Here is a 56,151-nt window from a genome sequence, read left to right as displayed (position 1 = left end):
CCTCGGACGCGGTCGTCGCCCCGCTGCTGTGGGGCGCCGTCGCGGGGCTGCCCGGCCTGCTCGGCTACCGCGCGGCGAACACGCTCGACGCGATGGTGGGCCACCGCTCGCCTCGGTACGCCCGGTTCGGCACCCCCGCCGCCCGCCTCGACGACCTGCTCAACCTGGTGCCCGCGCGGCTGACGGGCCTGCTCACCATCGCGGTCGCGCCCACCGCGCACGGCGACCGGGAACGTGCGCTGCACGTGTGGCGCCGGGACCGCAACGACCATCCCAGCCCGAACGCCGGGCAGTGCGAGGCGGCGATGGCCGGCGCCCTCGGCGTACGGCTGGGCGGGCGCAACGTCTACTTCGGCCGCTCCGAGGTGCGCCCGTTCCTCGGCGACGGGCCCCGGCCCGAGGCGCGGCACCTCAAGCGGGCCGCCCGGATCTCCGGCGCGGTCGGGCTGGCCGCGCTCGGGTTGGCCGCCGCCTACCCACTCACGCTCGGGCGGCTGGCGGGCGCCCTCGGCCGCACCATCCTCGGGCGGGGCGGCGTCGGCGGCGGCGCGGGTACGGCCGGGCTCGGGAGCCACCGGTGAGCGGCGGCCTGCTGGTCGCCGGCACCACCTCCGACGCCGGCAAGAGCGTGCTCACCGCCGGCATCTGCCGCTGGCTGCACCGCCGGGGCGTGAAGGTGGCGCCGTTCAAGGCGCAGAACATGTCCAACAACTCGGCCGTCGTCGTCGGCCCGGACGGCCGGGGCGGCGAGATCGGGCGAGCCCAGGCGATGCAGGCCGCCGCCTGTGGCCTCGCCCCCGACCTGCGGTTCAACCCGGTGCTGCTCAAGCCCGGCAGCGATCTGGCCAGCCAGGTGGTGCTGCTCGGCGAGGCGGTCGACACGGTCACCGCCGGCAACTTCCGCGAGTTGCGGCCCCGGCTCGCCGAGACGGCGTACGCGGCGCTCGCCGAGTTGCGGGCCGCGTACGACGTGGTGGTCTGCGAGGGGGCCGGCAGCCCGGCGGAGATCAACCTGCGGGCCGGCGACTACGTCAACATGGGCCTGGCCCGGCACGCCAACCTGCCCACGATCGTGGTCGGCGACATCGACCGGGGCGGGGTCTTCGCCTCGATGTTCGGCACCCTCGCCCTGCTGGACCCGGCCGACCAGGCGCTGATCGCCGGCTTCGTGATCAACAAGTTCCGGGGCGACCTCGGGCTCCTCCGGCCGGGGCTGGACATGCTGCGTCAGGTCACCGGTCGCCCCACGTACGGGGTGCTGCCCTGGGCGCTCGACCTCTGGCTCGACGCGGAGGACTCGCTCGCGTACGGCCGGGTGCTCGGCCGACCGGCCGCCCCGCGCGGCACCGACTGGCTGGACGTGGCCGTGGTCCGGCTGCCCCGGATCAGCAACGCCACCGACGTCGAGGCGCTCGCCACCGAGCCGGGCGTACGGGTCCGGTTGACCGTCGAGCCCGCCGAACTGGCCGCCGCCGACCTGGTCGTACTGCCCGGCTCGAAGTCGACCGTGGCCGACCTGGCCTGGCTGCGGCAGACCGGCCTGGCCGACGCCGTACTGGCGCACGCGGCGGCGGGCAGGCCGTTGCTCGGCATCTGCGGCGGCTTCCAGATGCTGGCCCGCGCGATCCACGACCCCGTGGAGAGCCGGCAGGGGAGCGTACCGGGGCTGGGCCTGCTGCCGATCGAGGTCACCTTCGACCCGCACAAGACCGTCCGCCAGTCGACCGGCACCGTCGGCGGCGACGTCCCCGTCCGCGGCTACGAGATCCACCACGGGTACGTCTCCCACGCCGACCCGGCGCTGACCCCGTTGCTGACCTGTGCGGACGGCGGCGGCGAGGGGGCGGTGCTGGGTGCCGTGCACGGCACCCACTGGCACGGGGCCTTCGAGTCCGACGGGTTCCGCCGCCGCTTCCTGACCGAGGTGGCCCGGCTCGCCGGCCGGACCGGCTTCACGGTGGCCCCCGACACGACCTTCGCCGCCGTCCGCGAGCGTTCCCTGGACCTGCTCGGCGACCTGGTCGAGGAGCACCTCGACACCGAAGCCCTCTGGCGTCTCGTCGAGTCCGGCCCGCCCGCCACCCTCCCCTTCATCCCACCCGGAGCCCCAGGAACCCCCTGACCCACCCCACCCCGCCGCCCCACCCGCGCCCGCGTGCCCCGCGCGCGCCCGCGTGCCCCGCGCGCACCCGCGTGCCCCGCGCGCACCCGCGTGGCGCGTGCCGCGTCCCGCCGGAGTGATCAAGAGGTTTGCGTCCTGTGGAACCCCGGATCAGGGCGCAAACCTCTTGATCATTGGCTGCGGGCTGCGGGCTGCGGGGCGCGCCGGGCGCGCGGCGCGGGGGCGCACGGTGTGGGGTGAGGGGGCAGGGCGGTGGGCTCAGGGGCGGATGTCGGCGGGGCGGTCGGACATGGGCAGTCCCGCCTCGCGCCACGCCTGTACGCCGCCGATCATGTCGGTCGCGTGGTGCAGCCCGAGCGCCCGCAGGCTCGCCACGGCGAGGCTGGAGCTGTAGCCCTGGCGGCACACCACCACGATGCGCTGGTCGTACCCGGTGGCCTCGGGTATCCGCCAGGCGCTGGCCGGATCGAGCCGCCATTCCAGCACCGTCCGGTCGATCACGATGGCGCCGGGGAGGTCGCCCTGCTCCCGCCGCTGTGCGTCGGTGCGGGTGTCGACCAGCAACGCGCCGGTACGGACCGCCTCGACGGTCTGGTGCGGGGTCAGCCGGCGTACCCCGGCGCGGGCCTGTTCCAGGAGGGCGTCGACGCCCGGACTCATCACGCTGTGGGACACCAGCAGATCATCCCGCCCCGTTCCGGGCTCCGCCCGACGAATGGCCCCGGCCCAGCCGACGACCGCTCGTTCGGGCGACCCCCGATCGGAGCGCCCGGACGGGCACGCCGGGCCGCCCACGTCAGCGGACCGACGGCTGCGCCGACGCGCTTCCGACCCGCGCGGTGGTCGGGCATCCGGGGCTGGTTACCGTCGGCCACGTGGCGGTGGCGGTGATCGAGGCGTACGACCGGCTGGCCCGGCGGGTGCTCGCCGGGCCGGCGCGGTTGGGACGGACCCGGCTGGTGGCGGTGGACGGGCCGAGCGGCGCGGGCAAGAGCGCGTTCGCGGCGCGGCTCGCGGACGCCCTCGCCGCCCTGCCCGGCGGTGGTCCGGTGCCGGTGGTGCACACCGACGACCTGCTGGACGGCTGGGACGACCAGCTCACCTTCTGGCCCCGGCTGGAGGAGTGGGTGCTCGGGCCGCTGCGCGCCGGGCGGCCGGGGGCGTACCGCCGGTACAGCTGGGTGCGGCGAAGTTTCCTGCCGCGTCCGGTGCCGGTCCCGGTCGCGCCGGTGCTCCTCGTCGAGGGCGTGAGCGCGGCGCGGGCAGCGGTCGCCGCGGACCTCACCCTGGCCGTCTTCGTCACCGCCCCGGCGCCGCTGCGGCTGGCCCGGGCGCTGGAGCGCGACGGCCGGGCGATCCTGCCGGAGTTGCGCCGCTGGCACCTCGGGGAGCGGGCGCACTTCGCCGCCGACGGCACCGAGGCGCGCGCGGACCTGGTGGTCGACGGCGCCCCGGGCCTGCCGCACGATGCCGCCCGCTACTACGTCCGCCGCCGCTGAGGCCGTCGGCGGCGGGTGACCACGGGCGCCGTCGGCCGTCCGGGAGCGAGGTCGCCGTGCGCCGTCGGCCGTCCGGAGCCAGGTCGCCGCGTCGGCGGGCGGCCGGGAGCCAGGTCGCCGCGTCGGCGGGCGGCCCGGGGACGAGCCGTCGCGGCGGGCTCGGGCGGTGCGGTCGGTAAGGCCGGCATACGATGCCGGTCATGACCACACCGATCATGTCCGAGTCCGAGGTCCGGGCCGCCGTCGAGCGGGAGATGCCCGGCGTCCGCGCCGACCTGGAACGTCTCGTCCGCATCCCCGGCATCGCGTTCGAGGGCTTCGACCACTCGCACGTGGAGCGCTCCGCCGAGGCGGTTGCCGAACTGCTGCGCGGCTGCGGGCTCGACGTCGAGATCGTGCGCTCCGGCGGCCAGCCGGCGGTCATGGGCAGGAAGGCGGCCCCGCCCGGGGCGCCGACGGTGCTGCTCTACGCCCACCACGACGTGCAGCCGGTCGGCGACCTGACGCTGTGGGAGTCGGACCCGTTCGAGCCGGTGGAGCGGGACGGCCGGCTCTACGGCCGGGGCGCCGCCGACGACAAGGCCGGCATCATGGCGCACGTGGCGGCGCTGCGCGCGTACGGTGACGCGCTGCCGGTCGGCGTGGTGCTCTTCATCGAGGGCGAGGAGGAGTACGGCTCCGACTCGCTGGAGCGGCTGCTCGCCGAGCACCGCGACGAGATCGCCTCGGACGTCATCGTCATCGCCGACTCCGCCAACTGGGACATCGGCGTACCGGCGCTGACCACCTCCCTGCGCGGCATCGTCAACTGCTTCGTGGAGGTGCGCACCCTCGACCACGCCGTGCACAGCGGCATGTACGGCGGCGCCGTGCCGGACGCGCTGACCGCCCTGGCGCGGCTGCTGGCGACCCTGCACACCGACGCCGGCGACGTGGCGGTCGACGGGCTGGCCGCCCGGGAGGGCGCGAGCGTCGACTACCCCGAGGACCGGTTCCGCGCCGAGGCCGGGCTGGCCGAGGGCGTGAGCCTCATCGGCACCGGGCGGATCACCGACCGGCTCTGGACCAAGCCCGCGCTGGCGGTGCTCGGCATCGACGCCCCGGCCACCGGGGAGGCGCCGAACGCGCTGGTGCCGACCGCCAAGGCCAAGCTGAGCGTACGGCTGGCGCCGGGCGACGACCCGAAGCGGGCGTACGCGGCCCTGCGCGCCCACCTGGAGAAGCACGCCCCCTGGGGTGCCCAGGTGACGCTCACCTTCGAGCACGACGGCGACCCGTGCGTCATCGACGCGTCCGGCCCGATGTTCGACGCGGCCCGCTCGGCGTTCCGGACCGCCTGGGACGGCACCGACCCGGTGGACCTCGGCATCGGCGGCTCGATCCCGTTCATCGCCACCTTCCAGGAGATGTTCCCGCGCGCGGCGATCCTGGTGACCGGCGTGGAGGACCCGCACGCCCGGGCGCACGGCCCGAACGAGAGCCTGCACCTCGGGGAGTTCGGCCGGGTCTGCCTGGCCGAGGCCCTGCTGCTCAGGAACGTGGCCGAGGCGGTCGTCGACGGACGGTAGGTGTCGGAACCGTAACTTCCGGGTCGATGTGGGAGTTTGCGGTGTGTCGCCCGTGGGGTTGTTATAGCCTCTCGAACATGCGTACGAACGAGGTGATGGGCCGGCTCGAGGCCGCCGTCAGCGCACTGGGGGACGTCGACGTCTCCGCGTGGCCCGAGGACACGCTCAAGGAACAGCTCGGTGACCTGTCGGCGGCGCTGGTCGCGCTCGACACGGTGCTCTCCCGGGTCGCCGAGGAGATCCGCGCCCGCGGCCTGCGCATCGAGGAGCCCGTCTCGGCCTGACCCGCCCGCTGCCCGACGGGCCGACGTTCTCGGCGCGTCGCAGGCGGCGGGGCAGGCCGGTGGGAACCCGGGCACGGCAATGCCGGGGTCGTGTCGGGGGTGGCTGGCAGGATGGAGCCGTGCGGTTCCTCGACCTGGCAGCCACCTCCGCCGCAGTCGGCGCCACCCGGGCCCGGCGGGCCAAGGTGGAGCTGCTCGCCGCCGCGCTGCGGGCGCTCGACCCGCCCGAGGTGCCGGCGGGTGCCGGCTGGCTGGCCGGTGAGCTGCGTCAGCGGCAGACCGGGGTGGGCTGGGCGAGCCTGCGTGACCTGCCGCCGCCGGCCGCCGAGCCGACCCTGACCGTGGCCGCCGTCGACGCGGCCATCGACGAGATCGCGTCCGTGCACGGGCCGGGCTCCCAGGCCCGCCGCCGGGAGCTGCTCGGCGCGCTCTTCGCCGCCGCCACCGCCGACGAACAGCGGCTGCTCACCGGGCTGTTCAGCGGCGAGCTGCGCCAGGGCGCGCAGGCGGGCCTGCTCGCCGACGCGGTGGCCTGGGCCGCCGAGGTGCCGGTCGCCGCCGTACGCCGGGCGCTGCTGCTCGCCGGCGACCTGCGCGCGGTCGCGGTCGCCGCGCTCGACGGGGGCGCGGCGGCGCTGGCCGCCTTCGGCCTCCAGGTCGGCCGCCCGCTCGCGCCGATGCTGGCGCAGAGCGCGCCGTCGGTCGACGAGGCGCTCACGGCCACCGGCACCCCCGCCGTGGTCGACGTCAAGCTCGACGGCATCCGGATCCAGGTCCACCGTTCGGGCGACGACATCGCCGTGTTCACCCGCAGCCTGGACGACATCACCGCCCGCGTGCCGGAGGTGGTCGCCGCCGTGCGGGCGTTGCCCGCCCGCGAGCTGGTGCTCGACGGGGAGGCGATCGGGCTCGACCAGACGGGCCGGCCGCTGCCCTTCCAACAGACGTCGAGCCGGGCGGCGCGGCGCACCACGGCGGGCGGCACCGGCCGCGCCCCGGTCGCCCCGGCCGTGCGCGCGGCTGCCGAGACCACCGGCGAGACGGTGCTGACGCCGTACTTCTTCGACCTGCTGCACCTCGACGGCGACGACCTCGTCGACCGGCCCGGCCGGGATCGCTGGGCCGCGCTCGACGCCGCCGTCGACGCCTCGCTGCTGGTCGGCCGGGTGGAGGTCGACGGCCCCGGGCCGGCCGGCGAGGCGTTCGCCGCCGCCGTCGACGCCGGCCAGGAGGGAGTCGTCGTGAAGGCGCCCGACGCCCCCTACGACGCCGGCCGGCGCGGCGCGGCCTGGGTGAAGGTGAAGCCCCGGCACACCCTCGACCTGGTGGTGCTGGCGGTGGAGTGGGGCAGCGGGCGGCGTCAGGGCTGGCTGTCCAACCTGCATCTGGGCGCCCGCGACCCGCGCACCGGCGACTTCGTCATGCTCGGCAAGACGTTCAAGGGCCTCACCGACGAGCTGCTGCGCTGGCAGACCGAGCGCTTCCTCGGCCTCGCCGTCGAGCGCGGCGACTGGGTGGTGCGGGTCCGGCCCGAGCAGGTGGTCGAGATCGCCTTCGACGGGGTGCAGACCAGCACCCGCTACCCGGGCGGGATGGCGCTGCGCTTCGCCCGGGTGCTGCGCTACCGCGACGACAAGACGGCGGCGGAGGCCGACACCATCGACGCCGTACGCGCCATCCACGCCGGCCGCGTCACCGGCTGAGCCGGCGGGCCGCCCGGCATCCGCGCCGGGTGAGACGGGACGGCGTACCCGTGCGGGGGCCGTCCGTGTCCCGTGGGGGACCGGTCAGGCGGCGCCCTGCGGCGCGGGCTCGGCGGCCCGGTCGACGGGCCGCTTCGGCTCCACGCCCGCCAGCCGGCGGGCCTCCCGGCGGGCCACCCAGCCGTAGCCGAAGAGGGTCATCACGGCGAAGATCCACCACTGCATGACGTAACCGAAGTTCTGCCAGTTGTTGGTGTATCCGACCGGTACGTCCTTGAAGACCGGGTCGGCAGCCGGGGACTGCTCGTCCAGCAGCAGGTACGCCCCGTGCACCGGGTAGGGCAGTTCGCGGGCGAGCCGGGGCACGCCGACGCGCCGGGTCTCCAGCTTGCCGTCGCGCCGGGTGACGGCGACCGAGCCGCTCTCGCTCAGGTGCACCCGCCCCGTCACGGTGACCTCGCCGGACGGCAGGGCCGGCACGTCCGGCTGGACGGTCGCGTCGCCGCCCCGGGCCGGCGGAATCCAGCCCCGGTCCACCAGCACGGCGGTGCCGTCGGCCAGCACCAGCGGCGTGACCACCTCGAAGCCGACGGTGCGATCCACCGAGCGACCCCGGACCAGGACCACGTTCGCCGGGTCGTAGCGGCCGGTCACGGTGACCTTGGTCCAGGCCTTCTCCGCGGCGGGGGCGGGGCCGGCCGTGCCGCTGCCGCCGGTCGGGGCGGGCAGCACGTCGCGCAGCGGCACCGGGTCCATCCGCAGGCCGGCGTCGATCCGGTCGTTGATCTCCGTACGGCTTTGGTAGCGGTCCAGCTGCCAGTTGCCGAGCAGCACCATCACGGCGGCGGCGACCAGGGTCAGCACGAGAATGCCCAGCCAGCGAGGCGTCAGCAGGAACCGGTACACGCACACGAGGCTACCCCTGTGACCGGAGGCACTCGCCGCGACAGCCCCCGCCGGGCCCAACCTCGGCGTCCGGCGCCGGCCGGACGCCACGGACGGTCCGCCCGGCGGCGGCGCGACACCGCCGGCACGCCCGTTCGGCGGCGGCCACCCGACGGTCGGTTGGGCTATCGTCACGCGGGCGGACCGCGCCGTCGGCCCGTCGCAGGTCCCCCGCCGCCCCGCAGGGAGTCGATGATGACCGTCGTGCCGCGCCTGGTGCTCAGCGCACCGTCCTCCGGCCACGGCAAGAACGCGCTGGCGATCGGGCTGCTCGCCGCCTTCGCCGACCGGGGCGTCGACGTCGCCGGATTCAAGGTCGGCCCCGACCGCGTCGACGCCGCGTACCTCGGGCTGGCCGCCGGTCGCCCCGGGCGGACCCTCGACCCCCGGCTGGTCGGCGCCGACCGGATCGTCCCGCTCGTCGGCCACGGCGCGGCCGGCGCCGGGCTCGCCGTGGTGCAGGGCAGCATGGGCCTGTACGACAGTCTCGCCGGCCGCCCGGAGCGCGAGTCGACCGCCGCCGTGGCCGTCGCGCTGCGCAGCCCGGTCGTGCTGGTGGTCGACGTCGCCGCGACCGGGCAGTCGGTTGCCGCCCTGGTGCACGGCTTCCGGTCGTACGACGAGCAGCTCTGGCTGGGCGGGGTGATCCTCAACCGGGTGGCCTCCTCCCGGCACGAGGAGCTGCTGCGCGAGGCGCTCGACGACATCGGCGTACCGGTCTACGGCGCGCTGCGCCGCCAGGACCTGCCGTCCGTGCTGCCCGCCCGCCGCTACGGGGCGGTGCCCGCGCTCGCCCGCACCGACGAGGCCACCCGGGCGGTCCGCCGGCTCGGCGAGGCGGTCGCCGCCACCGTCGAGCTGGACCGGCTGCTGGGCCTGGCCCGCTCCGCCCCGCCGCTGCCCGCGCCACCCTGGACGCCGGAGGCCGGGCGCGAGGGTGCCGGGCCGGCGCCGTCCGGGCCACGCCCCGTCGTCGCGGTCGCCGGGACGCCGGGCGGCAGCTACAGCCATCCCGAGACCGTCGAGCTGCTGCGGGCGGCCGGCGCCGAGGTGGTGACGGTCGACCCACTGCACGACGAGGCGCTGCCCGCCGGCACCGGCGCGCTGGTCGTCGGCGGCGGGCTGCCCGAGTCGTACGCCGGGCAGCTCTCCGCCAACCGTCGGCTCTGCATCGCGGTCGCCGAGCTGGCCCGCACCGGGCGGCCCGTCGTCGCCGAGGGGGCCGGCCTGCTCTGGCTGGCCCGTGAACTGGACGGGCTGCCCATGTGCGGCGTGCTCGACGCGGTGGGCACCCGCCGTGACGGCCTGGTGGTGGGCTACCGGGAGGCGACCGCGCTGACGGACAGCCTCGTGGGCCCGGCGGGCACGGTGGTGGCCGGGCACAAGGAGCACAGCGGGGTGCTCACCCCGCGCGCCGGGGCGCGGCCGGCGTGGAGCTGGGACGGCGGGGCGCCCGAGGGCTTCGTCTGGCGGGGCGTGCACGCCTCGCAGCTCACCCTGCACTGGGCGGCGTACCCGCGGCTGGCGGCGCGGCTCGTGGACGCGGCGGCGGCCGAGCCCGTGGCCGCCCGGCCCGACGGGGTGCCCGCGTGATCGGTCAGGTGGCCGTGCGGCGCTTCCCGGCGCTGACGGTCTCCACGCCCCGCACCGAGGTACGCGCGCTGACCGCCGCCGACGCGGCGGCGGCCGACGAGGTCTTCGGCGACCGGCAGACCCAGCGGTGGCTGCCGCTGGCCGACACCTCCGGCCAGATCGGCGGGCTGGCCTGGTGCACCGACCTGGCCCGGCAACGACGCGACAGCGGCGACGGCGACCACTACGCGGTGGTACGCCGGGAGGACGACCGGGTGGTGGGCTGCCTGTGGACGCGGCGCACCGACTGGGGCGCCCGGTGCACGGAGGTCTCCTACGCGATGGCGGCGCACGCCCGGGGCTTCGGCCTGGCGGTCGAGGCGGTCGACGCGCTCGCCATCGCGCTGATCCTCGAACACGGCTTCCAGCGCGTCGAGCTGCGGGTCGCCCCCGGCAACCTGGCCTCCCGCCGGGTCGCCGAGAAGGGCGGCTTCAGCTACGAGGGCCTGCTCCGCAACGCCGGCTTCGTCCGAGGCGGCCGGGTCGACCTGGAGGTCTGGTCCCTCGTCTCCGCCGACCTCCGCTGACGCGCCCCGGCCTGCCCGGCCGACACGGGCGGCACGGCGATCGGATGACGCGCCCGGCGCGGGCGGCCCGGCGGCCGGAGGAGGGACCGTGTCGCCCGGTGACGCCCCGGCCGGCCACCACCCCGACCGTGGCCGACGCGGCTCAGCCGACCATGCGGTCCGAGGGTGGGGTGAACTGGCGGGTGGGCTGGCCCTTGAGGCCGTCGCGGAGGGTCTGCGCCACCGCCTTGATCGGGATCTGCGACTGGCCGTCGCCGACCGCGTTGAACGGGTTGTCCGGGTCGGAGATGAAGCTGGCCGCCGCGAGCTCCGGGGTGTAGCCGACGAACCAGGCGGACCGGGTGCTGTCGGTGGTGCCCGTCTTGCCCGCCACCGGGCGCCCGACGGTGCCCCGCACGCTGTCCGCGGTCGACCAGCCGCCGCAGCTTCCCCGGGCCGGGGTGTCGCCGGTCGGGCAGCGCGCGGCGTCGGTGGCGGCGCGGGCCGCGTCGGCGTTGACCACCTGCCGGCAGCGCGGCTTGGCGACCTCGCGTTCGATCCCGGAGGCCGTCTTCCAGGTGGTCGGCGTGCCGTCGCGGTTGTAGATCGCCTGCACCGGGATCGCCTCGCAGTAGCGGCCGTCGGCGGCGATGGCGGCGTACGCGTTGGCCATCTCCAGGGGCGTGGCGTCGGAGACGCCGAGGGTGAACGCGCCCCACTTCTTCACCTTCGCCGGAGACGCCTGCTCCCGGTCGACGTCGGTGCGCCAGCGTAGCCCGAGCTGCTCGGCGAGATGGACCGCCTTGTCCGCGCCGACCTGCTCCTCCAGCCACACGAAGTACGTGTTCACCGACTTGCCGAAGCCGGACCACATGGTCTGGTTGCCGCTCATCGCGCCGCTGGCGTTGGAGGGCGCCCAGCCGTCGTAGACCTCGGAGCGGTAGCGGTGCGGGGCGTTGAACGAGGTGGACAGCGGCATGCCCGCGTTCAGCGCGGCCAGCATCGGGAACATCTTGAACGTCGAGCCGGCCTGGTAGCCCGGCAGGTCGCCGCCACCGAGCAGGGGCGCCACGGTGTTCGGGTAGTTCGCCTTGACGTTCGGCCCGGCCTCGGGGTTGGAGCTCTGCCCGTTCTCGCTCAGGTCCAGCGAGTACGTCCGGTTCACCGCCATCGCCTTGACCCGCCCGGTGCCGGGCTCGGAGACCACGATGCCGTTGGCGAAGGGGCTGCCGGTGTTCTCCTTGGCGCCGACGTTCTTCTCCGCCGCCTCCTGGATCTTGGGATCCATGCTGAGCACGATCCGGTAGCCGCCCCGGCGCAGCTTGTCCATCCGTTCCAGCCGGTTCTCGCCGAACGCGGGCTGCGCGCTCCACCAGTTCTTCAGGTAGTCGCAGGCGAAGCCCCAGCTGTTCCACTTCTCGGGCACGGCGGCGCAGTCGTTCGGCGGGTACGTCAGCTTGAGCCGGATCGGCTCGGACTTCGCCTGCGTGACGGCGTCCGGCGAGAGGTAGCCGAGTTGGGCCATCCGGTCGAGCACGTAGTTGCGCCGGCCGGTGGCATCCTTCTGGTCGGAGCTGGCCGGGTCGTACTCGGAAGGGGACTTGACCAGGCCGGCGAGGGTGGCCGCCTCGACGGGGCTGAGGTCCTTGGGGGCCTTGGAGAAGAAGATCTCGCTGGCCGCGTAGATGCCGTACGCGCGGTGCCCGAAGTACGCGGAGTTGAGGTAGCGCTCCAGGATCTGGTCCTTGCTCAGCTCCTTCTCCAGGTCCATCGCCATCCGCATCTCGCGGACCTTGCGCAGGCTGGTCTGCTGGGTGGCCTCCTGCACCTCCTTCGGCGTCTTCGCGCTGTCCCGCAGTGCCATCCGCACGTACTGCATGGTGAGCGTGGAGGCGCCCTGGGAGACGCCGCTGGAGCGGGCGTTCGCCACGAAGGCGCGGGCGACGCCCTTCGGGTCGACGCCCCGGTGCTGGTAGAACCGGTTGTCCTCGGCGGCGACGATCGCCTGCTGCATGTTCGGCGAGATGTCGGCCAGCTTCGTGTACTGCCGGTACTCCTCGTAGAACATCGTCAGCACCGTCTTGCCGTCCGGGGCGTAGACGTACGACGTCTCGGCCGGCAACGCGGTGGTGAGGATCTTGGTCTTGTGTTCCATGGCGTGCGCCGTGACCTTGGCGCCGAGGCCGGTGGCGGCGGCCACCGGGTACGCCACGGCGGCGACCACGATGCCGGCGATCAGTCCGGCGCGGAGGAGGGGAACGAGACGACCAGCGGCAGCAAGGGGTCGGTTGCTCACACGCTCAAGTTATGACATTTCCGATTCGTACCTGAGAAATATTCATGAACGCCCGTGTGGTGATGCGGCCCACGCCGGGATGCGCTGTCCCGCGCGCCACCTTCCCGGCAGGATCGCGGACATGCGTGGTCAGCCGACCGAGACCCTCCCCGGAAGCGGGCCTGAAGCCGAGGCCGGACCCCAAGCCGGGCCCGGGGCCGAAGCCGCCCGGCCCGGGGCCGAAGCCATCCGCCCCGAGGCCGGACCGGACCTCGCCCATCACGGGGACGCCGAGGTGGGGCCGGGGCTGGTCGACCTCGCCGTTAACGTGCGGCGCGACGCGATGCCGGAGTGGCTGGCCGACCCGATCACCGCCGCGCTCGGCGACCTCGCCGCGTACCCCGATCCGGGGCCGGCCCGCGCGGCCGTCGCGGCCCGGCACGGCCGCCCGCCCGCCGAGGTGCTGCTCACCGCCGGTGCCGCCGAGGGCTTCGTGCTGCTCGCCCGGGCGCTGACCGGCGTGCGCCGGCCGGTGGTGGTGCATCCGCAGTTCACGGAGCCCGAGGCCGCGCTGCGCGCCGCCGGGCACCGGGTGGAGCGGGTGCTGCTCGACGCGGACGACGACTTCCGGCTCGACCCGGCCCGGGTGCCCGCCGACGCCGACCTCGTGATGATCGGCAACCCGACCAATCCCACGTCGGTGCTGCATCCGGCCGCCGACCTGGCCGCCCTGGCCCGGCCCGGCCGGGTGCTGGTCGTCGACGAGGCGTTCGCCGACACCACCGTCGCCCCCGGCGTGGCCGGTGAACCGGAGTCGCTGGCCGCGCGGCGGGACCTGCCCGGCCTGCTGGTGGTCCGCAGCCTCACCAAGACCTGGGGACTGGCCGGCCTGCGGATCGGCTACCTGCTCGGCGAGGCCGCGCTGCTGGAGCGGTTGGCCGCGGCCCAGCCGCTCTGGGCCGTCTCCACCCCGGCCCTGGCGGCCGCGTCGGCCTGCGCCACGCCCGTCGCGGTCGAGGCCGAGCGCGCCATCGCCGCCCGGCTCGCCGCCGACCGCGACCACCTGGTCGCCCGCCTGTCGACCCTGCCCGGCGTACGCGTCGCCGGCCGACCCGCCAGCGCGTTCGTGCTGGTGCACGTGCCCGGGGCCGCCGACGTGCGGCTCGCCCTGCGGCGGCGCGGCTGGGCGGTGCGCCGGGGCGACACCTTCCCCGGTCTCGGCCCGGACTGGCTGCGCGTCGCCGTACGCGACCGGGCCACCACCGACGCGTTCACCGAGGTACTGGCAGAGATCCTGGAGGCGTGATGCTGGAGACCACGATCGCGGCGATCCGGCCGCCCGACGAGCCGGCCATGGCCGCCGCGCGGGAGTTGCAGGGGCGGCTGACGAAGCCTGCCGGCTCCCTCGGCGCCCTGGAGGAACTCTCCGTACGCCTGGCCGGCCTGGCGGGGCACTGCCCGCCGCCGCTGCCCGAGCCGGCCGCCGTCGCGATCTTCGCCGGTGACCACGGCGTGCACGCGCAGGGGGTCACGCCCTGGCCGCAGGAGGTCACCGCCCAGATGATCGGCAACTTCCTCGCCGGCGGCGCGGTGGTCAACGCGTTCGCCCGGCAGGCCGGCGCCTCGGTCACCGTGGTCGACGTCGGCGTGGCCACCGCGCTGCCGGTCGCCGCGCCGGGCGGGCACGCCGGAGACCGGCCGGCCCGCGACGAGCCCCGGCTGGTCGCGGCGAACGTCCGCGCCGGCACCCGGGACCTGGCGGTGACCGCCGCGCTGACCCGCGACGAGGCCCGCGCGGCCGTCGAGACCGGCATCCGGGTGGCCGGCGAGCTGATCGACGCCGGTGCGGGCATCCTGCTCACCGGCGACATGGGCATCGGCAACACCACACCCGCCGCCGCCCTGATCGCCGCGTTCGCCGGCATCGACCCGGCGGAGACGACCGGCCGGGGCACCGGGGTCGACGACCCGACGTACGCCCGCAAGGTGGCCGTCGTGCGGGCCGCCCTGCGCCGGCACGCCCCCGACCCGGCCGACCCGCTGGGCGTGCTGGCCGCCGTCGGCGGCCTGGAGCACGCCGCGCTGGCCGGGCTGATCCTGGGCGCCGCCGCCCGCCGCACGCCGGTGCTGCTGGACGGGGTGATCGCGGTCTCCGCGGCGCTCGCCGCGGCGGCGTTCGCCCCGCACGCCGTGGCCGCCATGGTGGCCGGGCACCGCTCCGCCGAGCCGGGCGCCACGGTCGCGCTGCGCCGGCTGGGCCTGGAGCCGCTGATCGACCTCGGGCTGCGCCTGGGTGAGGGCACCGGCGCGCTGCTCGCGCTGCCGGTGGTCACCGGCGCGGTCCGGGTGCTGCACGAGGTCGCCACCTTCGACTCGGCGGGGGTGGCCGAGAAGTGAGCGGGCGAACCAGCGCACCCGGCGGCGGGAGGGTGGCGTGAGCGGCAACCCGTACCCGCTGGGCCTGCGGCTCGCCGGCCGACGGGTGGTCGTGGTGGGCGGGGGAGCGGTGGCCACCCGGCGGGTGCCGGCCCTGCTCGACGCCGGCGCGGACGTCCTGCTCGTCGCGCCGGAGCTGACCCCGGCGCTGCGCGCGCACGTCGACGCGGGACGGCTGCACTGGGCGCCGCGCCGGTTCGCCCCCGACGACCTGGACGGCGCGTGGCTGGTGCAGGCCGCGATCGACGACCCGCTCGCCGCCGCGTCGGTCAGCGCCGCCGCCGCCGAGCGCCGCATCTTCTGCGTACGCGCCGACGACCGTGCCGCCGCCACCGCCTGGACCCCGGCCGTGACCCGGCACGGGCCGGTGACCGTGGCGGTGCTCGGCGGGGGCGACCCGCGCCGGGCGATGGCCGTCCGCGACGCCGTGCGTGCCCTGCTGGAGGTGCGCGAGGGCACCCTGTCGACGCCCGCCGCGCCGGAGGGGACGACGTCGGGCACCCTGCCCGGGCGGGTGGCGCTGGTCGGCGCCGGCCCCGGGGACCCGGAGCTGATCACCGTCCGGGGCTGGCGGCTGCTCACCGAGGCCGACGTGGTGGTCGCCGACCGGCTCGTCCCCGGCCTGCTCCTCGACGAGCTGCGCGCCGACGTCGAACTGGTCGACGCCTCCAAGATCCCCTACGGCCCGTCCCGCGCCCAGGAGGAGATCAACCGGATCCTGGTGGACCGGGCGCTCGCCGGCCGGTCCGTGGTGCGGCTCAAGGGCGGCGACCCGTACGTCTTCGGCCGGGGCGGCGAGGAGCTGCTGGCCTGCGCGGCGGCCGGTGTGCCGGTGACCGTGGTGCCCGGCGTGACCAGCTCGATCGCGGCTCCGGCCGCGGCGGGCATCCCGGTCACCCATCGGGGCGTGGCCCACGAGTTCACCGTGGTCTCCGGGCACGTCGCGCCGGACTCGCCGGCCTCCCTGGTCCGCTGGGACGCGCTGGCCGGACTGCGCGGCACGCTGGTCGTCCTGATGGGGCTGAAGAACCTCGCGGCGATCACCGCGACGCTCGTCGCGCACGGCCGGCCGGCGCAGACGCCGGCCGCCGTGGTGCAGGAGGCGACCACCGGGGCCCAGCGGGTGCTGCGCTCCACGCTCGGCGCGGTGGCCGTCGACGTGGTCGCCGCGGGGCTGCGCCCGCCCGCGGTGGTGGTCGTCGGGGACGTGGTCGACGCCCTCGCCGGGGCTGGTCCCGAGGGATCTCCGGGGAGCCCGCTCGCTCCGCGCGGTCAGGCTGATCCCGTGGAATGAGTGACGGCGGCCGGAGAGAAGTCTCTCCGGCCGCCGTCGTCGCTGGTCAGGTCACTGCTTGAGCATGTTGTCCAGCAGCAGCGCGCAGCGGATCAGACCGAGGTGGCTGTACGCCTGCGGGTGGTTGCCCAGCCCGCGTTCGGCCATCGGGTCGTACTGCTCGGGCAGCAGGCCCGTCGGGCCGGCGGTGTCCACCATCTGCGAGAACAGCTCCTCGGCGTCGGTACGCCGCCCGGTGCGCAGGTACGCCTCGATGAGCCACGCCGTGCAGATGTGGAAGCCGCCCTCGCGCCCGGGCAGGCCGTCGTCCCAGTGGTAGCGGTAGACGACCGGGCCGCTGCGCAGATCCGCCTCGATCCGCAGCACGGTGGAGAGGAAGCGCGGGTCGTCGCCGGGGAGCAGTCCCGACAGCCCGATCCACAGCGACGAGGCGTCCATGTCCTCGTCCCCGTACGCCACGCTGTAGGCCTCGACGGTCTCGTGCCAGCCGTACTCCAGCACGTTGGCGCCGATGCGGTCGCGCAGCTCCACCCACTCCGGGCGGTCCTCGCCGCCGTGCTGGCGCATGACGTGCAGCGCCCGGTCGACGGTCATCCAGCACATCACCTTCGAGAAGATGTGGTGCCGCGGGGGGAGGCGGGCCTCCCAGATGCCGTGGTCGGGCTCGTGCCAGCGGCGGCGGACCGCCTCGACCATGTTGTCGAGCACCCGCCACTCGTCCTCGCGTACGGAGCCGCGGGCGTCGGCGACGGCCGCGATCAGGTCCGCGATGGGCCCGAACACGTCGAGCTGGAGCTGGTGGTTGGCGAGGTTGCCGACCCGCACCGGCCGGGAGCCGGCGTAGCCGGGCAGGGTGTCGATGACCGCCTCGGCACCCAGCTCGTAGCCGTCGACCGTGTAGAGCGGGTGCAGCCGCTCCGGGTGCCCGCCGGTGCGCTCGATGCACCCGTCGACCCAGCGCAGCAGCGCCTCGGCCTCCTCGATCGAGCCCAGGTCGACCAGGGAACGCGCGGTCATCGCCGCGTCCCGCAGCCAGCAGTAGCGGTAGTCCCAGTTGCGGACGCCGCCCAGCTCCTCGGGCAGCGACGTGGTCGCGGCGGCCAGGATCGAACCGGTGGCCTCGTGGCAGAGCCCGCGCAGGGTCAGCGCGCTGCGGACCACCAGGTCCCGGGCGGTGCTCGGCAGCCGCAGGGTGGCCACCCAGTCCTTCCACGGCTGCTCGGCCAGGGCCTGCCGCTCGTGCACCGGCAGCCGGTGGTGTTCCAGGCTGTGCGTGCCGAAGCGCAGCTCCAGCACGACCTGCCCACCGGCGGCGGAGAGGTCGACGACCGCCTTCGCCGTCTCGTAGCCGCCGTCGTTGCTGACCTGCCACTCGACACCGGGGGAGTAGAGCGCGACCGGCTCGTTGGAGCCGAGCACCAGCAGGCCGTCGCCGATCGGCTGCAACTGCACCGCGACCTGGCCGAACTCGGGCCGGGGCGCGAACTCCAGCCGGGCCCGGCCCGAGCCGGTCAGCACCCGGACCAGGGTCGAGTCGCCGCTGACGACGGCCGGGCCGTCGGGCGTGGTCTCCCTGGCCGGCTTGTCGAGCCAGTCGGTGACGGTCAGGCCCGACCACCGGGTCTCGACGGTCATCGTGCCCGAACGGTAGCGCTGGCCGAGCGGGATGCCGCCGCGCTCCGGGGCGACGCTGAAGTGCCCGGCCGGGCTGCCGCCGACCAGGTCGGCGAAGATCGCCGCCGAGTCCGGCTTGGGGTGGCAGAGCCAGGTGACCTTGGCCTCGGGGGTGAGCAGGGCCACCGTCCGGCCGTTGGCCAGCATCGAGTGCCGCTCGATGGGGACCGCCCGCTCGCCGAAGAGCCAGTGCCGCCGGGTCTCCAGCAGCAGGCCGAGGGCGCGGGCGGCCTCGATGGGCTCGGCGACCCGGTAGCCGGCCTTGGTGTCGCCGGGACCGATCTTGATGCCGACGTCCGGTCCGTGCAGGTTGCCGAAGGCGTTCTCGTCGGTGACGTCGTCGCCGATGAAGAGCACCGCGCTGGCGGAGAGCTGGGTGCGCAGCTGGTCGACGGCCGTGCCCTTGTGGGTGGCGACCACCGACAGCTCGATGACCTCCTTGCCCTGGGTGACTGTGACGTCGTCCCAGGTGGCGGGGCCACTGCGGACCGCCTCGATGACGGCCGCCGCGACCTGCGGGGCCACCCCGCGGGTGTGCACGGCGACGCTCGCCGGCTTGCGCTCCAACCGGATGCCCGGGTGCGCCGAGGCGATCTCGCGCAGGGCGTCGCGCAGCCGGGTACGGACCGCGATCAGCTCGGGGGAGAGCCGCTCGACGAACCCGATGTCGAACTCGGAGCCGTGGCTGCCGACCAGGTGGACCTCGCTGGGCAGCCGGGAGAGCGCGGCGAGGTCGCGCAGGGCCCGCCCGGAGACCACCGCCACGGTGGTCTGGGGCAGGGCGGCCAGGGCCCGGACGGCCGCCACCGACTCCGGCAGCGGCACGGCCTTGCTCGGGTCCTCCACGATCGGCGCCAGGGTGCCGTCGTAGTCACAGGCGATCAGAAGCTGGGGCACCCGGGCGATGCGGCCGATGGCGGCGCGCAGCTCCGGGTCCATCGTGCCGGCCGCCGGGGTGACGATCTCGCTGGCGGCGTTCACGCGACCTCCGATTGAGGCACACCGAGCTCGGTGAGGAACGACTTCGCCCAGTGCCCCACGTCGTGGGTGCGTAGGTGGCGTTGCATTGTCCGCATTCTGCGGCGGGCCTCCGGCTTCTCGACATGCACGGCCCTCAGCAGGGCGTCCTTGACCGCGTCTGGGTCGTGCGGGTTACACAGGAACGCCTGACGCAGCTCGGTTGCGGCGCCGGCGAACTCGCTGAGCACGAGTGCACCGCCCTGGTCGGCGCGCGATGCGACGTACTCCTTGGCTACCAGATTCATTCCGTCTCGCAGCGGGGTCACCATCATCACGTCCGCGGCGGCGTACATCGCGGCCAGTTCAGTGCGACTGTACGACTGATGCAGATAATGCACCGCCGGCACGCCGACCCTGCCGAATTCGCCATTAATCCGACCGACCTCGCGCTCCACCTTCACGCGTAGTGCCTGGTAGTGCTCCACGCGCTCGCGGCTGGGCGTGGCGACCTGCACCATGACCGCGTCGGGAACTGTCAACTTTCCGTCAGCCAGCAGTTCGCGGAAGGCCTTCAGGCGCAACTCGATGCCCTTGGTGTAATCCAGCCGGTCGACGCCCAGGATGATCGTCTTCGGGTTGCCCAGCTCCTCGCGGATCTCCTTCGCCCGGGCCTGGATCGCCGGGTCGGTGGCCAGCCGCTCCATCTCCCTGGTGTCGATGGAGATCGGGAACGCGCCGGCCTTCACCTGGCGGCCGTCGACCTGGATCATCTGCCCCTCGTAGCGCAGCCCGAGCAGGTGCCGGGCCAGCCGGACGAAGTTCTGCGCGGCGAGGCGCTGCTGGAACCCGACCAGGTCGGCGCCGAGCAGGCCGCGCAGGATCTCGGTGCGGAACGGCATCTGCATGAACAGCTCGATGGGCGGGAACGGGATGTGCAGGAAGAAGCCGATCCGCAGGTCGGGCCGCAGCTCGCGGAGCATCGCCGGGACGAGCTGGAGCTGGTAGTCCTGCACCCAGACCGTCGCCCCCTCGGCCGCGACCTCCGCCGCGGCCTCCGCGAAGCGGGCGTTGACCAGGCGGTACGCCTCGCGCCAGCGGCGCTTGTAGGCCGGCGTCTCCACCGCGTCGTGGTAGAGCGGCCAGATCGTCGCGTTGGACTGGCCCTCGTAGTAGCGCTCCAGCTCCTCCGCGCTCAGCGGTACCGGGTGCAGCCGGATGCCCTCCAGGTCGAAGGGCTCGGGGGCGGCGCCGGTGCCGCCGGCCCAGCCGACCCAGGTGCCCTGGTGTTCGGCGAGGACGGGGTGCAGTGCGGTCACCAGCCCTCCGGGGCTGCGACGCCACTGCCGTCCTTCGGGGGTGCTCACCTCGTCGACGGGTAGCCGGTTCGCCACTACGACAAAGGAGCTGCGGACGGTCACGTTCGGCCACCTCCGGGTGCTGACGGGTCAACCGCGAATGAGCGTACTGAGCGTAGCTGCGGCTTCTGGGGCCCCGTGCCGGAGTCACCTACCCTTCCCACGATGGTCCAACCCCTGGCGTGATCTTGTCGATACCCCTTTTCGGAAGCAGGGGTGGCGCGCCGCGTCCGGAGCGTCGGGGGCGGGGTGATGTGGGCGCGGCGCAGCGTACCTGTCAGGATTGAGGATGGCGTGCGTGCGGCCGGCCACCGGCCGGCGGCGGCGGGCGGAGGTCGAAGCCCGCGCCCGCGCCCGCCGGCCCCAGTCGCAACCCTACGGAGGTAGCCCACACCGTGGCCCAGTACATCTACGTCCTCGAAAAGGCGCGCAAGGCGCACGGCGACAAGGTCGTGCTCGACAACGTGACGCTGAGCTTCCTGCCGGGGGCCAAGATCGGTGTGGTCGGCCCGAACGGCGCGGGCAAGTCCAGCCTCCTCAAGATCATGGCAGGACTGGACAAGCCGAGCAACGGCGAGGCCCGGCTGATGCCCGGCTACACCGTCGGCATGCTCGCCCAGGAGCCCCCGCTCAACGACGCCAAGACCGTGCTCGGCAACGTCGAGGAGGCGGTCGCCGAGACCAAGGCCAAGCTGGAGCGGTTCAACAAGATCGCCGAGCAGATGGCCACCGACTACTCCGACGAGCTGATGGAGGAGATGGGCCGGCTCCAGGAGGAGCTGGACCACCTCGACGCGTGGGACATCGACTCCAAGCTCGAACTGGCGATGGACGCGCTGCGCTGCCCGCCGCCGGACGCCGACGTCACCCAGCTCTCCGGCGGTGAGCGCCGCCGCGTGGCCCTGTGCAAGCTGCTGCTGGAGGCCCCCGACCTGCTGCTGCTCGACGAGCCCACCAACCACCTGGACGCGGAGAGCGTCTCCTGGCTGGAGCAGCACCTGGCCAAGTACGCCGGCACCGTCATGGCGATCACCCACGACCGGTACTTCCTCGACAAGGTGGCCGGCTGGATCCTGGAGCTGGACCGCGGCCGGGCCATCGGCTACGAGGGCAACTACTCCACCTACCTGGAGAAGAAGGCCGCCCGGCTGGCCGTCGAGGGCCGCCGCGACGCCAAGATGAAGAAGCGGCTCACCGAGGAACTGGAGTGGGTCCGCTCCAACGCCAAGGCGCGGCAGACCAAGTCCAAGGCCCGACTCGACCGCTACGACGAGATGGCCAACGAGGCGGAGAAGACCCGGAAGCTGGACTTCGAGGAGATCCAGATCCCGCCGGGCCCGCGCCTGGGCAACACGGTCATCGAGGTGCAGAACCTGAGCAAGGGCTTCGGCGACCGGCTGTTGATCGACAACCTGTCGTTCTCGCTGCCGCGCAACGGCATCGTCGGCATCATCGGCCCGAACGGCGTCGGCAAGACCACCCTGTTCAAGACCATCGTCGGGCTGGAGCAGCCGACCAGCGGCGAGGTCCGGGTCGGCCCCACCGTCTCGCTGTCGTACGTCGACCAGAACCGGCAGGGCCTCGACGGTGACAAGAGCGTCTGGGAGGTCGTCTCCGACGGCCTGGACTACCTCATGGTCGGCAAGGTCGAGATGCCGTCGCGGGCCTACATCGCGGCGTTCGGGTTCAAGGGTCCGGATCAGCAGAAGCCGACCAAGGTGCTCTCCGGCGGCGAGCGCAACCGGCTCAACCTCGCGCTGACGCTGAAGATCGGCGGAAACGTGATCCTGCTCGACGAGCCCACCAACGACCTGGACGTGGAGACGCTCTCCAGCCTGGAGAACGCGCTGCTGGAGTTCCCCGGCTGCGCCGTGGTCATCTCCCACGACCGGATGTTCCTCGACCGGGTCTCCACGCACATCCTGGCGTGGGAGGGCGACGACGAGGACCCGGCCCGGTGGTTCTGGTTCGAGGGCAACTTCGAGGCGTACGAGAAGAACAAGATCGACCGGCTCGGCGCGGAGGCGGCCCGGCCGCACCGGGTGACCTACCGCAAGCTGACCCGCGACTGAGCCCGCGGACCGCTGCCGACCATGAGTGATCGTTTCGTGTACCACTGCACCCTGCGGTGGTCCGACCTGGACGCGTACGGGCACATCAACAACTCGCGCTTCCTCACCCTCTACGAGGAGGCGCGGGTGGCGTTGATGTTCGCCGGCGGCCGGGCGTGGGGGGTGGGCTCGTTCGCCGACGGCGTCGTGATCAGCCGGCACGAGATCGACTACCTGCGCCCGGTCGAGTACGCCCTCGGCCGGGCCACCGCCGAGGCCGCCCCCACCGTGCGCATCGAGCTGTGGGTGGAGGAGATCCGGGGCGCGTCCTTCACCGTCGCCTACGAGCTCTTCGACGGTGACGTGCTGGCCAGCCGCGCCCGCTCGGTGCTGGTGCCGTTCGACCTGACCCGGCAGCGGCCCCGGCGGATCACCCCGGAGGAGCGGACGTTCCTGCTCACGTACGCGCCGCAGGGGCCGGCGGCGTGACGGCGACCGACGGGCCGGCCGCCCCGGGGCGGGCCGCTGGCGGCGGTCCGGTCGACGGCGGGCACGGGATCGCGGACGCCGCCGACGCCGGGGCCTTCCTGGCCCGCCTCGTCCGGCTGGACCGCGACGCGCCGGTCCGGCTCCGGTCGGGCGGCGTGCGGGGCCGTACGGCCCTCTGGGGGCGTCTGCCGTGGGGCGTGCTGGTCGTCCGGACGGTGGCCGGCGACGGCCCCGGCGACGCCACGGTCTCGGCCGGGGATTTGCTGGCCGAGTTGGCGGCGGGCGGAGCGGCCCTGCCGACGCGGCGGGACGAGCGGTGGCGTTGGCCGCTGCCGCCCTCGGCGAGCCGCCGGGTGGAGACGCTGCCGGGCGGCGAGCTGCGGCGGATCGCGGCGGCGGCGGCCGACGCCCTGCGCGAGGCCGGCACCCACGGCGTCGGCGGCCGTGCCGTCGGGCAACGGGCGCTGCGCGACGCGCTGCTCGACCACGTGCCGGTGGTCGTCACCCCGGACGACCCACCCGGCGAGCCGGTGGAGGTGACCCAGCGGATGGTCCAGGGGTTGGTCCGGATGGGCTTCCTGGGGGCCTCCGAGGGGTCGGCTGAGAGGGGGAACGGGGGCGACGTCCAGGTGCGGACGGTCGGCCGTTGGGTCGGTCTGGTGGGACCGTACGGAGCGATCTGGTCGCAGAAGGCCACGGAACTTGCCGTGCGGCCGCTCTGAGTTCATCCGTTCGGATGACCCGTGTTCATTCTTCTGTCCTGGGGCTGTCGTTGGGGGGGTGCCTCAACCCGGCTGTCCGGGTACCGTCCATCCTCGGATCCAACGCACCGTAGGCGAGTGGATCCGCTGGGGAGTGAGGTGCGCGAGCGATGCCGTGGTGGTCATGGCGCCCCGGTCCCGCCAACGGCGGCGGCGACCCGGAAAGGCGGAGCGGGGTCACAGTGGAGAGCACCGTCCGGGTCGGACCACCGACCCCGCGTCAGCCGGGAGACGACTGCCCACCGACGGAGCGAGCCGTGATCGCGGACATGCCCGCCACGGTCGAGCCGGTCACCCTGCGCCGCGTCTGTGACGCACTCGACATGCTCGACGTGCGTTACCTGGCCGACGGCGACGGCAACCTGCTGGCCATGTGGGAGCGGCACGCCGTGCTGGTCACGCTGGAGGGCCCGGAGGACGAGATCCTGGTGATGCGGGCCCGTCCACACGCGACGGTGCCGCCGGACTGGGCCGACCGCGCCTACCGGGTGGTCAACGAGTGGAACCACACCCGCCGCTTCTGCAAGGCCTACATCGGCGACCCGACCGAGCGCGGCCAGCTGCCGATCTACGCGGAGTTGCAGGTGCCGTTCGGCGCCGGGGCGCACGACGCGCTGCTGGTCGAGATGCTCGACTGCGGCGCGGCGGTCGCCACCAGCTTCGTGGACTGGCTGCACGACGAGGGCGCCCTGCTCTGAGCCGTCCCGGTCAGCGGCACGGTCACGCCGGCCTGCGGCGTGCCGTGGTGGCTGGTGGCGCGGGGCGCGGCGCGGCGACCCCCGGTCGGACCTGAGCCGTCCGGGCGGTGCCGGGCACGGGCTGGCGCACGGCCCCGGTCGGGCTGACCGGGATCAGGCCGGGCCCGCCGGGTCCTCCATCGCGTTGACCATGAAGAAGGCGGCCCGCTCCAGGTAGTCCCAGAGCGCGGTGGCGATCTCCGGCGGCAGGTCGAGACGGTCGACGGCGCGGCGCATGTGCAGCAGCCACGCGTCCCGCTCGGCGGCACCGATCCGGTACGGCGCGTGGCGCATCCGCAGCCGCGGGTGCCCGCGCTGCGCCGAGTACGTGTTGGGGCCGCCCCAGTACTGCATGAGGAACAGGGCCAGCCGGTCCGCAGCCGGGCCCAGGTCCTCCTCGGGATACATGGGGCGCAGCAGCGGGTCGGTGGCGACCCCGGCGTAGAACTCGTCCACCAGCTTGCGGAAGGTGGGCTCGCCGCCGACCGCTTCGAAGAGGGTCATCGACGCACCGGGCCGGTCGGACTCACCTGCGGCATTCACCGTTCCATCCTGCCAGGTGCCGCGCCGGGCGACCGGGGGGTGCCGGCTGTGGGCCGGGTCACCGGGTGCCGCTGCCGTCCCGCCGTGCCGGGGCGACCGCCCAGCGACGCGCCGGCCCGCCGGCCGGTTCCTCCCCGTGCCGCCCCGGCGTGCCGGGGCCCGCCTGCCGGGGGGTGGACGCGCCCGGCTGCTGGGCCGCTTCGATGGCCGCGTCGATCGTCGAGCGGCTCGGCCAGTGCAGGGCGGCGAGCGTCATCAGCAGCACCCCGACCGCGCTCCACACCCCGACCACGACCGGGATGGAGAACCGCTCGGCCAGCAACCCGGTCACCAGGACGGCCAGGCCCTGGATGACCTGGACGCCGGTCGCCATCACCCCGAAGGCGCGGGCCCGGAAGCCGTCGGGCAGGGCCCGGACGAAGAGCCCGTTGGCCACCGGCAGCATGCCGGCGACGGCGAACCCGCAGGCGGCGGCGAGCAGCGCCACCACCAGCGGCGGCGGGTCGAGCAGGGCGGGCACCAGGGCCAGCGGCGAGAGCACCGCCAACGGCCGCATCAGACTCAGCCGGCGGTCCGGCCCGAACGCCCGGCTGACGATCAGCCCGCCGAGGATGAAGCCGACGGGGTTCGCGGCCATGATGATGGCCTGGGCGGCCCCGGCGTCCAACTGGCCGGCGTGCTCGCTCGCCCAGGCCGCGGCGAGGCCCTCCGGCACGACGGAGAAGAGCATGGCCGCGAAGACCAGCACGGCGATGGCCCGCAGCACCGGGGTGCCGAACACGATCTGGAAGCCCTGCGCGGTCTCCCGCAGCAGGTGGCTGCGGTGCGCGGCGGTCATCGCCGTCGGCCGGTCGGTCACGCCGAAGCGCACCAGCGCGGCCGACAGGGCGAAGGTCGCCGCGTTCACCAGGAGCGCGGCGGTCGGATCGAACGCGGCGATGGCCGCGCCCGCCAGGTAGCCGACGACCTGCGCGGCCTGGCCGACGCTGCTGATCATCGACAGGCCGACCACCAGGCGGTCCCCGGTGAGGATCAGCGGAATCAGCGCCGACTTGGCGGCCTGGCTCGGTGGATTGGCCAGTGTGGTGGCGAAGAGCAGGGCCAGGATCATCGCGACGGGCATGCCGGGGATGGCGATGCACACCATCAGCAGCATCCGGACGAGATCGCAGATCACCATGACCTGCCGGTAGCGGTGCCGCTCCGCGAGCGTGGCGAGCAGGGGGCCGCCGACCAGCCAGGGCAGGTAGCTCACCGCGAAGGCGGCGGCGGAGAGCGCGACGGACCGGGTCTCCTCGTAGACCAGCAGGGTGACCGCGGCCTTGGCGATGTAGTCGCCGATCCAGGAGAGAGCGCTCGCTGTGAAGACGGCGCCGTACTCGCGATTGGCGAACACCTCGCGGAAGGTAGCCGGACCTTCCGGGGATGGTCGCTCGTCAGGCACCGTCGCCTCCATCGTTCCCCTGGGCGGGCCACTCGTGATGGACGGCCCGGGAACCGTCGTCAGATCTACGGATCAGCGAGGACGTGATCACGCTCCGGGGGAGCGCGTGCACCGGATTTTGCCCGATCGTCCGACGACTGGCTAGGGCGAAGGGGTTGATCGTCGCATCCCCGACTGAACGAACGGACGATACCCGAGGGGCCGCCCGGCTCGCGACCCCCGCCGGCCGTCGCCCCGACGCCTCAGGTGGCGCCCCCCTGCCCGGTCTCGCCGGGGGCGCGGACCGGGATGCCGGGATAGAGCCGGGCGGCGGCGATCTTCGCGGTGATACCGGAGTTCTCCAGCGCCTCGGCGAGCCGGCGGCGCAGCTCCCGGCCGACGGCGAACTGCCCGTCGGCGCTCGTCTTCACCACCGTACGGATCACCGCGCCGTCGACCGTCATCTGCTCGACGCCCAGCACCTCCGGCGCCTCGACGATCTCCGGCGCCAGGTCGGGGTCCATCGCCACCGACGCGGCGGCGGTCCGCAGCACGGCCGTGGCCTCCTCCGTGCCGGCGAAGCCGATGGGCAGGTCGACCACCACCAGGGCCCAGCCCTGGCTCTTGTTGCCCACCCGGACGATCTCGCCGTTGCGGATGTACCAGAGCACGCCCCGCCCGTCGCGCACGGTGGTGACCCGCAGCCCGACCGATTCCACCACGCCGGTCGCCTCGCCGAGGTCCACGGTGTCGCCGACGCCGTACTGGTCCTCGATCAGCATGAACAGGCCGGCGATCAGGTCCTTGACCAGGCTCTGCGCGCCGAAGCCCAGGGCTACGCCCGCGATCCCGGCGCTGGCCAGCAGCGGGGCCAGGTCGAAGCTGAACTCCTTGAGGATCATCAACAGCGCGATGCCGAAGATGAACGCGGTGCTCAGGCTGCGCAGCACCGACCCGATCGCCTCGGCCCGCTGCCGGCGTCGCTCCGGCACGAACTCGCCGGGCTCGACGGCGGCGGTGGGGATCCGCTCGCGCAGCGGACGCAGCATGGTCGGTACGCCGGCGTCGGTGGTCGTCCGCACCAGTCGGCGGATCGTCCGGTGCACCAGCCACCGGGCGGCGACCGCCAGCAGCAGGATCATCACGATCCGCAGCGGCTTGAGCAGGATCCAGTAGCTGCCCTCGGCGAACCACACCGAGCCGGTCATGTCGTAGACGCTCTTGCAGAGGGCGTCGTCCAGGCAGGTCGGCGACGGAGCCGGGTCCGGCGCCTCGACGGCGGGCAGGGCGGGCAGCGTCAGGCTGGCAACGGTCACGCTGTCTTCGTACCGCACCCGGCGGGGCCGGATCCCGTCGACCCTCCGGGTCGTGACCCGGCCCCGGCTGGAGCGTGCCGCCGGGCGCGGGCGCACGGGTCAGGTGCGCCCCGGGAATACGAGGTGACAGCGGAACTACCATGATCAAATGACAGCTTCCACCTTCGTCTTCGTGCCCGGTGCCGGCAGCAACTCGTTCACGTGGGCGCCCATGCAGCGGGAGCTGGCCCTGCGCGGGCACCGCTCGCTGGCCGTCGACCTGCCCGGGCACGGCTTCGGCGCGACGTTCCCGGCGGCGTACCAGGCCCCGCAGGATCTCGCCGCCCTGGCGACCGCGCCGAGCGCGATGGCCGGCATCGGCCACGCCGACAACGTGGCGCACGTCCTGGACGTCGTGCGGCGGGTACGCGAGCACGGGCCGGTCATCCTGGTCGGGCACAGCCGGGGCGGGCTCACCCTGACCGGGGTCGCGAACGCCGCCCCGGAGCTGGTGGACCGGCTGGTCTACATCTCGGCGTGGTGCTGCGCCGCCGACACCCCGGCCGGCTACCAGGCCTCGGCGGAGAACGCGTCGAGCGCCCTGAACGACGTCGGCGGCCTGCTCGCCGCGAACCCGATGGAACTCGGCGCGCTGCGGTTCAACTGGCGCACCGCCGACCCCGCACTGCTCGCCATCCTCCGGGAGGCGGTCCTGGCCGACGGCACCGACGACGAGTTCCACGGCTACCTGAACACCCTGGAGCCGGACGAGAGCCTGGACGCCGGCGAGGAGCGGGCCGACCCCGAGACCTGGGGTCGCGTCCCCCGCACCTACGTGCGGCTCACCGCCGACCGGGCGATACCGATCGCGCTCCAGGACCGGTTCATCGCCGACGCCGACGCGCTCACCCCGGACAACCCGTTCGACGTGCGGTCCCTCGACGTCAGCCACGCCGCCGTGCTGGTCCACCCCGAGGAGACCGCGGCACTGCTGTCCTCCCTGGTGCGGGTCTGACAGGGCCCGTGTCGACGCCCGGCGCGGCCGGCGACGCGCGAAGGAGGCGGCGCCGGGTCGCACCGCACGGGTGGTGATCGAATGCGGCCCGCAGTGGACGCCGGAGACAGCCTCCGTGTGCGTTTGCTCCCGCCAGCGTCATGGTGGATTCCCGCTTCACGTCCGCCACTCCAGCGATCGCGATTCTCCTTGATCGTGTTTACCGGCTTCAATGCGTAAGCATGATCATCGGATCTCGATTCCGGGGCGGTGGGCGCGGTGACGGGCGTCGGACGGCCGGCGATGTGGGAGGGATCCGTCGCTGCTCAGAGGGCGGATCTGCCCGTTTCCGGGTGATGCCCGGTCGGCTTCCGACATTAGTGCGTGCAATCCGGGGGCCGATCAGGGACGATGGGCGCACGGACGTCGGTGATCCGGCCGGCGTCGGCCGTGGTGGGCGACTGCGCCCGTTTCCGGTCGGCGGTGGCGAGTAGGGGGCCGCTGAACCGGGAGGGTGAACGCGATGCCTGACATACGACCCACGGTGGGCTCCGGTGCGCTGGTCCTCAACGCCACCTACGAGCCGCTGTGCGTCGTGTCGGTGCGTCGCGCCGCCATTCTCGTGCTCTCCGCCAAGGCGATCTGCGTCGCCGACGGGGACGGCATCCTGCACAGCGCCCACGACGCGCTGCCGGTGCCGTCGGTCGTCCGGCTCACCCGCTTCGTGCGGGTGCCCTACCGCACCCACGTCGGGCTCTCCCGCCGCGCCATCTTCGCCCGCGACGGTTGGCGCTGCGCCTACTGCCGGGGGCCCGCCGAGACCATCGACCACGTCTTCCCCCGCAGCCGGGGCGGCCGGCACGCCTGGGAGAACGTGGTGGCCGCCTGCGCCCGGTGCAACCACACCAAAGGCGACAAGACCCCCGCCGAGCTGGGCTGGCGGCTGCACGCGCTGCCGGCCGCCCCGAGGGGCACGGCCTGGCGGGTGCTCGGCCACCGGGCGCCGGACCCCCGCTGGGCCGACTGGCTCGACCTGCGCGAGTCCGAGGCTGCCTGACCGTCGCCCGTCCCGCCGAACGCGACGGCGCCGCATGGCCCGGCGGTCGCGGCGTCGAGCGTCAGCAGGCCGCACCCGGCGGAGCCGCTCGCGGCCGGTGCCGACGGTCGCCGAGGAGGCGCTGCCACCGGTCACGCCGTACGGGCCCGGACCAGGGACGCGAAGACCACCACGTTGTCGGCGTACCCGGTCTCGCCACCCACCCAGCGCCCGCCGCAGGTGATCAGGCGCAGCCGGGGGCGGCTGAAGTCCCCGAAGACCTCGTCCACCGGCAGCCGGTCCTTGCCGAAGCGCTCGACGGAGTCCACCTCGAAGACCGCCACCGAACGGTCCTGCCGGGCCACCTCGATGCGGTCGCCGTCCCGCAGGTCCCGCAGCTTGTGGAACACCGCCGGCCCGGTGCTGGTGTCGACGTGCCCGACGATCACCGAGGGCCCGTACTGCCCGGGGGTCGGGCCCTGGTCGTACCAGCCGGCCTCCTGGGCGCGGGCGGCGTCGGGCACCGCGATGCTGCCATCCGGGGCGATGCCGACCGCGTGCACGGGCGCCCGGACGTCGATCGGGTCGATGGCGATGCCGACGGGCCGGCTGGCGGGCAGCACCGGGAACTTCTTCGGCGCGGGCCGCAGTCCGGCGAGGAACCGCTCCGGCAGCACGCTCACGCCCGCGATCCGCTCCACGCCGAGCATGGTGACGATGAGCGCCATGAGCGTGGCGATCACCAGGACCGGCAGGCCCGGCCCCCGGCCGGGGGCCAGCCGCCCGCCGGCCGGAATCCGGCGGTAGCGGGGTCGGGTGGGCAGCGGACCGGCGGCCGGATCGGTGGTGGCGACGCTCGCCGACACCGCCTCCCCGGCCACCCGGCGCAGCCGGCGGGCCGTCGCGGCCGCCGCCCGGCGGGACGCCCGCAGCGCCCGCCGGGTGGTCGCCCGGACCCGGCCCGGCCCGGATCGCCTGGTACGCCTCTGGGAGCCGGCCATGGCGACGGCGGGTCAGGAACCGGACCCGGTCCGGCGACGGTTGCCGAAGAAGCCGAAGCCCACGGCCAGCGCCACCACCGCGAGACCGCCGACCATCAGCATCGAGCCGGTGCCCGAGACGCCGGCGGTGCCACCGCCCCCGGTGGCCGGGCCCTTGCTGGGCTGCTCCATGTTCAGCACCGTGAGCGTGGTGGTCGCGGTGTTCCCGTTGTCGCAGCGCAGGTCGACCGGGTAGTCGCCGGGTTCCTTGCTGCCCGGGATGGTGACCTGGCCGGTCAGGAAGCCGTTGTCCGGTCGCAGCATCACCCGTCCGAAGGCGTCGGAGCGCACGTCGGCCTGGCGGTTGTTCGCGTTGTCGCAACCGGCCCGGATGCTCACCCGGGTGCCGGCCTGCGCACTGTTGGGCACCACCTCGACGAAGGTGTTGTCTCCCGCCCACGCGGGCGCGACGGTCGTCAGGACGAACGCCGCGACCAGGCCCAACACGGTCAGGGCGCGGGTCAGGGCACGTTGGAACGTTGTGAGCACCGGCATGATCCCCCCTTCCGGTGACGATCACCGGAAATCCTCCCCCGGGCAACAGGGCCTGCTTTCCCGCTGGCCGGGGGGCAAACCCGGGGCGGGGTCAGCGGGGCCGGTCAGCGGGGGGCAGGGGGGTCACGGGCTGCCACGCCAGCGGAGTGGAGAGCACCATCGTGCTGGACGGCTGGCCGTACGGGGCGAGCCGGTCGATGACCGCCTCGAAGTCGTCGATCGACCCGGCGGCCACCTTGAGCATGCTGCACGCGTCGCCGGTGATGCGGTGGATCTCCAGGATCTCGGGCCACCCCGCCACGTCCGGGTCGTGCAGGATGCACCGCGACCCGTAGCAGGACATTCGGATCAGCGCGACCACGGTGCGGCCGGCCCGGGTCAGGTCGACGTGGGCGTGGTAGCCGGTGATCACGCCCGACTCCTCCAGCCGGCGTACCCGTTCGGCCACGGCCGGCGGCGACAGGTGCACCCGGCGGGAGAGTTCGCTGAAGGAGAGCCGCGCGTCGGCCTGCAGTTCCCGCAGCAACGCCCAGTCCATGTCGTCCATGCGGCGACCTTACTTCCTCAAACCCGAAACCAGCTCATGCCTTCCGCGCCGCAGGTCAGAGGGCCTGCGTGCCGTTGATCCGGCATTCCGATCAGGGGTTCCGCCGAGAGATCATGTCGGTCATCCCGAAAACGGCCGACTGTCGGTCGTCCCGGGTGACGCAGAGCAGAGGGAGGCCAACCGGTGGAGCAGACGGAGCTGCGGGCACCCGTCCAGGCGGCGGTGCGCCCGGCGACCCCGCGGCAGCGCGCCGCCCGCGCCGCCCGCAACGGCGGCGAACCGACGCTGGAGTTCGCCGAGCGGGTGCCGTACGACGCGTACGTGCAGGCCAGCACGCTGCACCGGTTGCAGCAGCCGCTGAGCGACGACCCCGGCGAGATGTCCTTCCTGATGGTCAGCCAGATCATGGAGCTGTACTTCGGGCTGACCTGCCACGAGCTGCGCGAGACGCAGCGGCTGCTGCGGGCCGACCGGGTGTGGGACGCGCTCGCCCCGCTGCGCCGCGCCGCGCTGCACCTGGAGGGGCTGAACGCGGCCTGGAACGGGCTGCGCTGGATGACCCCGGCCGACTTCAACCGGTTCCGCAACCTGCTGGGCGAGGGCTCCGGCTTCCAGTCGGCGATGTACCGCCACCTGGAGTTCCTGCTCGGCCTCCGCGACGAGACGCTGATCCGGCCGTTCCGGCGGCAGACCGACGTGTACGCCGAACTGCGCGCCACCCTGGCGGCGCCGAGCCTCTGGGACGACGTGCTCGCCCTGCTGGCCCGGCACGGCCACGAGCTGCCGGCCGACCTGCTCGACCGGGAGTTCACCGCCGAGCACCAGCCGCACGCCGCCGTCGAGGCGGCCTGGGTACGCATCTACGCCGAGCCCGGCCCGGAGAACCACCTGCGGATGCTGGGCGAGGCGCTGACCGAGGTGGCCGAGCAGTTCGGCGACTGGCGGCAGCACCACGTCAAGGCCGTGCAGCGCACAATGGGCGCCAAGGTCGGCAGCGGCGGCTCCGCCGGACTGGCGTGGTTGCAGCGCAGCATGGCCCGGGTGGTCTTCCCCGAGCTGTGGTCGGCCCGGACAGCGATGTGACCCGAGAGCGAGACGACCCCATGACCACCCCCACATCCGATTCGTTCGGTTCCGCCGCCGGTGAGGCCGAGGCGCGCCGCCTCGACGCCGCCCATCCCGGGCACCGCCACCTGTTCCACGTGCCGCCGGCCGACGGCGGGCGCTTCCGCGACGCCGCGTACCTGGCCGGCAACTCCCTCGGCCTGCAACCCCGGGCCACCCGCGACGAACTCGCCGCCGACCTGGACGCGTGGCGCCGGCTCGGGGTCGAGGGGCACCTGGAGGCGGAGCGCCCCTGGCTGCCGTACCACGAGCTGCTGACGGCGCCGGCCGCGCGACTGGTCGGCGCCACCCCGGCGGAGGTCGTGGTGATGAACTCCCTGACCGTCAACCTGCACCTGCTGATGGTCAGCTTCTACCGGCCGGCCGGGGCGCGCACCAGGATCGTCATCGAGGACAGCACCTTCCCCTCGGACAGCTACGCCGTGCGCAGCCAGGCCCGCTTCCACGGCCTCGACCCGGACACCACGGTCGTCCGGCTGCGCCCGCGAGCCGGCGAGGACACCCTTCGCACCGAGGACGTGACCGCGTTCCTGGCCGCCGAGGGCGACACGGTGGCGCTGGTGCTGCTCGGCGGGGTCAACTACCTCACCGGCGAGCTGATGGACATCCCGGCGATCACGGCCGCCGGCCGCGCGGCGGGGGCCGTGGTCGGCTGGGACCTGGCGCACGCCGCCGGCAACGTCCCGCTCGCGCTGCACGACTGGGACGTCGACTTCGCCGCCTGGTGCTCCTACAAGTACCTGAATTCCGGGCCCGGCGCACTGGCCGGCGTCTTCGTGCACGAGCGCCACCTCGGCGACCCGGACCTGCCCCGCTTCGAGGGCTGGTGGAGCACCGAGGCGGCCACCCGGTTCGAGATGACACCCGTCTCCCGGCCGCCGGCGACCGTGGAGGCCTGGCAGATCTCCAACCCGCCGATCTTCGCGATGGGCCCGGTACGGACCTCGCTGGAGCTCTTCGACGCCGTCGGGATGCCCGCGCTGCGCGAGCGCAGCCTCCGGCTCACCGGCTACCTGGCGGGGCTGTTCGACGAGGTGACCGCGAACCGTCCGCTGACCGTGGTCACCCCGCGCGAGCCGGAGCGGCGCGGCTGCCAGCTCTCGGTGCGCATCGGCGCGGGCAGCGCGGCCGAGCTGGCCAAGCGGCTGCGGCACGAGCACGGGGTGATCGCGGACGCCCGGGAGCCGGACATCATCCGCTTCGCCCCGGTGCCGCTCTACTCCACGTTCCACGACTGCTGGCGGGCCGCCGAGGCACTGGCGGCCACGGTGGCGGAGGTGAACAACTCATGACCGAGGAACGCAACGAGATCGCGGTGGTCGGCGCGGGCCTGGCCGGCTGCCTGCTGGCCTGCTTCCTGGCCCGGCGCGGCTACCCGGTGGCGCTCTACGAGCGGCGGCCCGACCCGCGTACCGGCACCGTCGAGCGGGGACGCTCCATCAACCTGGCGCTCTCCGAGCGGGGCCTGGACGCGTTGCGCCGCATCGGGCTCGACGAGCAGGTGCTGGCGGACGGGCTGCCGATGCGCGGCCGGATGATCCACCCCGTGGACGGCGAGGCACAGTTCCAGTCGTACAGCGCCTCCGGCGACCGGGCGATCAACTCGATCAGCCGGGGCGCGCTGAACAACGCGCTGCTGGACGCGGCCACCAGCCTGCCGGGGGTGCGGGTCGCCTTCGACCACCGGCTCGTCGGGCTCGATGCGACCAGCGGCGAGATGACCTTCGAGACCCCGCAGGGCACGGTCGCGGCCGCCGCGTCGGTCGTGCTCGGCGCCGACGGCGCCGGCTCCGCGGTGCGTGGGCAGTTGCTGGCGTACGGGCTGCTGACCGAGAGCGTGGACTTCCTCGACTACGGCTACAAGGAGCTGACGATCCCGCCGCTGGGCGGGGAGTTCGCCCTCGACCCGCAGGCGCTGCACATCTGGCCGCGCGGCACCTCGATGATGATCGCGCTGCCGAACCCGGACCGCTCGTTCACCTGCACGCTCTTCTGGCCCACCCACGGCACCGCCAGCTTCGCCTCGCTGGGCAGCCCGGCGGCCATCGAGCGGCACTTCGCCGAGCACTACCCGGACCTGCCCCCGCTGGCCCCGGGCCTCGTCGACGACTACCAGCACAACCCGGTGGGCGTGCTCGGCACCGTCCGCTGCACCCCGTGGCAGGCGTACGGGAAGGTGGGCCTGCTCGGCGACGCGGCGCACGCCATCGTCCCGTTCTACGGCCAGGGCGCGAACTGCGCCTTCGAGGACGTGGTCGAGCTGGACCGCTGCCTGGACGAGTGCGCCGACGACTGGTCGGAGGCGCTGCCGCTGTTCCAGCAGCGGCGCCAGGAGAACGCCGAGGCGATCGCACAGATGGCGTTGGCGAACTTCGTGGAGATGCGGGACAAGGTCGCCTCGCCGCTGTTCCAGGCCGGCCGCAAGGTCGAGCACGCGCTGGAGCGGCTGCTGCCGGGCCGGTACGTGTCCCGCTACGAGCTGGTGTCCTTCTCGACCACCCCGTACGCCCAGGTGCGTCGCCGGGTCCGCCGCCAGCACCGGATGCTCGGGGCGGTGGCCGCCGGTGCGGCTGCGCTGCTGGCCGGGGCGGTCGGCCTCACGATCAGCCGAGGGAGGCGTCGATGACCGTGACCTGGGATCCCCGGCTGATGACCGGACGGGCGCCCGACGGCCCGGGCCTGCTGCGCAACTTCGTCGGTGGTGAGTTCGTCGGGGGTGGGCGGCGGTTCGTCAAGCGCAGTCCGGTGACGGGTGAGCCGGTGTTCGAGGTGGCCGAGGCGGATCGGGCGTGTGTGGACGATGCGGTGGCGGCGGCGCGGGGGGCGTTGGGTGGGCCGTGGGGTCGGATGGGGGAGCGGGAGCGGGCGGAGGTGTTGCGTCGGGTCGCTGAGGAGTTGGAGCGTCGTTTCGATGATCTGGTGACCGCTGAGGTGGCGGATACGGGTAAGTCGATCTCGCAGGCGCGCACCCTGGACATTCCGCGTGGTGCGGCGAACTTCCGGGCGTTCGCGGAGATCGTGGCGACGGCGCCGACGGAGTCGTTCACGACGGTGACGCCGTCGGGTGGGCGGGCGTTGAACTACGCCGTGCGTAAGCCGGTGGGTGTGGTGGCGGTGGTCGTGCCGTGGAACCTGCCGTTGCTGTTGCTGACGTGGAAGGTCGCCCCCGCCCTTGCCTGCGGCAATGCCGTGATCGTCAAGCCCAGTGAGGAGACGCCGGCGTCGGCGACGCTGTTGGCGGAGGTGATGGCCGCGGCGGGTGTGCCGGAGGGTGTGTTCAATCTGGTGCACGGGTTCGGTCCGGATTCGGCGGGGGAGTTTTTGACCCGTCATCCGGGGGTGGATGCGATCACGTTCACCGGTGAGTCGGCGACGGGCAGCGCGATCATGCGGGCGGCGGCTGATGGGGTGCGGCCGGTGTCGTTCGAGTTGGGTGGCAAGAACGCCGGTCTGGTGTTCGCCGACGCCGACCTCGACGCGGCGGTGGCGGGTTCGGTGCGGTCGAGTTTCACCAATGGTGGTCAGGTGTGCCTTTGCACGGAGCGGATCTACGTGCAGCGGCCGGTGTTCGAGGAGTTCACGGCGCGGTTGGCGGAGCGGGCTGCTGACCTGCGGTTCGGGTGGCCGGCGGATGAGGCGACGGTGAACATGCCGTTGATTTCGCGTCAGCATCGGGACAAGGTGCTCGGCTATTACGACCTGGCTCGTACCGAGGGCGCGCAGGTGTTGGCCGGGGGTGGTGTGCCGGCGTTCGGTGACGCTCGTGATGGTGGTGCGTATGTGCAGCCGACGGTGTTGACGGGGCTTGCTGCGGACGCGCGGACCAATCGTGAGGAGATCTTCGGGCCGGTGGTGCATGTCGCCCCGTTCGATGATGAGGACGAGGCGTTCGCGCTGGCCAACGGCACGGAGTACGGGTTGGCGGCGGCGGTGTGGACGCGGGATGTGGGGCGGGCGCACCGGGCCGGCGCGCGATTGGATGCGGGGATCGTGTGGGTGAACACGTGGTTCCTGCGGGATCTGCGGACGCCGTTTGGTGGGGTGAAGGCGTCGGGTATCGGGCGTGAGGGTGGCGTGCATTCCCTCGATTTCTATTCCGAGTTGACCAACGTCTGCGTGGACCTGACATGAGCGGGCGTGACGAGCACATCGCTGTCGCGGCGGCGGCGAGCGGAGCGGGGAGCTGACATGAGCGTCGATTACGAGGCGGCGGCGCGGGAGCTGGTCGAAGCGCGGGAGAACGGCAAGCCGTGTGCGCCGCTGCGGGGGCGGTTGCTGCCCGAGGGCGACGTCACCTCTGCGTACCTCGTGCAGCAGCTCCAAGCGCGCCAGTGGTTGCAGCGCGGCCACCGGCGGGTCGGTGCGAAGGTTGGCTTGACGTCGCGGGCGGTGCAGGAGAGCTTCGGTGTGTTCCAGCCGGACTTCGGCGTGCTGCTCGACGACATGGCGGTGCCGGACGGCGCGGAAGTCGACATCGACCGGCTGTTGCAGCCTCGGGTGGAGGCGGAGGTCGCGTTCGTGCTCGGTGCGGACCTGCCCGACGAGCGGATCACGAGCGCGGACGTGATCCGGGCGGTGGATCACGTGTTGCCGGCGATCGAGATTGTGGATTCTCGGGTGGCGGGTTGGGACATCTCGATTGTGGACACGGTGGCGGACAACGCCTCCAGTGGCCTGTTCGTGCTCGGTACCGCGCCGCGTCGGCTCGCCGACGTGGACCTGCGGTTGTGCGGGATGGTCCTGGAGCAGGCCGGTGAGCCGGTGTCGGTGGGGGCGGGTGCCGCCTGCCTGGGTAATCCGTTGCACGCGGTGCAGTGGTTGGCGCAGACGATGGCCCGCTCGGGTGATCCGCTGCGCGCGGGCGACGTGGTGTTGTCCGGGGCGCTCGGTCCGATGGTGCCGGTGACGGCCGGTGCGGCGTACGAGGCGCGTATCTCCGGCCTGGGTTCGGTGCGTACCTGCTTCTCGGCGGAGGCGTCGTGACCGTGCGGGGTGGGTCGGCGACCGTTGCGGTCTTCGGTGAGGGGGAGGCGTCGTGAGCGTCGGGGTGGCGGTGATCGGGTCGGGCAACATCGGCACCGATCTGATGATCAAGGTGCTGCGGCTGTCGGGGTCGCTGCGGATGGTGGCGATGGTGGGCATCGACCCCGACTCCGACGGCCTGGCGCGGGCACGGCGGTTGGGTGTGGCGACCACCGCCGAGGGTGTCGACGGCCTGGTGGCGATGCCGGAGTTCGCGGATGTGGAGTTGGTGTTTGATGCCACGTCGGCGGGCGCGCATCGGCGCAACGATGCGGTGCTGCGTGCGCATGGTCGGCTGGTGGTGGATTTGACGCCGGCGGCGATCGGTCCGTATGTGGTGCCGCCGGTGAATCTGGATGAGCATCTGGGCGAGCGCAACGTGAACATGGTGACGTGTGGTGGGCAGGCGACGGTGCCGATCGTGGCGGCTGTCGGTCGGGTGACGCCGGTGGTGTACGGGGAGATCGTGGCGTCGATCGCGTCGAGGTCGGCGGGGCCGGGGACGCGGGCGAACATCGACGAGTTCACCGAGACCACGGCGCGGGCGATCGAGGTCGTCGGTGGTGCGCAGCGGGGTAAGGCGATCATCGTGTTGAACCCGGCGGACCCGCCGCTGTTGATGCGCGACACCGTGTACTGCCTGTGTGAGGACGCGGACGCGGATCGGGCGGCGATCGCCGCCTCCGTAAAGGAGATGGTGGCGTCGGTGCAGGAGTACGTGCCCGGTTATCGGTTGAAGCAGGACGTGCAGTTCGACCCGGTGGATGCGTATGTGCCGTCGTTGGGTCGGCATCTGCGCGGGTTGCAGGTGTCGGTGTTCCTGGAGGTCTCCGGCGCCGGGCACTATCTGCCGGCGTACGCGGGGAATCTGGACATCATGACGTCGGCGGCGCTGCGTACGGCCGAGCGGCTGGTGGCGGTGCGCTCCGAGGCTGCTTCGGGGGTGCTGTCGTGACCGATCTGTACATCCAGGACGTGACGTTGCGCGATGGCATGCACGCCGTCGCCCACCGGTACACGGTGGAGCAGGTTCGCACGATCGCCGCGGCGTTGGATGCGGCGGGGGTGGCCGCGATCGAGGTCGCCCACGGTGACGGGCTGGCTGGTTCGAGTGTGAACTACGGTCATGGTGCGGCCAGTGACGCCGACTGGATTTCGGCGGCGGCCGAGGTGATGACCTCGGCGAAGCTGACGACTCTGCTGTTGCCGGGTATCGGCACGATCGCGGATCTGAAGGCGGCGAAGGCGCTCGGAGTGACGAGTGTGCGCATCGCCACCCACTGCACGGAGGCCGACATCTCGGCGCAGCACATCGCGTGGGCGCGGGAGAACGGCATGGACGTGTCCGGGTTCCTGATGATGTCGCACATGAACGACCCGGCCGGCCTCGCCGGACAGGCGAAGCTGATGGAGTCGTACGGGGCGCACTGTGTCTACGTCACCGACTCCGGCGGCCGGCTGCTCATGTCGGATGTCGCGCAGCGGGTCGACGCCTATCGGCAGGTGTTGGAGCCGACCACGCAGATCGGTATCCACGCCCACCACAACCTGTCCCTCGGCGTGGCCAACAGCGTGGTCGCGGTCGAACACGGCCGCATCGCCGGCGACGGTCCGCTGGGCTCGCCGTCGGGGCGCACGGTGCGGGTGGACGCGTCGCTGGCCGGGCAGGGCGCCGGGGCGGGCAACGCCCCGCTGGAGGTGTTCGTGGCCGTCGCGGAGTTGCACGGTTGGCAGCACGGCTGTGACGTGTTCGCGTTGATGGACGCCGCCGACGACATCGTGCGCCCGTTGCAGGACCGGCCGGTGCAGGTCGACCGGGAAACCCTGTCTCTCGGCTACGCCGGGGTGTACTCGAGTTTCCTGCGCCACGCCGAGCGGGCCTCGGACAAGTACGGCGTGGACGTCCGCTCGATCCTGGTCGAGTTGGGCCGCCGCCGCATGGTCGGCGGGCAGGAAGACATGATCGTGGACGTGGCGTTGGACCTCGCCGGCAAGGAGACATCATGATCGGGCCGGACACCGCCGGTATCGCCGAACGGTTGGGCGTGGCGGCCGACACCGCCACCGCCATCGCGCAGTTGGCCGCCGAGACCGGTCTGGACGTGGATGCGGCGTACGCGGTGCAGACCGCGCTGATCCAGCGTCGCCTCGACCGGGGTGAGCGCCTGGTCGGGTTGAAGATGGGCCTGACCAGCAAGGCGAAGATGGCCCAGGTCGGCGTGGACGAGGTCATCTGGGGCCGGCTCACCGACACCATGCGCATCCCCGACGGCGGCACCCTCGACCCGGCCGTGTTCATCCACCCCCGGGTGGAGCCCGAAGTGGCGTTCCTGCTCGACCGCCTGCCCGAGCCCGGCGAGCCGGTCGGGGACTTCACCGACGCCGTGCGCGCGGTCGCACCCGCGATCGAGGTCATCGACTCGCGGTACGCGAACTTCAGCTTCTCCCTGCCGGACGTGATCGCCGACAACACCTCCGCCGCCGCGTTCGTCATCGGCCCGTGGTCGCCGGTCCCGGACGGCCTGGACAACCTGGGTGTGCTGCTGGAGATCGACGGACGCGTGGCACAGGTCGGCTCGACCGCCGCGATCCTCGGCGACCCCCGCCGCGCGTTGGACGAGGGCATCCGCCTCGCCGGCCGCCACGGCGTACGGCTGCGCGAAGGGTGGGTGTTCCTCGCCGGCGCCGCCACCGCCGCCGTGCCCCTCAAACCCGGCGCTCACGTCCGCGCCGTCGTCGAACACCTCGGCACCGCCTCACTGCGGGCGTCGGAATGAGCGGGCAGGCGCACGTCGTCGCTGGCAAGGCCGTACCGCGCGGCGCGTTCCCGCACGTCAAGGTCGCCGGTGGGTTCGTCTTCGTCTCCGGCACCTCCAGCCGCCGGCCCGACAACACCTTCGCCGGCGTCGAAGTCGACGAGCTGGGCACCACCAACCTCGACATCCGCGCACAGACCCGCGCCGTCATCGACAACATCGCCGACCTGCTACGGACGGTCGGCGCCGACCTGAGCGACCTCGTGCAGGTCACCACCTACCTCGTCACCATGAACGACTTCGGCGGCTACAACCAGGTCTGGGCCGAATACTTCGACGCCACCGGACCCACCCGCACCACCGTCGCCGTACACCAACTACCCCACCCGCACCTGCTCATCGAAATCCAGGCCGTGGCCCTTCTTCCGTCAGGAGGTCAGTCGTGAGTGAGATCGCGGAGCCGTTCAGCTTTCCGGGCTGGATCGCGGAGAACCAGCACCTGCTCAAGCCGCCGGTCGGCAACAAGGAGATGTTCCCGGGCGGGGACGACTTCATCGTGATGGTGGTGGGCGGCCCCAACCAGCGCACCGACTTCCACGTCGACCCGTACGAGGAGTTCTTCTACCAGGTCAAGGGCAACATGCACATCAACCTGATGCTCCCGGAGGGGCCGCGTACGGTGCACGTGCGCGAGGGTCAGATGTGGATGCTGCCGCGCAACACCCCGCACTCGCCGCAGCGCCCCGAGGCCGGTTCGATCGGCGTGGTCGTGGAGCGGGTCCGCGAGGAGGGCACGCTGGAGAAGTTCCAGTGGTACTGCGCCGAGTGCGGGCACAAGGTGCACGAGGTCGAGTTGCAGGTCCGGGACATCGCCGCCGACCTGCCTCCGGTCTTCGCGGCGTTCTACGCCGACGAGGCCGCGCGTACCTGCGCGAACTGCGGCGCGCTGCACCCGGGCAAGGGCTGATGCGCGGTCCCGGGCAGGCCCGGCCGCCGGTGGTCGACGTGCACACGCACGTCGTACCGAAGGGGTGGCCGGACCTCGGCGCGGCGTGCGGCGGGTCCGACTGGCCCCGGCTGCGGGTCGACTCCGAGCGGGCCGCCATGATCATGGTGGGGGAGACGGAGTTCCGCCCGGTCGGGGCGGAGTGCTGGGACGCGCCGACCCGGCTCGGCGACATGGACGCCGACGGCGTGGACGTGCAGGTCGTCTCGCCCACCCCGGTCTTCTTCAGCTACGACCGCCCCGCCGAGCAGGCGGTGAAGGTGGCGCGGATCTTCAACGATCTGACCCTGGAGGTCACCGCCGCCGGTGGCGACCGGCTGGTGCCGTTCTGTCAGGTGCCGTTGCAGGACCCGGAGGCGGCCTGCGCCGAGCTGGACCGCTGCCTCGCGGCCGGGCACGCCGGGGTGGAGATCGGCAACCACGTCGGCGACCGCGACCTGGACGACGCCGGGATCGTGGAGTTCCTGACGCACTGCGCCGAGGTGGGCGCACCGGTCTTCGTCCATCCGTGGGACATGCCGGGCGGCCCCCGGCTGGACCGGTGGATGGCCCGCTGGCTCGCCGGGATGCCCGCCGAGACGCACCTGTCGGTGCTGGCGCTGATCCTCGGCGGCGTCTTCGACCGGGTGCCCGACACGCTGCGGATCTGCTTCGCGCACGGCGGCGGCAGCTTCCCGTTCTGGCTGGGCCGGGCCGACAACGCCTGGCACCGCCGTGGCGACCTGGTACGCGGTGCCTCCACCGCCCCGCCCAGCTCGTACGTCGACCGGTTCTGCGTCGACTCGGTGGTCTTCTCCGCGCCCGCGCTGCGGCTGCTGGTCGACACCATGGGTGCCGAGCGGGTGCTCGTGGGCAGCGACTACCCGTACCCGCTGGGGGAGCGGCCGGTCGGCCGGGTGGTACGCGAGGCGGACTTCCTCACCGGGGAACAGCGCGCCCTGCTGCTGGGCGGCAACGCGCTGCGGTTCCTCGGCACCCGCTCCTGAGCCCGCGTCCGGGCGGCGCGGTCCCCGAAGGGCCCCGCCGCCCGGCGGGTGGAATCCGGAGCCGTCGCGGCCCCCAGTGCGCGCGACGGCTCCGGAGCTGTGGGTTCAGGAGTGCGGGCAGGTGTCCCGGTACTCCTCGATCGCCGTGCCCCGGGGGGCCGGGCAGAGGAACTGCTCGTAGCGGGTGTCGTCGTCGACGAACCGCTTGAGCCAGGAGATGCTGTACTTCGCCACCGTCACGTTGGACGAGGTGGGCGCCGAGTGGCTGGCCGCGTTCAGCTCCAGGTACGCCTTGTCGAGCGTGGCCGGCAGGCTGGTGTAGAACGGCTCCGAGTGCGACGAGACCGGGGCCACCGTGTCGTTCTCGGCCCCGATGACCAGGGTCGGTACACGTACCGTCGACCAGCTCTTCTGGGTGTGCCAGCCGGTCAGCGGGATCGCCGCCTGCAACGCGGGCCGCGTGCTGGCCGCCGACAGGCTGCCCCCGCCGCCCATCGAGTGGCCCATCACGGCGAGCCGGTTCCGGTCGATGCGGGTGCGGACGGTGCTCGTGTTGGTCAGGTAGTCCAGGGCGGCCAGCAGTTGGGTTCCCCGGCTGGCCGGCTGGTCGTACACGGACCGGGTGTCGATGGTGATGACGACGAAGCCCTGCGAGGCCAGGCGGGGGCCGAGCCACGCGACGGAGGTCTGACGCGCGGTGAAGCCGGGGGAGATGGCGACCGCGCCGAAGGTGCCCTCGGCGGTGCTGGTCGGGTAGTAGATCGTCCCGCCGCCGAAGCCGCTGACGCTGCTGGCGGCGACGGTGGTCTGCGCGGTGGCGAACGGGCCGCGGGTGGCCTCGATGCTCGCCACGGTGGGCGCCGGACCCCGCTCGTACGGGTTGGCGGCGAGCGGCGCGGCCGTGGGCAGGTCCTGGGCGCCGGCCGGTGCGGCGGGTGTGACGGTCAGGCTCGCGCCGACCAGGGCGAGGGCCAGCAGCGGCCGGGTGGCGCGCGAGGACCAGCGACGGCGGGGGACGGGGTGCAGAGCGGGTAGGGGTTGCACGGCGACGCTCCCTGCGGGGGTGGGGGTCGGTGGCGGCGGTGCGGGGGGCCACCGGGTGGACGGTGATCGCCATCGATCGGGTCCATCCTGCGGGCCGGGTGCCGGTGGGCGGTCATCCCGATGTGGTCATGTCAGGGGGATATGGCGCGCGTCGCACCGTGGGCCGGCCGTGTCGTACGGCACAGTGGCGGCCGGGCGGGCAGGATGAGGGGATGGTTGAGCCGCACGACCTGACGGCGCTGGAGCAGGCCGCCGCGATCGCCCGCGGCGAGCTGTCGAGCGTCGAGCTGGTCGAGCACCACCTGACCCGGGTCGACGCGCTCGGCGACACCGTCGGCGCGTTCGTCACGGTCACCGGCGAGCGGGCCCGCGCGGCGGCCCGTGCCGCCGACGCCGTACCGGCCGACAAGCGCGGCCCGTTGCACGGCGTGCCGACCGCGATCAAGGACCTCACCCTCACCGCCGGGGTGCGCACCACGTTCGGCTCGGCGGCGTTCGCCGACTTCGTGCCGCCGGTGGACGCCGACGTGGTCCGGTTCATGGCGCAGGCCGGGCTGGTGAGCCTGGGCAAGACCACGACCTCCGAGCTGGGCTGCTCGCTCTACTCCGAAGGGCTGGTCGCGCCGCCGGCCCGCAACCCGTGGGGCCTGGCGTACACCGCCGGCGGCTCCAGCGGAGGGGCGGCGGCGGCCGTCGCGGCCGGGCTGGTCCCGGTCGCCCAGGGCTCCGACGGCGGCGGCTCGCTGCGCATCCCCGCGTCGCTGTGCGGCCTTGTCGGCTACAAGCCGAGCCGGGGCCTGGTCTCCGGCGGGCCGGTGGGCTCCGGCGCCTACGGCCTGCCGACCAACGGGCCGATCGGGCGTACGGTCGCCGACGTGGCGGCGCTGCTCGACGTGCTGGCCCGGCCGGTGCCCGGCGAGCCCTACCTGGCGCCCGCCCCGCCCGAGGGCGGCTGGCTCGGCGCGGCCCGGCGGGCCGACCCGGGGCGGCTGCGGGTCGGACGGTTCACCGCCCCGATGCTCGCCGACGAGCCGGTGCACCCCGACTGCCTCGCCGCCGTGGACCGGGCCGCGGCGCTGCTCACCGCCGCCGGCCACGAGGTGGTCGACGTCCCCGCGCCCCTCGGGCCCGCCGTGTGGCCGCTGTTCGAGATCGTCTGGTACGTGCTGGCGCTCGCGCCCGTGCCGCCCGAGCGGGAGGCCGACCTGCTGCCGCTGACCCGCCACCTGCGCGCCCGGGGCGCGGAGATCTCCGCCGGCACCCTCACCGCCACGCTCGGCGAACTCCAGGCGCAGGTACGCCTCGGCGTACGCCGTACCGCCGGCTGCGACCTGCTGCTCTGCCCCACCCTCGCCGCGCCGCAGGCGCCGCTGGGCTGGTTCGCCTCCGGTGGCGACCCGGCCGAAGACTTCGACCGGCAACGCCGGTTCTCGCCGTACTGCGCGGTCTTCAACGTCACGGGTGATCCGTCGGTTTCGCTGCCGGTGGGTGTCACCGCCGAGGGGCTGCCCGTGGGGGTCCTGCTGACCGGCCGGTACGGCGACGACGCGAGGTTGATCGCCACGGCTGCGCAACTGGAGCACTCCAGTGGCGGATGGGATCGCCACCCCGCAATCTGGCGGGCCGTGGGCTCCGCTAACGTGAATGGCAGCGGTGTCGGGCGGTCGGCGCCATGATCGTCCACCCGACCCGGATCCTTGAGGTCTCTTCTTCCGCCTGGGGGCGTTGGGATTGTCTGTAACCGAGACGTTGCTGGTCTTCGTCGGCATCCCGGCGGCCGCGGTGCTGGTGATCGCCGGTCTGGCGTACGCCGGTAACCGTGGTGGCGGCGGTGGCGGCGCGAAGCGCTACCGACCGGGCCGGCGCTTCGACTTCACTCCGGTCTGGTTCCTGGGCCGGCCGGAGCAGCTGGCCGACTCGGCCGGCACCGCCCTGGCAGCGGGCGCGCAGGCGCCGGCGCTGACCAGCCACAAGCTCGAGCGGGCCGGCGTCGAGGCGCCGGCCGGTGGAACCGGAGGCGCAAGTGACCGTTGGTGAGAAGCAGGCCGGGACTCCGCCCGAGGTGCTGGACGGGCCGTTCTCGACCCGCCAGCTGCTGCGCATCGACGAGGCCCTGCGCCTGGCCGACCAGGGCACCGGTCTGGTCTTCTCGGTCTTCGTCGGCGGCCTCGACGAGCCGATCCGGGAGCACGCCGAGCGGCTGCACCGCCAGCTCGCCGAGCCCGACCGGTCGGTCCTGATCGCGGTGTCGCCCAACCAGCGGCAGCTGGAGATCGTCACCGGCCGGCACGCCCGCAAGCGCATCCCCGACACGTACGCCCGGCTCGCCGCGCTCTCCATGGTGGCGGCGTTCGGCGGCGGCGACCTGGCCGGCGGCATCATCAACGGCCTCGACCAGCTCGCCAGCCACGCCGGCAAGGGCTGACCGACCCGAGCCCACCCGACGTCCAACGGTGAAGCCCGGTCCGCTGTGCGGGCCGGGCTTCACCGTGTCGGGCGTACGTCAGGCGCCGCGGGCGTCCCGCTCGCGGGCCCGCAGGGCGCGCACGACGCCGTCGCGGCCCTCAGCCACCAGCCGGCGCAGCGACGCCGGGTGGCCGTCGCCGGCAAGCCAGGCGTCGGTGGCCGCCACCGTCTCCTCGTCCACCAGGAACATCGGGTACGCCAGCTGCGCGAACTCCTGCGCCGGCTCGCTGTCCCGGCTGCCCCAGACCTGGCCGACCACGGCGAAGTACTTCTCCCGGTAGGACGCGGTCAGCTCCGTCTGGGCCGGGTGGGTGAAGCCCTGCAGCAGCGCCCGGTTGCGCCAGTTCGGCAGCGCCTCCGGGCCGGTCAGCTCGGCCCAGACGGCGGCCTTGTTCTCCGCCGTCGGCACCAGCGCGTGCGCGTACGCGGCCTCCCGCTCGCCGCTGGCCGTCCGGTCCCCGGCCAGCTCGGCCTCGATCTCGGCGGTGCCGGCCGCGCCGTTGGCGACCAGGGCGTCCAGCACGGCCCAGCGCAGCTCGGTGTCGATGGACAGGCCGGCCGGCACGTCGTTGCCGGCCAGCCAGCCGCGCAGGGCGGCGAGGTCCTCGGCCGAGCGGGCCGCCTGGGCGTAGGCGCGGGCCCAGGTGAGCTGGAAGCCGCTGCCCGCCTCCGCCGCCGCCAGCGCCGTACGCGCGGTGCGCGCCAGCTCCGCCCAGCCGGTCGGCGCCCAGGCCGGGTCGGCGTAGTAGGTGAGCGTCGTGTTGGCCTGGCGCAGGGCCGCGTTGACCAGGTTGATGTCGGTCTCGGCCGGCAGCCCCGCCAGCACCAGCGCCACGTAGTCGCGGGCGGCCAGCTCGGCGTCGCGGGTCATGTCCCAGGCGGCGGTCCAGCACAGCGCGCGGGCCAGCGACGACTCGAAGCCGGCGATGTGCTGCACGACGGTGGCCATCGAGCGCTCGTCGAGGCGCAGCTTGGTGTAGGTGAGGTCGTCGTCGTTGAGCAGCAGCACGTCGGCGGCGGGCACGCCGCGCAGCGCGGACACCTCGGTGCGGTCGCCGGTGACGTCGACCTCGTGACGCTCGCGGCGGACCAGCCGGCCGTCCGTCAGGTCGTAGAGGCCGACCCCGATCCGGTGGGTCCGCAGCGTCGGGTGCCCGGCGGGCGCCTCCTGGAGCACGACCACCTGCTCGTAGGTGCCGTCCGCGCCGATCGTCAGCTCCGGGCGCAGGGTGTTGACCTGCGCCGTCTCCAGCCACTGGGCGGCGAACTTGCGCAGCTCCCGGCCGGAGGCCGTCTCCAGCTCGGAGAGCAGGTCGTCGAAGGTGGCGTTGCCCCAGGCGTGCTTGGCGAAGTAGGCCCGCAGCCCGGCCAGGAACGGCTCCTCGCCGACGTACGCGACGAGCTGCTTGAGCACGCTCGCGCCCTTGGCGTAGGTGATGCCGTCGAAGTTGACCTCGACCGCCTCCAGGTCCGGCATCTCGCAGTAGACCGGGTGGGTGGAGGAGAGCTGGTCCTGGCGGTAGCCCCAGTTCTTGCGGATCGACAGGAACGTCGTCCAGGCCTCGGTGAAGCGGGTGGCGTGGGTGTTGCACCAGTGGCTGGCCCACTCGGCGAACGACTCGTTGAGCCACAGGTCGTTCCACCAGCGCATGGTGACCAGGTCACCGAACCACATGTGCGCCAGCTCGTGCAGGATCGTGTTGGCCCGCTGCTCGTACTCGTAGTCGGTCACCTGCGAGCGGAAGAGGTAGTGCGCCTCGGCGTGCGTGACGCAGCCGAAGTTCTCCATCGCGCCGGCGTTGAAGTCGGGCACCCACAGCTGGTCGTACTTGGGCAGCGGGTAGCGCACGCCGAACTGCTCGTGGAAGAAGTCGAAGCCCTGCTTGGTGACCAGGAAGAGGTCGTCCGAGTCGAGGTGCGGCGCCATCGAGGCCCGGCAGAACGCGCCCAGGTCGATGCCGTCGTGGCTGTCGCGCACCTCGTGGTACGGCCCGGCGCACAGGGCGGTGATGTAGGTGCTCATCCGCACCGAGGTGGCGAAGTGGACCGTCTTCAGGCCCTCGCCCGCCGCCTCCTCCCGCTCCACCGGCATGTTGGAGACCACCTTCCAGTGCTCCGGGACGGTGGCGTGCCAGGTGTAGACGCTCTTCAGGTCGGGCTGGTCGAAGCAGGCGTAGACCCGCTGGGCGTCGGCCGTCTCGAACTGGCTGTAGAGGTAGGTCTCACCGTCGACGGGGTCGACGCTGCGGTGCAGCCCCTGCCCGCTGTTCGAGTACGCGAAGTCCGCCTCGACGACGAGCGTGTTGTCGCTGTCCAGTCCCGACAGGGTCAGGCCCTTCTCGGCCGACCAGTCGCCCAGGCCCACCGGGGCGCCGTTGAGCGTGGCGGAGCGTACGGAGTCGGCGGCCAGCTCGATGAAGGTGCTCGCGCCGGGCTCCGTGCACCGGAACCGGACCTCGGTCCTCGAACGGAAGGTGCGGGCCTCGGCCGCCCGTACGGCGGACGAGAGGTCCAGACTGATGTCGTATCCGGTCACGTCGAGCAGGCGGGCCCGCTCGGTGGCCTCGACCTGCGTCAGGTTGCGCACTCCCGGCACTTTCGTCTCCATCCCGTCTCGCAGCACGCCCCGTTGGCGCCGTGATCGGCCGCTCGTGACGGCCGGATTCGAGTCTTCCATGCATGAACACCCCTTGGTGGGCGAGGTCACGCTCTCATTCCGCTGTCGGTCGATACCCGCCGGGGTGAAGATCGCAGGAGGCGCCGGGAGGCCGGCGCACCCCGTTTCGAAGGGACCAGCCGTGAGCGAGCGTGCCGCCGTAGACATGTTCTTCGACCCCCTCTGCCCGTGGGCGTGGATCACCTCCCGTTGGCTGCTGGAGGTGGAGAAGGTCCGGGACGTGGACGTCCGGTTCCGCGTGATGAGCCTGTCGGTGCTCAACGAGGGCCGGGACCTGCCCGAGGAGTACCAGGAGCTGATGCGGACCGGCTGGGGCCCGGTGCGGGTCTGCATAGCGGTGGAGCAGCGGTACGGCCAGGACGCCGTCCGGAAGCTCTACACCGCGCTCGGCACCCGGATCCACCTCGGGCGGGAGAAGTTCACGCGGGAGCTGTTCGTGGCCGCGCTGACCGACGTCGGGCTCGACCCGGCGCTGGCCGACGTCGCCGAGGGCAGCGACCACGACGAGGCGCTGCGGGCCAGCCATGAGGCCGGCATGCGCCCGGTCGGCACCGACGTCGGCACCCCGGTGATCCACGCTCCGGGTCCCGACGGCGGCACGGTCGCCTTCTTCGGCCCGGTGATCACCCCGGCGCCCAAGGGCGAGGCCGCCGGCCGGCTCTGGGACGGCGTCCTGCTCGTCGCCGCCACCCCCGGCTTCTACGAGCTCAAGCGCTCCCGGGACCTCGACCCGATCTTCGACTGACCGCCCTCCCACCGACCCGAGGGGCCCGGCGCCGGAATCCCGGCCCGGACCCCTCGCCGGGCCACGGAACGGCGGTGAGCAGGGGCGGGAAGGGTGTGCGGGGCGTCACCGGGACGGCGGCGGGATCGTTGGCCCCGGTGTCCGCCGCAGCGACCCGCAGGGCCGCACCCCGCAGCTCGTGGAGGCAAAACCGATGGCCAAGCACCGTGTGCCCGGTGACGATCCGTCGACCCGGGAGGGGGTGACCGAGCGCCCGGACACGGCGTACTGGTCGGTCGACGACTCCCGCTGGCCGACGCTCCGTCCCGACCTTCCCGCCCACATGGTGGACCTGCTCGCCCCGCCGATCGTGGTCGGCGTCGCCCGCGTGCCGGCCACCTCCCGGCTGACCCCGCCGGCCGGGCGCCGGCCCGTCGCGGCGCCCGACCGGCCCGTGTCGCCGGCGGAGCACCGGCCCGTCCTGCCCGCCGACCGGTCCGTGGCGCCCGTCCTGCCCGCCGAGCATCGGCCGGTGCCGGCGGCGTCGGCCGGGTCCCGCAGGATCGTTCCCGCCGGGCCGGGTGTGCCGGGCCGGCGACCGGCGGGCGCTCCCACGCCGGGCGGTCGGCACCGCCGGGCGGCGGGACAGCCCGACCGCACCGCCTGAACCCGGCGCCCGCCCGGTAGCTCTTTCATCTGGTGGACCACGCGTGGGTCCCGCGCCGGCGGGACCCGCGCCGCCGGTAGCGTCTTCGCACATGACGGTCGTGCATCCGATCGCCCGGGCCTGGATCACCACTGGCGGCACCGGCGCGCAGAACTACGACGAGTTCGCCGACGACGCGGAGATCACCGCGATCATCGAGGCGAACCCGCACAGTGCCCTCGGCATCGAGATGCCGCATCGGGCGCCGGAGAGCCTGGGCAAGTCCTTCCTCGACGCCCTGCCGGACGCGGTGACCCGGCTCGCCGAGGCGAAGGCCGACGGCAGCTACACCCCGGCCGAGCAGGTCGTGGTCCTCTACCGGATCAGCGCGCCGGGGGAGGAGAACGCGTACGGGCTCTTCGCCATGGTCGACACCGACCAGATCTCCACCCGCGCCGACGAGCCCGGTCTGGTCATCCGCAACGAGGACGTCTTCATCGCGAAGGTGCGGGAGCGGGTGGCCCTCGCCGAGGCGCTGGGCCACCTGCTGTCGCCCGTACTCCTGCTCCAGACCGGGCGCGGCGACGAGCTGCACGCCGCCCTGGCGGCGGCGACCGACGCGGCCGGCGCGCCGGCGGCGACCGACACCGACCAGGCGGGGCGCACCCACGCCATCTGGCTGCTCGGCCCGGGCCCGCGCCAGGACGAGCTGACCGCCCTGGCGGGCGGCGGCGAGCTGGTCGTGGCCGACGGCAACCACCGCAGCCTCGCCGCCCAGACCGGCGGGCTGCCGCGCTTCCTGTCGGTGATCACGACCCCGGCGTCGGTGGCGATCCAGCCCTACAACCGGCTGGTCAGCGAGCTGACCACCACCGCCGACGACCTGCTCGCCAGGCTGCGCGCCGCCGGCGCGCGGATCAGCCCGATCGACGGCCCGGTCGAGGTCCCGGCGGCCGGCGGCACCGTGCACCTGCGCCTCGCCGGCCAGGGGTACGCGGTCACCCTGCCGCACGTCGGCGACAACCGGCTGGAGAACCTGGACCACGCCCTGGTCGAGCGGCTGCTGCTGCGCGACGCGCTCGGGCTCGACCCGGGCGACAAGCGGATCACCTACGTCGGCGGCGACTACCCGGCGAGCTGGCTGACCGGCGAGGTCGACGCGGGACGGGCCGAGCTGGCGGTGCTGGTGGCACCGGTGACGGTGGACGACTTCGTCGCGGTCAACCTGGCGCGGGAGAAGATGCCGCGCAAGAGCACCTGGTTCACCCCGAAGGCGCGCGGCGGCCTGGTGGTCGCCGAGCTGTCCCGCTGACCCTGTGACGAATCCGCCTCCGGGGCGCCGCCCGCGCGCCGCTCCGGAGGCGGGCCTGACAGACTGCGCGGTATGCGCGTCTACCTGGGATCCGACCACGCCGGTTTCGAGTTGAAGGTGCACCTGGTCAACCACCTGACCAAGGAGGGGTACGACGTGGTCGACGTCGGCCCGCACGCCTTCGACCCGGACGACGACTACCCGGCCTTCTGCCTGCACACCGGCGACCGGGTGGTGGCTGACGGCGGCAGCCTCGGGGTGGTCATCGGCGGCTCGGGCAACGGCGAGCAGATCGCCGCGAACAAGGTGGCCGGCGTCCGGGCGGCCCTCGCCTGGAGCATCGACACCGCCCAGCTGGCCCGCGAGCACAACGACGCGAACGTCGTGGCGGTCGGCGCCCGTCAGCACACGCTGGACGAGGCGACCGCCATCGTCGAGGCGTTCCTGACCACCCCGTTCTCGGGCAACGAGCGGCACGCCCGCCGGATCGCCCAGGTGGCCGACTACGAGGGCACCCGCCAGCTCCCCACGCTGCCCTGACCGCCCGACCGGCCGTCCCGGCGCCCGGGTGACTCCGGGCGCCGCCAGGCTGGTGGATCCGGGACGGTTCGTGGCCCCGAGGGACCGGTTCCGCCACGGTCCACCGTCGCGGTTTCCACGACGATCCGCCGTCAGCGGCGGGGGAGGTCCTCGCGGGGCGTCCAGTTGCGGCGGATGATCACCACGCGTTCCTCGGCCGCGGCCAGGTCCTCGTCCGTGGGGCGGGCGGCGTCGCGGGCCCGCATCGCGGCGGTCACGCTCACCTGGGAGGAGCCGGGGCCGACGAGACCCCGCAGGCCGCGGTCGCCCTCGTCGCCCGGCCCGCTGCGGCGGGCACGCGGCGGCTCGGGGCCGTCGTGCACCCCGGCGGTCGTCGCGTTCGGGCCGCCGGCCCCGCCCGTGTCACCGGTCGGGTGCCGCAGCCGGCGCCGACGGCGCTCCGTGTCCCCCATCAGCCGACCGTACCGCCCCGGCCCGATCCGCGCCGCCTCGCGCGTCCGCCGTCGGTCGAGCGGTGGCCCTCCTCCGGAAGGCGCGGTGGGGGCGTGTGGCGAGGCGGGTGGGCGGTGACCTCGGTCACGGCGCCACGGCCCTGAGCCCGGCGCCAGGCCCGGCCGGTCCGTGCACCGGGGCCGGCGGTTCGGGTGCCGTGCCCCGGTGCGGCCTCGGCGCCCGGTTTGCCGGCTGGCTACCCTCGGAACGGACGGCGGCCGGTGGTCGCCGTCGGTCCAGGGGAGGACGAGATGGTCGACCAGACGCAGCCGTGGGCCGAGCGGACCGTCGAGGTGCCGCCGCAGCCCGGTGCCGGGGTGCCGCCGCAGCGCGACGGGTTCCAGCGGGGGGTGGCCTCGGTCGGGCAGTCCCGTACGTCGCGCACGGAACCGTTCCCCGTCGTCGAGCACGAGCCGACGGGCACGGGCTGGCCGGACGCGCCGGCCCCGCGACGGCCGCTGAGCTGGCACGTCGAGCAGTTGAAGCGCGGCGGCGAGTGGAGTGCCGCCGGCGCGCTCTTCGCCTTCGTCTGCTGGGGGATCTGGGCCATCTCGGGCGGCGGCGATCTCGCCGGCCCGTTCCTGATCTTCCTGCTGAGCCTGCTGGTGGCCGCCGGCCTGTTCGCGTTGGCCCGCCTGCTCGGTCGGGTGGTGCTGGAGCGGCAGTTGGGCCGGGTGCGGCGCAGCGCGCGCGGGGCGCACCTGGTGACGGCGGTCTTCCTGGCCGGTCTCGGGATCGCCTACCTCCAGCAGACCGAGTGGGTGGTGTCGGCCTGGAACTGGATCAGCAACAACTGACCGTACGCCCGGGCGGGCCGGCCTGCGCCGCCCGCCCGCGCGTCCGGTCGCGGGGTCTCGCGACCTCCGGTCGTTCCACCAGGTCGCGGGCTGCTTACCCGGCCGGACGCGGTTCATCCGTGCCCGGCCGGGGCTGATCCGCAGCTCAGTGCTTCCCGCCGTGGCCCTCCGCGTCCGCCTTCGGGGAGGCCACCCGGGCCTCCGGGTCCTCGACGCCGGGCTCCCCGCCGTCCGGGGCCACCATTCCGTCGTAGTTGTAGACCGTGCCGTCCTCGCCGTGCTGCTTGGTGGTCCGGACGTAGCGGTGCATCATGCCGTCGATCTCCACCTCGACGAGGGCGTCGCCGCCCGTGTCGATGGTGCTGCCGTCGCGGGGGCCGCCAACGAGGTGTGCCTTCGTGTTCGTGTCCATGCCAAGGCCGTACCCGGGCGGTCCCGGTGCAAAACGGGCGGCGTCCGGTCGGGCGGTCGGATTCCGTCGGGCCACGGTATGACCGACGCGGGATGGGTCGGGCCATTGCCAGTCATCGATGCGTATCCATAGGCTCCCGCCATCGGTTTCCGGCGCACCGTCTCGGCGCGCCGCGAGGGTTCGGGAGGCTCCCATGGTCCGTTGGCGCACACTCGTCGGCCGGTTGGCCGCCGCGTTGGTGGCGGTCACCGCCGGCTCGTTCGTCCTGGCCGTTCCGGCCTCCGCCAAGCCCGGGCCCGAGGTGACCCCGTACGTCGTCGGCGGGACGCTGGCCGCGCAGGGGGAGTTCCCGTTCATGGTGCGGCTCTCCATGGGCTGCGGCGGTTCGCTCTACAGCCCGCGCCTGGTGCTGACCGCCGCGCACTGCGTCGGCGGGACCGGTACGAACACCAGCATCACCGCCACCCTCGGCGTGGTGGACCTCCAGTCGTCGAGCCGGATCCAGGTGCGCTCGAACTACGTCTACCGGGCGCCCGGCTACAACGGCAACGGCAAGGACTGGGCCCTCATCCGGCTGGCCACGCCGGTCACCACGCTCCCGACGCTGAAGATCGCCACCAGCACCGCGTACGACAACGGCACCTTCACGGTCGCCGGCTGGGGCGCCACCCGCGAGGGCGGCGCGCAGCAGCGCTACCTGCGCAAGGCCACCGTGCCGTTCGTCAGTGACGCGACCTGCAACTCCTACTACGGCGGCCAGATCATCGCGAGCGAGGAGATCTGCGCCGGCTACGCCAGCGGCGGCATCGACACCTGCCAGGGTGACTCGGGCGGCCCGATGTTCCGGCGGGACGCGAGCAACGCCTGGATCCAGGTCGGCATCGTGAGCTGGGGCAACGGCTGCGCCCGGCCCTCCTACCCCGGCGTCTACACCCAGGTGAGCACCTTCGCCCCGGCGATCGCCTCGGCGGCGGCGAGCCTCGGCGGCTGAACCGCGACGCCCCCGCGCGCGTGCTCCGCCTGGCCCCCGCCTGTGCGCCCGCCCGCTCGCCGGGGCGTGCTGCTGGACCGATTGGTCGCCCGGGCCCGCAGGGCCGGTTCTTCCACTGTTACCGGGTGATGGACGTGCGCTGATTACGTTCAGTTCGCGCTCGCGCACTAAGGGGAGCGGCGACGACGACATCGCCGAGGACGAGGTGCGGATGGCTCTGGCCAACCCGCCCGGCATGCGTCTCGCGGCGTGAGTCGCCTCCATCCGTAGGCCCACTGAGGAGGACCCGGTGACTGTTCAGTTGCGCACGCTCGTCGACGTGGCGCGCAGGCACGCCGCCCAGCAGCCGGACGCCGTCGCCATGATCTGCGAGGGCCGGCGCGTCGACTATGCCACCCTGCATCGTGTCAGCAATCAGGTGGCGCGTGGTCTCCAGGCGGCGGGGTTGCGTCCTGGTGACCGTATCGCCTGGTTGGGCAGGGAGTCCGAGCACTTCTACGACCTCTTCTTCGGGGCGGCGAAGGCCGGTGTGGTGCTGGTGCCGATCAACTGGCGGTTGGCTGCCGGCGAGGTCGAGCACATCCTGCGTGACTCGGGTGCCGCGCTGCTGTTCGTCGACGCCGACTCGGCCGTCGTAGCCGAGAAGCTGGCGCCGGAACTGCCGATGCTCAAGCAGGTGGTGGCGCTGGACTCCGGCGGTGTGGCCCGGGCCGGCTTCGCGGCCTGGGTGTCGGCCCAGCCGGACGCGAACGTGCTGACCAGGGTGACGCCGGACACGCCGCTGGCACAGATGTACACCAGCGGGACCACGGGGCTGCCGAAGGGCGTCGTCCTCGCGCACCGCAGCTTCTTCTGTGTACGCGACGGGCTCGCCTCGGCGGACCTGGACTGGCTCGACCTGCGTGAGGGCGACGTCAGCCTCCTTTGCAACGGCGGCTTCCACATCGGCGGCCTGTCGTGGGCGGCGATGGGTTTCGCCTCGGGCGCCACGAACGTGGTGATGCGTGAGTTCACCACCGCCGGCGCGGTGGAGCTGATCAGGACGCTGCGCGTCACCACCATCCTCGCGGTGCCCTCGATGCTGCGACTGCTGCTCGCGGAACCGGGCGTCACGAAGGCGGACTTCGCCTCCCTGCGGAAGATCGTCTACGGCAGCGCGCCCATCTCGGCGGCGCTGCTGGCCCGCTGCATCGAGGGCTTCGGCTGCGAGTTCGCCCAGATCTACGGCCTGACCGAGACCGGCAACTCCGCCGTCTGTCTGCCCCCGGCCGACCACACGCCCGACAGCGGCAAGATGCAGTCGGCGGGGTTGCCGTACCCGGGCTTCGAGGTCAAGGTCGTGGACGACAAGGGCAACCCGCTGCCGGCCGGCGAGGTCGGCGAGGTCTGGCTGCGTTCGCCGGGCGTGATGGTGGAGTACTGGAACATGCCGGAGGCCACGGCGAAGACGCTGGTCGACGGGTGGGTCGTCACCGGCGACGCGGGCGTGCT

52 protein-coding genes and 1 pseudogene (1 of these 53 only partly in view) are annotated in these 56,151 nt (G+C 73.6%); 38 read left to right on the top strand and 15 right to left on the bottom strand.

The genetic code is table 11. From position 1 onward, the window contains the following. Together ACTMS2_RS21775 and ACTMS2_RS21770 are read left to right on the top strand one after the other, a co-directional pair. Positions 1-581: the 3' portion of a cobalamin biosynthesis protein gene (locus tag ACTMS2_RS21775; RefSeq protein ID WP_441177039.1), read on the top strand. 451 nt of this gene lie to the left of the window's left edge; only the last 581 of its 1,032 coding nucleotides appear in the window; its start codon lies beyond the left edge, outside the window; its stop codon occupies positions 579-581. Beyond that, positions 578-2,122, top strand: a complete 1,545-nt coding sequence (locus ACTMS2_RS21770; protein WP_441177038.1) for a cobyric acid synthase — start codon at positions 578-580, stop codon at positions 2,120-2,122. Before ACTMS2_RS21775 ends, ACTMS2_RS21770 begins: the two co-directional genes overlap by 4 nt. 258 nt (positions 2,123-2,380) lie before the next feature. On the opposite strand, the gene ACTMS2_RS21765 is transcribed toward ACTMS2_RS21770, so the two are convergent. Next, complete coding sequence (locus ACTMS2_RS21765; RefSeq protein ID WP_441177116.1) at positions 2,381-2,782, bottom strand: rhodanese-like domain-containing protein; 402 nt, start codon at positions 2,780-2,782, stop codon at positions 2,381-2,383. A gap of 215 nt (positions 2,783-2,997) precedes the next feature. On the opposite strand from ACTMS2_RS21765, the gene ACTMS2_RS21760 reads away from it, so the two are divergent. The 4 genes from ACTMS2_RS21760 (at position 2,998) to ACTMS2_RS21745 (ending at position 7,176) form a co-directional block, all read left to right on the top strand. Then, positions 2,998-3,621, top strand: a complete 624-nt coding sequence (locus tag ACTMS2_RS21760; protein WP_441177037.1) for a uridine kinase family protein — start codon at positions 2,998-3,000, stop codon at positions 3,619-3,621. Between the two features lie 215 nt (positions 3,622-3,836). Continuing rightward, positions 3,837-5,189 (top strand): dipeptidase, encoded by a 1,353-nt coding sequence (locus ACTMS2_RS21755; protein WP_441177115.1) that lies wholly within the window; start codon positions 3,837-3,839, stop codon positions 5,187-5,189. 77 nt (positions 5,190-5,266) lie between these two features. Beyond that, positions 5,267-5,473 carry a hypothetical protein gene (locus ACTMS2_RS21750; RefSeq protein ID WP_101412453.1) on the top strand — a complete coding sequence of 69 codons (207 nt, stop codon included), beginning with the start codon at positions 5,267-5,269 and terminating at the stop codon, positions 5,471-5,473. A gap of 119 nt (positions 5,474-5,592) precedes the next feature. Beyond that, complete coding sequence (locus ACTMS2_RS21745) at positions 5,593-7,176, top strand: ATP-dependent DNA ligase (RefSeq protein WP_441177036.1); 1,584 nt, start codon at positions 5,593-5,595, stop codon at positions 7,174-7,176. 84 nt (positions 7,177-7,260) lie between these two features. Here the strand turns inward: ACTMS2_RS21745 and ACTMS2_RS21740 are convergent, their stop codons facing one another. Beyond that, positions 7,261-8,088, bottom strand: coding sequence for an SURF1 family cytochrome oxidase biogenesis protein (locus tag ACTMS2_RS21740; protein WP_441177035.1), 828 nt, complete (start codon positions 8,086-8,088; stop codon positions 7,261-7,263). A gap of 228 nt (positions 8,089-8,316) precedes the next feature. On the opposite strand from ACTMS2_RS21740, the gene ACTMS2_RS21735 reads away from it, so the two are divergent. Further along, positions 8,317-9,714 (top strand): cobyrinate a,c-diamide synthase, encoded by a 1,398-nt coding sequence (locus ACTMS2_RS21735; RefSeq protein ID WP_441177034.1) that lies wholly within the window; start codon positions 8,317-8,319, stop codon positions 9,712-9,714. After that, positions 9,711-10,280: a GNAT family N-acetyltransferase gene (locus ACTMS2_RS21730; RefSeq protein WP_441177033.1), complete on the top strand. Its 570-nt coding sequence runs from the start codon at positions 9,711-9,713 to the stop codon at positions 10,278-10,280. The genes ACTMS2_RS21735 and ACTMS2_RS21730 overlap by 4 nt, the downstream gene beginning before the upstream one ends. Before the next feature lie 142 nt (positions 10,281-10,422). Here ACTMS2_RS21730 and ACTMS2_RS21725 read toward each other — a convergent pair whose 3' ends face one another. Beyond that, positions 10,423-12,555, bottom strand: coding sequence for a transglycosylase domain-containing protein (locus tag ACTMS2_RS21725; protein ID WP_441177032.1), 2,133 nt, complete (start codon positions 12,553-12,555; stop codon positions 10,423-10,425). Between the two features lie 121 nt (positions 12,556-12,676). Between ACTMS2_RS21725 and cobC the strand changes: the two genes are divergently transcribed. Genes cobC through cobA form a run of 3 tightly spaced genes read left to right on the top strand, consistent with a single transcriptional unit; the run spans position 12,677 to position 16,264 of the window. Next, positions 12,677-13,840, top strand: a complete 1,164-nt coding sequence (cobC, locus tag ACTMS2_RS21720) for an Rv2231c family pyridoxal phosphate-dependent protein CobC (protein ID WP_441177031.1) — start codon at positions 12,677-12,679, stop codon at positions 13,838-13,840. After that, on the top strand, positions 13,840-14,931 hold the full coding sequence (gene cobT, locus ACTMS2_RS21715; protein WP_393399705.1) for a nicotinate-nucleotide--dimethylbenzimidazole phosphoribosyltransferase: 1,092 nt from the start codon (positions 13,840-13,842) through the stop codon (positions 14,929-14,931). The genes cobC and cobT overlap by 1 nt, the downstream gene beginning before the upstream one ends. A gap of 37 nt (positions 14,932-14,968) precedes the next feature. Continuing rightward, positions 14,969-16,264 (top strand): uroporphyrinogen-III C-methyltransferase, encoded by a 1,296-nt coding sequence (cobA, locus tag ACTMS2_RS21710; RefSeq protein ID WP_441177030.1) that lies wholly within the window; start codon positions 14,969-14,971, stop codon positions 16,262-16,264. A 51-nt stretch (positions 16,265-16,315) separates the two neighbouring features. On the opposite strand, the gene otsB is transcribed toward cobA, so the two are convergent. Both otsB and ACTMS2_RS21700 read right to left on the bottom strand, forming a co-directional pair. After that, complete coding sequence (gene otsB / locus ACTMS2_RS21705; RefSeq protein ID WP_441177114.1) at positions 16,316-18,877, bottom strand: trehalose-phosphatase; 2,562 nt, start codon at positions 18,875-18,877, stop codon at positions 16,316-16,318. Positions 18,878-18,915: 38 nt separating this feature from the next. Next, a complete protein-coding gene (locus ACTMS2_RS21700) occupies positions 18,916-20,316 on the bottom strand; it encodes an alpha,alpha-trehalose-phosphate synthase (UDP-forming) (RefSeq protein ID WP_088998779.1) in 1,401 nt (466 codons plus the stop codon). A 332-nt stretch (positions 20,317-20,648) separates the two neighbouring features. Here ACTMS2_RS21700 and ettA point away from each other — a divergent pair, with 332 nt between their 5' ends. The 4 genes from ettA (at position 20,649) to ACTMS2_RS21680 (ending at position 24,252) form a co-directional block, all read left to right on the top strand. Continuing rightward, positions 20,649-22,325 carry an energy-dependent translational throttle protein EttA gene (gene ettA / locus ACTMS2_RS21695; protein ID WP_088998780.1) on the top strand — a complete coding sequence of 559 codons (1,677 nt, stop codon included), beginning with the start codon at positions 20,649-20,651 and terminating at the stop codon, positions 22,323-22,325. A 21-nt stretch (positions 22,326-22,346) separates the two neighbouring features. Beyond that, positions 22,347-22,793 (top strand): acyl-CoA thioesterase, encoded by a 447-nt coding sequence (locus ACTMS2_RS21690; RefSeq protein WP_441177029.1) that lies wholly within the window; start codon positions 22,347-22,349, stop codon positions 22,791-22,793. After that, entirely contained in the window at positions 22,790-23,515 is a 726-nt protein-coding gene (locus tag ACTMS2_RS21685; protein WP_441177028.1) for a hypothetical protein, read from the top strand. The genes ACTMS2_RS21690 and ACTMS2_RS21685 overlap by 4 nt, the downstream gene beginning before the upstream one ends. A gap of 149 nt (positions 23,516-23,664) precedes the next feature. Continuing rightward, the gene (locus ACTMS2_RS21680) at positions 23,665-24,252 is read left to right on the top strand and encodes a YbjN domain-containing protein (protein WP_088998782.1); all 588 of its coding nucleotides are present in this window, start codon (positions 23,665-23,667) and stop codon (positions 24,250-24,252) included. 153 nt (positions 24,253-24,405) lie between these two features. Here ACTMS2_RS21680 and ACTMS2_RS21675 read toward each other — a convergent pair. From ACTMS2_RS21675 to ACTMS2_RS21665, 3 genes and pseudogenes are all read right to left on the bottom strand, one after another. Continuing rightward, positions 24,406-24,896, bottom strand: a pseudogene (locus ACTMS2_RS21675) (globin). Beyond that, positions 24,893-26,290, bottom strand: a complete 1,398-nt coding sequence (locus ACTMS2_RS21670) for an MFS transporter (protein ID WP_441177027.1) — start codon at positions 26,288-26,290, stop codon at positions 24,893-24,895. Before ACTMS2_RS21670 ends, ACTMS2_RS21675 begins: the two are co-directional and overlap by 4 nt. A 230-nt stretch (positions 26,291-26,520) precedes the next feature. Further along, a complete protein-coding gene (locus ACTMS2_RS21665; protein ID WP_441177026.1) occupies positions 26,521-27,573 on the bottom strand; it encodes a mechanosensitive ion channel family protein in 1,053 nt (350 codons plus the stop codon). A gap of 148 nt (positions 27,574-27,721) precedes the next feature. On the opposite strand from ACTMS2_RS21665, the gene ACTMS2_RS21660 reads away from it, so the two are divergent. Both ACTMS2_RS21660 and ACTMS2_RS21655 read left to right on the top strand, forming a co-directional pair. Continuing rightward, the gene (locus tag ACTMS2_RS21660) at positions 27,722-28,567 is read left to right on the top strand and encodes an alpha/beta hydrolase (RefSeq protein ID WP_441177025.1); all 846 of its coding nucleotides are present in this window, start codon (positions 27,722-27,724) and stop codon (positions 28,565-28,567) included. Positions 28,568-29,069: 502 nt separating this feature from the next. Then, complete coding sequence (locus ACTMS2_RS21655) at positions 29,070-29,603, top strand: HNH endonuclease (RefSeq protein WP_441177024.1); 534 nt, start codon at positions 29,070-29,072, stop codon at positions 29,601-29,603. Between the two features lie 131 nt (positions 29,604-29,734). On the opposite strand, the gene ACTMS2_RS21650 is transcribed toward ACTMS2_RS21655, so the two are convergent. The 3 genes from ACTMS2_RS21650 to ACTMS2_RS21640 form a co-directional block, all read right to left on the bottom strand. Then, positions 29,735-30,583: a class F sortase gene (locus ACTMS2_RS21650; RefSeq protein WP_441177023.1), complete on the bottom strand. Its 849-nt coding sequence runs from the start codon at positions 30,581-30,583 to the stop codon at positions 29,735-29,737. Positions 30,584-30,595: 12 nt separating this feature from the next. After that, positions 30,596-31,117, bottom strand: coding sequence for a hypothetical protein (locus ACTMS2_RS21645; RefSeq protein ID WP_441177022.1), 522 nt, complete (start codon positions 31,115-31,117; stop codon positions 30,596-30,598). Positions 31,118-31,208: 91 nt separating this feature from the next. Beyond that, on the bottom strand, positions 31,209-31,664 hold the full coding sequence (locus tag ACTMS2_RS21640; RefSeq protein ID WP_441177021.1) for an Lrp/AsnC family transcriptional regulator: 456 nt from the start codon (positions 31,662-31,664) through the stop codon (positions 31,209-31,211). Between the two features lie 183 nt (positions 31,665-31,847). Here ACTMS2_RS21640 and ACTMS2_RS21635 point away from each other — a divergent pair, with 183 nt between their 5' ends. Genes ACTMS2_RS21635 through ACTMS2_RS21585 form a run of 11 tightly spaced genes read left to right on the top strand, consistent with a single transcriptional unit; the run spans position 31,848 to position 42,559 of the window. Continuing rightward, positions 31,848-32,747, top strand: a complete 900-nt coding sequence (locus ACTMS2_RS21635) for a tryptophan 2,3-dioxygenase (RefSeq protein WP_441177020.1) — start codon at positions 31,848-31,850, stop codon at positions 32,745-32,747. Positions 32,748-32,767: 20 nt separating this feature from the next. Then, positions 32,768-34,081, top strand: coding sequence for a kynureninase (gene kynU / locus ACTMS2_RS21630; protein WP_441177019.1), 1,314 nt, complete (start codon positions 32,768-32,770; stop codon positions 34,079-34,081). Further along, positions 34,078-35,415, top strand: a complete 1,338-nt coding sequence (locus ACTMS2_RS21625; RefSeq protein WP_441177018.1) for an FAD-dependent oxidoreductase — start codon at positions 34,078-34,080, stop codon at positions 35,413-35,415. Before kynU ends, ACTMS2_RS21625 begins: the two co-directional genes overlap by 4 nt. A 23-nt stretch (positions 35,416-35,438) precedes the next feature. After that, positions 35,439-36,920 carry a 2-hydroxymuconic semialdehyde dehydrogenase gene (locus ACTMS2_RS21620; RefSeq protein ID WP_441177113.1) on the top strand — a complete coding sequence of 494 codons (1,482 nt, stop codon included), beginning with the start codon at positions 35,439-35,441 and terminating at the stop codon, positions 36,918-36,920. 57 nt (positions 36,921-36,977) lie between these two features. Then, a complete protein-coding gene (locus ACTMS2_RS21615) occupies positions 36,978-37,772 on the top strand; it encodes a 2-keto-4-pentenoate hydratase (RefSeq protein WP_441177112.1) in 795 nt (264 codons plus the stop codon). Between the two features lie 52 nt (positions 37,773-37,824). Beyond that, entirely contained in the window at positions 37,825-38,766 is a 942-nt protein-coding gene (locus ACTMS2_RS21610; protein WP_441177017.1) for an acetaldehyde dehydrogenase (acetylating), read from the top strand. Next, complete coding sequence (gene dmpG, locus ACTMS2_RS21605; protein WP_441177016.1) at positions 38,763-39,818, top strand: 4-hydroxy-2-oxovalerate aldolase; 1,056 nt, start codon at positions 38,763-38,765, stop codon at positions 39,816-39,818. The genes ACTMS2_RS21610 and dmpG overlap by 4 nt, the downstream gene beginning before the upstream one ends. After that, positions 39,815-40,588 carry a 2-keto-4-pentenoate hydratase gene (locus ACTMS2_RS21600; RefSeq protein ID WP_441177015.1) on the top strand — a complete coding sequence of 258 codons (774 nt, stop codon included), beginning with the start codon at positions 39,815-39,817 and terminating at the stop codon, positions 40,586-40,588. The genes dmpG and ACTMS2_RS21600 overlap by 4 nt, the downstream gene beginning before the upstream one ends. Beyond that, positions 40,585-41,013: a RidA family protein gene (locus tag ACTMS2_RS21595; RefSeq protein WP_441177014.1), complete on the top strand. Its 429-nt coding sequence runs from the start codon at positions 40,585-40,587 to the stop codon at positions 41,011-41,013. The genes ACTMS2_RS21600 and ACTMS2_RS21595 overlap by 4 nt, the downstream gene beginning before the upstream one ends. After that, positions 41,010-41,534, top strand: a complete 525-nt coding sequence (locus ACTMS2_RS21590) for a 3-hydroxyanthranilate 3,4-dioxygenase (protein ID WP_088998797.1) — start codon at positions 41,010-41,012, stop codon at positions 41,532-41,534. The genes ACTMS2_RS21595 and ACTMS2_RS21590 overlap by 4 nt, the downstream gene beginning before the upstream one ends. Then, positions 41,534-42,559: an amidohydrolase family protein gene (locus tag ACTMS2_RS21585; protein WP_441177013.1), complete on the top strand. Its 1,026-nt coding sequence runs from the start codon at positions 41,534-41,536 to the stop codon at positions 42,557-42,559. Before ACTMS2_RS21590 ends, ACTMS2_RS21585 begins: the two co-directional genes overlap by 1 nt. 105 nt (positions 42,560-42,664) lie before the next feature. Here ACTMS2_RS21585 and ACTMS2_RS21580 read toward each other — a convergent pair whose 3' ends face one another. Beyond that, entirely contained in the window at positions 42,665-43,603 is a 939-nt protein-coding gene (locus ACTMS2_RS21580; protein ID WP_441177012.1) for a poly(ethylene terephthalate) hydrolase family protein, read from the bottom strand. A 212-nt stretch (positions 43,604-43,815) separates the two neighbouring features. Here ACTMS2_RS21580 and ACTMS2_RS21575 point away from each other — a divergent pair, with 212 nt between their 5' ends. The 3 genes from ACTMS2_RS21575 to ACTMS2_RS21565 are packed head-to-tail and all read left to right on the top strand — an operon-like array spanning position 43,816 to position 46,028. Further along, positions 43,816-45,279 (top strand): amidase, encoded by a 1,464-nt coding sequence (locus tag ACTMS2_RS21575; RefSeq protein WP_441177011.1) that lies wholly within the window; start codon positions 43,816-43,818, stop codon positions 45,277-45,279. Positions 45,280-45,328: 49 nt separating this feature from the next. Further along, positions 45,329-45,640, top strand: a complete 312-nt coding sequence (gene ctaJ / locus ACTMS2_RS21570; protein WP_435832544.1) for an aa3-type cytochrome oxidase subunit CtaJ — start codon at positions 45,329-45,331, stop codon at positions 45,638-45,640. Next, complete coding sequence (locus ACTMS2_RS21565; protein WP_088998801.1) at positions 45,627-46,028, top strand: DUF5130 family protein; 402 nt, start codon at positions 45,627-45,629, stop codon at positions 46,026-46,028. Before ctaJ ends, ACTMS2_RS21565 begins: the two co-directional genes overlap by 14 nt. A 78-nt stretch (positions 46,029-46,106) precedes the next feature. Here ACTMS2_RS21565 and pepN read toward each other — a convergent pair whose 3' ends face one another. Then, complete coding sequence (gene pepN, locus ACTMS2_RS21560) at positions 46,107-48,656, bottom strand: aminopeptidase N (protein ID WP_441177111.1); 2,550 nt, start codon at positions 48,654-48,656, stop codon at positions 46,107-46,109. A gap of 211 nt (positions 48,657-48,867) precedes the next feature. Between pepN and ACTMS2_RS21555 the strand changes: the two genes are divergently transcribed. The 4 genes from ACTMS2_RS21555 to ACTMS2_RS21540 all read left to right on the top strand — a co-directional run bounded on the left by ACTMS2_RS21555 (position 48,868) and on the right by ACTMS2_RS21540 (position 51,968). Then, entirely contained in the window at positions 48,868-49,491 is a 624-nt protein-coding gene (locus ACTMS2_RS21555) for a mycothiol-dependent nitroreductase Rv2466c family protein (protein WP_441177010.1), read from the top strand. Between the two features lie 193 nt (positions 49,492-49,684). After that, a complete protein-coding gene (locus ACTMS2_RS21550) occupies positions 49,685-50,137 on the top strand; it encodes a hypothetical protein (RefSeq protein ID WP_441177009.1) in 453 nt (150 codons plus the stop codon). 91 nt (positions 50,138-50,228) lie between these two features. Further along, a complete protein-coding gene (locus ACTMS2_RS21545; protein WP_441177008.1) occupies positions 50,229-51,428 on the top strand; it encodes a DUF1015 family protein in 1,200 nt (399 codons plus the stop codon). 72 nt (positions 51,429-51,500) lie between these two features. Next, positions 51,501-51,968: a ribose-5-phosphate isomerase gene (locus tag ACTMS2_RS21540; RefSeq protein ID WP_441177007.1), complete on the top strand. Its 468-nt coding sequence runs from the start codon at positions 51,501-51,503 to the stop codon at positions 51,966-51,968. A gap of 131 nt (positions 51,969-52,099) precedes the next feature. Here ACTMS2_RS21540 and ACTMS2_RS21535 read toward each other — a convergent pair whose 3' ends face one another. Further along, the gene (locus ACTMS2_RS21535) at positions 52,100-52,420 is read right to left on the bottom strand and encodes a hypothetical protein (RefSeq protein ID WP_088998807.1); all 321 of its coding nucleotides are present in this window, start codon (positions 52,418-52,420) and stop codon (positions 52,100-52,102) included. Between the two features lie 291 nt (positions 52,421-52,711). Between ACTMS2_RS21535 and ACTMS2_RS21530 the strand changes: the two genes are divergently transcribed. Continuing rightward, positions 52,712-53,257, top strand: a complete 546-nt coding sequence (locus tag ACTMS2_RS21530; protein WP_441177006.1) for a hypothetical protein — start codon at positions 52,712-52,714, stop codon at positions 53,255-53,257. Positions 53,258-53,402: 145 nt separating this feature from the next. Here the strand turns inward: ACTMS2_RS21530 and ACTMS2_RS21525 are convergent, their stop codons facing one another. After that, the gene (locus ACTMS2_RS21525; protein WP_441177005.1) at positions 53,403-53,669 is read right to left on the bottom strand and encodes a hypothetical protein; all 267 of its coding nucleotides are present in this window, start codon (positions 53,667-53,669) and stop codon (positions 53,403-53,405) included. Positions 53,670-53,862: 193 nt separating this feature from the next. On the opposite strand from ACTMS2_RS21525, the gene ACTMS2_RS21520 reads away from it, so the two are divergent. Both ACTMS2_RS21520 and ACTMS2_RS21515 read left to right on the top strand, forming a co-directional pair. Then, entirely contained in the window at positions 53,863-54,660 is a 798-nt protein-coding gene (locus ACTMS2_RS21520) for a S1 family peptidase (protein ID WP_441177004.1), read from the top strand. A gap of 289 nt (positions 54,661-54,949) precedes the next feature. After that, positions 54,950-56,151: AMP-binding protein (locus ACTMS2_RS21515; RefSeq protein WP_441177003.1), on the top strand; the 1,202-nt coding region annotated here is incomplete at its 3' end.

It is taken from the genome of Micromonospora sp. SD12 (assembly GCF_052068495.1).
Taxonomy (GTDB): Bacteria; Actinomycetota; Actinomycetes; order Mycobacteriales; family Micromonosporaceae; genus Micromonospora; species Micromonospora echinofusca.
The sequence above is the reverse complement of the archived record's forward strand: the minus strand, read 5'-3'. Positions and strand labels throughout refer to the sequence as shown.

Bases quoted from the DNA above. Each gene is read 5' to 3' on its own strand.
- ACTMS2_RS21765 (WP_441177116.1), bottom strand. From the start codon at position 2,782: ATGAGTCCGGGCGTCGACGCCCTCCTGGAACAGGCCCGCGCCGGGGTA.
- ACTMS2_RS21755 (WP_441177115.1), top strand. From the start codon at position 3,837: ATGTCCGAGTCCGAGGTCCGGGCCGCCGTCGAGCGGGAGATGCCCGGC.
- ACTMS2_RS21750 (WP_101412453.1), top strand. From the start codon at position 5,267: ATGCGTACGAACGAGGTGATGGGCCGGCTCGAGGCCGCCGTCAGCGCA.
- ACTMS2_RS21735 (WP_441177034.1), top strand. From the start codon at position 8,317: ATGACCGTCGTGCCGCGCCTGGTGCTCAGCGCACCGTCCTCCGGCCAC.
- cobC (WP_441177031.1), top strand. From the start codon at position 12,677: ATGCGTGGTCAGCCGACCGAGACCCTCCCCGGAAGCGGGCCTGAAGCC.
- cobT (WP_393399705.1), top strand. From the start codon at position 13,840: ATGCTGGAGACCACGATCGCGGCGATCCGGCCGCCCGACGAGCCGGCC.
- otsB (WP_441177114.1), bottom strand. From the start codon at position 18,877: ATGGACCCGGAGCTGCGCGCCGCCATCGGCCGCATCGCCCGGGTGCCC.
- ACTMS2_RS21690 (WP_441177029.1), top strand. From the start codon at position 22,347: ATGAGTGATCGTTTCGTGTACCACTGCACCCTGCGGTGGTCCGACCTG.
- ACTMS2_RS21680 (WP_088998782.1), top strand. From the start codon at position 23,665: ATGCCGTGGTGGTCATGGCGCCCCGGTCCCGCCAACGGCGGCGGCGAC.
- ACTMS2_RS21670 (WP_441177027.1), bottom strand. From the start codon at position 26,290: ATGGAGGCGACGGTGCCTGACGAGCGACCATCCCCGGAAGGTCCGGCT.
- ACTMS2_RS21660 (WP_441177025.1), top strand. From the start codon at position 27,722: ATGACAGCTTCCACCTTCGTCTTCGTGCCCGGTGCCGGCAGCAACTCG.
- ACTMS2_RS21655 (WP_441177024.1), top strand. From the start codon at position 29,070: ATGCCTGACATACGACCCACGGTGGGCTCCGGTGCGCTGGTCCTCAAC.
- ACTMS2_RS21650 (WP_441177023.1), bottom strand. From the start codon at position 30,583: ATGGCCGGCTCCCAGAGGCGTACCAGGCGATCCGGGCCGGGCCGGGTC.
- ACTMS2_RS21645 (WP_441177022.1), bottom strand. From the start codon at position 31,117: ATGCCGGTGCTCACAACGTTCCAACGTGCCCTGACCCGCGCCCTGACC.
- ACTMS2_RS21640 (WP_441177021.1), bottom strand. From the start codon at position 31,664: ATGGACGACATGGACTGGGCGTTGCTGCGGGAACTGCAGGCCGACGCG.
- kynU (WP_441177019.1), top strand. From the start codon at position 32,768: ATGACCACCCCCACATCCGATTCGTTCGGTTCCGCCGCCGGTGAGGCC.
- ACTMS2_RS21625 (WP_441177018.1), top strand. From the start codon at position 34,078: ATGACCGAGGAACGCAACGAGATCGCGGTGGTCGGCGCGGGCCTGGCC.
- ACTMS2_RS21620 (WP_441177113.1), top strand. From the start codon at position 35,439: ATGACCGGACGGGCGCCCGACGGCCCGGGCCTGCTGCGCAACTTCGTC.
- ACTMS2_RS21615 (WP_441177112.1), top strand. From the start codon at position 36,978: ATGAGCGTCGATTACGAGGCGGCGGCGCGGGAGCTGGTCGAAGCGCGG.
- ACTMS2_RS21600 (WP_441177015.1), top strand. From the start codon at position 39,815: ATGATCGGGCCGGACACCGCCGGTATCGCCGAACGGTTGGGCGTGGCG.
- ACTMS2_RS21595 (WP_441177014.1), top strand. From the start codon at position 40,585: ATGAGCGGGCAGGCGCACGTCGTCGCTGGCAAGGCCGTACCGCGCGGC.
- ACTMS2_RS21585 (WP_441177013.1), top strand. From the start codon at position 41,534: ATGCGCGGTCCCGGGCAGGCCCGGCCGCCGGTGGTCGACGTGCACACG.
- ACTMS2_RS21575 (WP_441177011.1), top strand. From the start codon at position 43,816: ATGGTTGAGCCGCACGACCTGACGGCGCTGGAGCAGGCCGCCGCGATC.
- ACTMS2_RS21550 (WP_441177009.1), top strand. From the start codon at position 49,685: ATGGCCAAGCACCGTGTGCCCGGTGACGATCCGTCGACCCGGGAGGGG.
- ACTMS2_RS21545 (WP_441177008.1), top strand. From the start codon at position 50,229: ATGACGGTCGTGCATCCGATCGCCCGGGCCTGGATCACCACTGGCGGC.
- ACTMS2_RS21540 (WP_441177007.1), top strand. From the start codon at position 51,501: ATGCGCGTCTACCTGGGATCCGACCACGCCGGTTTCGAGTTGAAGGTG.
- ACTMS2_RS21535 (WP_088998807.1), bottom strand. From the start codon at position 52,420: ATGGGGGACACGGAGCGCCGTCGGCGCCGGCTGCGGCACCCGACCGGT.
- ACTMS2_RS21530 (WP_441177006.1), top strand. From the start codon at position 52,712: ATGGTCGACCAGACGCAGCCGTGGGCCGAGCGGACCGTCGAGGTGCCG.
- ACTMS2_RS21525 (WP_441177005.1), bottom strand. From the start codon at position 53,669: ATGGACACGAACACGAAGGCACACCTCGTTGGCGGCCCCCGCGACGGC.
- ACTMS2_RS21520 (WP_441177004.1), top strand. From the start codon at position 53,863: ATGGTCCGTTGGCGCACACTCGTCGGCCGGTTGGCCGCCGCGTTGGTG.